This is a genomic window from Mojavia sp. (assembly GCF_059505145.1).
The window spans coordinates 1-57,671 of sequence record NZ_JCACKA010000078.1 but is presented as its reverse complement, the minus strand read 5'-3'; the positions used below and the strand labels follow the sequence as shown (position 1 = coordinate 57,671).

49 protein-coding genes (1 of these 49 running past the window's edge) are annotated in these 57,671 nt (G+C 42.5%); 35 read left to right on the top strand and 14 right to left on the bottom strand.

Annotated elements, in window-relative coordinates:
• Positions 1-326: the 3' portion of a DJ-1/PfpI family protein gene (locus AC5JL8_RS22790; RefSeq protein WP_495881971.1), read on the top strand. 310 nt of this gene lie to the left of the window's left edge; the window shows 326 of its 636 coding nt (coding positions 311-636); the start codon falls outside the window, past its left edge; the stop codon is at positions 324-326.
• Positions 327-406: 80 nt separating this feature from the next.
• Here AC5JL8_RS22790 and AC5JL8_RS22785 read toward each other — a convergent pair whose 3' ends face one another.
• Positions 407-1,576 (bottom strand): low temperature requirement protein A, encoded by a 1,170-nt coding sequence (locus tag AC5JL8_RS22785; RefSeq protein WP_495881970.1) that lies wholly within the window; start codon positions 1,574-1,576, stop codon positions 407-409.
• A gap of 600 nt (positions 1,577-2,176) precedes the next feature.
• On the opposite strand from AC5JL8_RS22785, the gene AC5JL8_RS22780 reads away from it, so the two are divergent.
• The 6 genes from AC5JL8_RS22780 to AC5JL8_RS22755 all read left to right on the top strand — a co-directional run bounded on the left by AC5JL8_RS22780 (position 2,177) and on the right by AC5JL8_RS22755 (position 9,300).
• Complete coding sequence (locus AC5JL8_RS22780) at positions 2,177-4,003, top strand: AGE family epimerase/isomerase (protein WP_495881969.1); 1,827 nt, start codon at positions 2,177-2,179, stop codon at positions 4,001-4,003.
• A gap of 19 nt (positions 4,004-4,022) precedes the next feature.
• Complete coding sequence (locus tag AC5JL8_RS22775; protein ID WP_495881968.1) at positions 4,023-4,430, top strand: anti-sigma factor antagonist; 408 nt, start codon at positions 4,023-4,025, stop codon at positions 4,428-4,430.
• A gap of 196 nt (positions 4,431-4,626) precedes the next feature.
• Positions 4,627-6,744, top strand: coding sequence for a glycogen debranching protein GlgX (glgX, locus tag AC5JL8_RS22770; protein ID WP_495881967.1), 2,118 nt, complete (start codon positions 4,627-4,629; stop codon positions 6,742-6,744).
• 99 nt (positions 6,745-6,843) lie between these two features.
• Positions 6,844-7,167 carry an anti-sigma factor antagonist gene (locus AC5JL8_RS22765; protein WP_495881966.1) on the top strand — a complete coding sequence of 108 codons (324 nt, stop codon included), beginning with the start codon at positions 6,844-6,846 and terminating at the stop codon, positions 7,165-7,167.
• 132 nt (positions 7,168-7,299) lie between these two features.
• A complete protein-coding gene (locus AC5JL8_RS22760) occupies positions 7,300-8,778 on the top strand; it encodes a PP2C family protein-serine/threonine phosphatase (protein WP_495881965.1) in 1,479 nt (492 codons plus the stop codon).
• 66 nt (positions 8,779-8,844) lie between these two features.
• On the top strand, positions 8,845-9,300 hold the full coding sequence (locus AC5JL8_RS22755) for an ATP-binding protein (RefSeq protein WP_495881964.1): 456 nt from the start codon (positions 8,845-8,847) through the stop codon (positions 9,298-9,300).
• A 74-nt stretch (positions 9,301-9,374) separates the two neighbouring features.
• On the opposite strand, the gene AC5JL8_RS22750 is transcribed toward AC5JL8_RS22755, so the two are convergent.
• Entirely contained in the window at positions 9,375-9,767 is a 393-nt protein-coding gene (locus tag AC5JL8_RS22750; protein ID WP_495881963.1) for a monooxygenase family protein, read from the bottom strand.
• 132 nt (positions 9,768-9,899) lie between these two features.
• Here AC5JL8_RS22750 and AC5JL8_RS22745 point away from each other — a divergent pair, with 132 nt between their 5' ends.
• The 13 genes from AC5JL8_RS22745 (at position 9,900) to minE (ending at position 23,139) form a co-directional block, all read left to right on the top strand.
• Entirely contained in the window at positions 9,900-10,442 is a 543-nt protein-coding gene (locus AC5JL8_RS22745; RefSeq protein ID WP_495881962.1) for a PadR family transcriptional regulator, read from the top strand.
• Positions 10,443-10,607: 165 nt separating this feature from the next.
• On the top strand, positions 10,608-12,038 hold the full coding sequence (locus AC5JL8_RS22740; protein ID WP_495881961.1) for a folate/biopterin family MFS transporter: 1,431 nt from the start codon (positions 10,608-10,610) through the stop codon (positions 12,036-12,038).
• Positions 12,039-12,224: 186 nt separating this feature from the next.
• Positions 12,225-13,724: a carotenoid oxygenase family protein gene (locus AC5JL8_RS22735; RefSeq protein ID WP_495881960.1), complete on the top strand. Its 1,500-nt coding sequence runs from the start codon at positions 12,225-12,227 to the stop codon at positions 13,722-13,724.
• 186 nt (positions 13,725-13,910) lie between these two features.
• Positions 13,911-15,200, top strand: coding sequence for a Glu/Leu/Phe/Val family dehydrogenase (locus AC5JL8_RS22730; protein ID WP_495881959.1), 1,290 nt, complete (start codon positions 13,911-13,913; stop codon positions 15,198-15,200).
• Positions 15,201-15,261: 61 nt separating this feature from the next.
• Positions 15,262-15,402, top strand: a complete 141-nt coding sequence (locus tag AC5JL8_RS22725; protein ID WP_495881983.1) for a DUF3368 domain-containing protein — start codon at positions 15,262-15,264, stop codon at positions 15,400-15,402.
• Positions 15,403-15,567: 165 nt separating this feature from the next.
• On the top strand, positions 15,568-17,664 hold the full coding sequence (locus tag AC5JL8_RS22720) for a bifunctional serine/threonine-protein kinase/formylglycine-generating enzyme family protein (protein ID WP_495881958.1): 2,097 nt from the start codon (positions 15,568-15,570) through the stop codon (positions 17,662-17,664).
• Between the two features lie 206 nt (positions 17,665-17,870).
• Positions 17,871-18,254 (top strand): DUF433 domain-containing protein, encoded by a 384-nt coding sequence (locus AC5JL8_RS22715; protein WP_495881957.1) that lies wholly within the window; start codon positions 17,871-17,873, stop codon positions 18,252-18,254.
• A complete protein-coding gene (locus AC5JL8_RS22710) occupies positions 18,247-18,603 on the top strand; it encodes a DUF5615 family PIN-like protein (protein ID WP_495881956.1) in 357 nt (118 codons plus the stop codon). The genes AC5JL8_RS22715 and AC5JL8_RS22710 overlap by 8 nt, the downstream gene beginning before the upstream one ends.
• A 99-nt stretch (positions 18,604-18,702) precedes the next feature.
• The gene (locus tag AC5JL8_RS22705) at positions 18,703-19,365 is read left to right on the top strand and encodes a hypothetical protein (RefSeq protein WP_495881955.1); all 663 of its coding nucleotides are present in this window, start codon (positions 18,703-18,705) and stop codon (positions 19,363-19,365) included.
• A gap of 56 nt (positions 19,366-19,421) precedes the next feature.
• A complete protein-coding gene (locus AC5JL8_RS22700; RefSeq protein WP_495881954.1) occupies positions 19,422-20,762 on the top strand; it encodes a four-carbon acid sugar kinase family protein in 1,341 nt (446 codons plus the stop codon).
• 145 nt (positions 20,763-20,907) lie between these two features.
• Positions 20,908-21,951, top strand: a complete 1,044-nt coding sequence (minC, locus tag AC5JL8_RS22695) for a septum site-determining protein MinC (RefSeq protein WP_495881953.1) — start codon at positions 20,908-20,910, stop codon at positions 21,949-21,951.
• Between the two features lie 44 nt (positions 21,952-21,995).
• Positions 21,996-22,802, top strand: a complete 807-nt coding sequence (gene minD / locus AC5JL8_RS22690; RefSeq protein ID WP_495881952.1) for a septum site-determining protein MinD — start codon at positions 21,996-21,998, stop codon at positions 22,800-22,802.
• 34 nt (positions 22,803-22,836) lie between these two features.
• Positions 22,837-23,139: a cell division topological specificity factor MinE gene (gene minE / locus AC5JL8_RS22685; protein WP_495881951.1), complete on the top strand. Its 303-nt coding sequence runs from the start codon at positions 22,837-22,839 to the stop codon at positions 23,137-23,139.
• Between the two features lie 187 nt (positions 23,140-23,326).
• On the opposite strand, the gene AC5JL8_RS22680 is transcribed toward minE, so the two are convergent.
• Positions 23,327-23,836 (bottom strand): MAPEG family protein, encoded by a 510-nt coding sequence (locus AC5JL8_RS22680; protein ID WP_495881950.1) that lies wholly within the window; start codon positions 23,834-23,836, stop codon positions 23,327-23,329.
• 249 nt (positions 23,837-24,085) lie between these two features.
• Positions 24,086-25,417 (bottom strand): hypothetical protein, encoded by a 1,332-nt coding sequence (locus AC5JL8_RS22675; protein WP_495881949.1) that lies wholly within the window; start codon positions 25,415-25,417, stop codon positions 24,086-24,088.
• A gap of 1,164 nt (positions 25,418-26,581) precedes the next feature.
• On the opposite strand from AC5JL8_RS22675, the gene fmt reads away from it, so the two are divergent.
• The gene (gene fmt / locus AC5JL8_RS22670) at positions 26,582-27,586 is read left to right on the top strand and encodes a methionyl-tRNA formyltransferase (RefSeq protein WP_495881948.1); all 1,005 of its coding nucleotides are present in this window, start codon (positions 26,582-26,584) and stop codon (positions 27,584-27,586) included.
• A 50-nt stretch (positions 27,587-27,636) separates the two neighbouring features.
• Here the strand turns inward: fmt and AC5JL8_RS22665 are convergent, their stop codons facing one another.
• Positions 27,637-28,008, bottom strand: coding sequence for a DUF6464 family protein (locus AC5JL8_RS22665; RefSeq protein WP_495881947.1), 372 nt, complete (start codon positions 28,006-28,008; stop codon positions 27,637-27,639).
• Between the two features lie 672 nt (positions 28,009-28,680).
• On the opposite strand from AC5JL8_RS22665, the gene psaC reads away from it, so the two are divergent.
• The 3 genes from psaC (at position 28,681) to AC5JL8_RS22650 (ending at position 32,985) form a co-directional block, all read left to right on the top strand.
• Positions 28,681-28,926, top strand: coding sequence for a photosystem I iron-sulfur center protein PsaC (gene psaC, locus AC5JL8_RS22660; protein ID WP_012411495.1), 246 nt, complete (start codon positions 28,681-28,683; stop codon positions 28,924-28,926).
• A 239-nt stretch (positions 28,927-29,165) separates the two neighbouring features.
• Entirely contained in the window at positions 29,166-31,043 is a 1,878-nt protein-coding gene (gene glmS / locus AC5JL8_RS22655) for a glutamine--fructose-6-phosphate transaminase (isomerizing) (RefSeq protein ID WP_495881946.1), read from the top strand.
• Positions 31,044-31,311: 268 nt separating this feature from the next.
• Positions 31,312-32,985 (top strand): AIPR family protein, encoded by a 1,674-nt coding sequence (locus tag AC5JL8_RS22650; RefSeq protein WP_495881945.1) that lies wholly within the window; start codon positions 31,312-31,314, stop codon positions 32,983-32,985.
• 35 nt (positions 32,986-33,020) lie between these two features.
• Here AC5JL8_RS22650 and AC5JL8_RS22645 read toward each other — a convergent pair whose 3' ends face one another.
• Both AC5JL8_RS22645 and AC5JL8_RS22640 read right to left on the bottom strand, forming a co-directional pair.
• Entirely contained in the window at positions 33,021-33,563 is a 543-nt protein-coding gene (locus AC5JL8_RS22645) for an ImmA/IrrE family metallo-endopeptidase (RefSeq protein ID WP_495881944.1), read from the bottom strand.
• Between the two features lie 8 nt (positions 33,564-33,571).
• Positions 33,572-33,964 (bottom strand): helix-turn-helix domain-containing protein, encoded by a 393-nt coding sequence (locus tag AC5JL8_RS22640; protein WP_495881943.1) that lies wholly within the window; start codon positions 33,962-33,964, stop codon positions 33,572-33,574.
• A gap of 124 nt (positions 33,965-34,088) precedes the next feature.
• Between AC5JL8_RS22640 and AC5JL8_RS22635 the strand changes: the two genes are divergently transcribed.
• The 4 genes from AC5JL8_RS22635 to rbp all read left to right on the top strand — a co-directional run bounded on the left by AC5JL8_RS22635 (position 34,089) and on the right by rbp (position 42,565).
• The gene (locus AC5JL8_RS22635) at positions 34,089-35,228 is read left to right on the top strand and encodes a restriction endonuclease-related protein (RefSeq protein ID WP_495881942.1); all 1,140 of its coding nucleotides are present in this window, start codon (positions 34,089-34,091) and stop codon (positions 35,226-35,228) included.
• A gap of 4 nt (positions 35,229-35,232) precedes the next feature.
• Positions 35,233-38,853 carry a pPIWI_RE_Z domain-containing protein gene (locus tag AC5JL8_RS22630; protein WP_495881941.1) on the top strand — a complete coding sequence of 1,207 codons (3,621 nt, stop codon included), beginning with the start codon at positions 35,233-35,235 and terminating at the stop codon, positions 38,851-38,853.
• The gene (locus AC5JL8_RS22625; RefSeq protein ID WP_495881940.1) at positions 38,850-41,810 is read left to right on the top strand and encodes an RNaseH domain-containing protein; all 2,961 of its coding nucleotides are present in this window, start codon (positions 38,850-38,852) and stop codon (positions 41,808-41,810) included. The genes AC5JL8_RS22630 and AC5JL8_RS22625 overlap by 4 nt, the downstream gene beginning before the upstream one ends.
• Positions 41,811-42,259: 449 nt before the next feature.
• Positions 42,260-42,565, top strand: coding sequence for an RNA-binding regulator (rbp, locus tag AC5JL8_RS22620; RefSeq protein ID WP_495881939.1), 306 nt, complete (start codon positions 42,260-42,262; stop codon positions 42,563-42,565).
• A gap of 95 nt (positions 42,566-42,660) precedes the next feature.
• Here rbp and AC5JL8_RS22615 read toward each other — a convergent pair whose 3' ends face one another.
• The gene (locus AC5JL8_RS22615; protein WP_495881938.1) at positions 42,661-42,825 is read right to left on the bottom strand and encodes a hypothetical protein; all 165 of its coding nucleotides are present in this window, start codon (positions 42,823-42,825) and stop codon (positions 42,661-42,663) included.
• A 1-nt stretch (position 42,826) separates the two neighbouring features.
• Between AC5JL8_RS22615 and rpsU the strand changes: the two genes are divergently transcribed.
• The 4 genes from rpsU (at position 42,827) to AC5JL8_RS22595 (ending at position 47,711) form a co-directional block, all read left to right on the top strand.
• A complete protein-coding gene (gene rpsU / locus AC5JL8_RS22610) occupies positions 42,827-43,015 on the top strand; it encodes a 30S ribosomal protein S21 (RefSeq protein ID WP_495881937.1) in 189 nt (62 codons plus the stop codon).
• 535 nt (positions 43,016-43,550) lie between these two features.
• Positions 43,551-44,975 (top strand): GAF domain-containing protein, encoded by a 1,425-nt coding sequence (locus AC5JL8_RS22605; RefSeq protein WP_495881936.1) that lies wholly within the window; start codon positions 43,551-43,553, stop codon positions 44,973-44,975.
• Positions 44,972-45,415, top strand: a complete 444-nt coding sequence (locus tag AC5JL8_RS22600; protein ID WP_495881935.1) for a response regulator — start codon at positions 44,972-44,974, stop codon at positions 45,413-45,415. Before AC5JL8_RS22605 ends, AC5JL8_RS22600 begins: the two co-directional genes overlap by 4 nt.
• Before the next feature lie 13 nt (positions 45,416-45,428).
• Positions 45,429-47,711: a PAS domain-containing hybrid sensor histidine kinase/response regulator gene (locus AC5JL8_RS22595; RefSeq protein ID WP_495881934.1), complete on the top strand. Its 2,283-nt coding sequence runs from the start codon at positions 45,429-45,431 to the stop codon at positions 47,709-47,711.
• Between the two features lie 135 nt (positions 47,712-47,846).
• On the opposite strand, the gene AC5JL8_RS22590 is transcribed toward AC5JL8_RS22595, so the two are convergent.
• Complete coding sequence (locus AC5JL8_RS22590) at positions 47,847-48,041, bottom strand: hypothetical protein (protein WP_495881933.1); 195 nt, start codon at positions 48,039-48,041, stop codon at positions 47,847-47,849.
• 229 nt (positions 48,042-48,270) lie between these two features.
• Entirely contained in the window at positions 48,271-49,692 is a 1,422-nt protein-coding gene (locus tag AC5JL8_RS22585; protein ID WP_495881932.1) for an MFS transporter, read from the bottom strand.
• A 71-nt stretch (positions 49,693-49,763) separates the two neighbouring features.
• On the opposite strand from AC5JL8_RS22585, the gene AC5JL8_RS22580 reads away from it, so the two are divergent.
• The gene (locus tag AC5JL8_RS22580) at positions 49,764-50,282 is read left to right on the top strand and encodes a phosphoribosyltransferase (RefSeq protein ID WP_495881931.1); all 519 of its coding nucleotides are present in this window, start codon (positions 49,764-49,766) and stop codon (positions 50,280-50,282) included.
• A gap of 31 nt (positions 50,283-50,313) precedes the next feature.
• Here the strand turns inward: AC5JL8_RS22580 and AC5JL8_RS22575 are convergent, their stop codons facing one another.
• Together AC5JL8_RS22575 and AC5JL8_RS22570 are read right to left on the bottom strand one after the other, a co-directional pair.
• Complete coding sequence (locus tag AC5JL8_RS22575) at positions 50,314-51,054, bottom strand: Uma2 family endonuclease (protein ID WP_495881930.1); 741 nt, start codon at positions 51,052-51,054, stop codon at positions 50,314-50,316.
• Between the two features lie 225 nt (positions 51,055-51,279).
• A complete protein-coding gene (locus AC5JL8_RS22570; RefSeq protein ID WP_495881929.1) occupies positions 51,280-52,197 on the bottom strand; it encodes an AEC family transporter in 918 nt (305 codons plus the stop codon).
• Positions 52,198-52,298: 101 nt separating this feature from the next.
• Between AC5JL8_RS22570 and AC5JL8_RS22565 the strand changes: the two genes are divergently transcribed.
• On the top strand, positions 52,299-53,126 hold the full coding sequence (locus AC5JL8_RS22565) for a M15 family metallopeptidase (RefSeq protein ID WP_495881928.1): 828 nt from the start codon (positions 52,299-52,301) through the stop codon (positions 53,124-53,126).
• Between the two features lie 558 nt (positions 53,127-53,684).
• On the opposite strand, the gene AC5JL8_RS22560 is transcribed toward AC5JL8_RS22565, so the two are convergent.
• Together AC5JL8_RS22560 and shc are read right to left on the bottom strand one after the other, a co-directional pair.
• On the bottom strand, positions 53,685-54,077 hold the full coding sequence (locus AC5JL8_RS22560; RefSeq protein WP_495881927.1) for a carboxymuconolactone decarboxylase family protein: 393 nt from the start codon (positions 54,075-54,077) through the stop codon (positions 53,685-53,687).
• Positions 54,078-54,267: 190 nt separating this feature from the next.
• Positions 54,268-56,184 (bottom strand): squalene--hopene cyclase, encoded by a 1,917-nt coding sequence (shc, locus tag AC5JL8_RS22555; RefSeq protein ID WP_495881926.1) that lies wholly within the window; start codon positions 56,182-56,184, stop codon positions 54,268-54,270.
• 115 nt (positions 56,185-56,299) lie between these two features.
• Between shc and AC5JL8_RS22550 the strand changes: the two genes are divergently transcribed.
• Positions 56,300-57,466: a glycosyltransferase gene (locus AC5JL8_RS22550; RefSeq protein WP_495881925.1), complete on the top strand. Its 1,167-nt coding sequence runs from the start codon at positions 56,300-56,302 to the stop codon at positions 57,464-57,466.
• The last annotated feature ends 205 nt before the right edge of the window (positions 57,467-57,671 follow it).

Below are 57,671 nucleotides of genomic sequence, written 5' to 3'. Positions count from 1 at the left end.
AAGCTCCAGCAGTTGCCTTTCTTCGGCAAGCTATAAACACAGATAATGTCAAATTAGGAACAATTTGCCATAGTTTGTGGCTTTTCTGTGCCGATCCAGATTTGATTAAAGGTAAAAAAGTAACTTGTGCCCATAACATCATTTGTGATGTCGAGAATGCAGGTGCAGACGTTGTTTATGACAACGATGTTACTGCTGATTTAGTTATAGATGGCAATCTGATTACAGGGAAGCATCCTGGAGTGGTAGACGAATTCATGGAAACCTTTGTGAAAGAAATTGAGAAAACTAGCTCTCGAAATCAGGAATTGGCTCAAAAAATCTGAGGCTTGTATTGCGAAGATTAGTCATGCAGAGCGGTTGTGTTGCAACACAACCGTACTCAAATCTACTCTTGGGAAATAATTTAAGCTTGACTTTTTCCTAATACGTCTAGAACAACTGCTGTCAAACAAGCACAAGCAACCAGTGTAATTAAAACTACAGCAGGTACACTGGCACCAGCAATAGTCAGGAACAAAACAAACCCTCCTGCTCCCAGACGATAAGCACTCAAAATCCTACCTTTGCGATTTTTCTCCAGAATACAGGTCGTTAAGTTAATCACGCCTAAAACCATTAAGCACAGTGTCACAGCACCACAAAAAAGCCAGCGGTCTTTTTCTGGTAGTACATTCGTTGCATTTATGGAAATCACATGCTCAACTCCTACTCCTGTTGCCGCCAAACCAATAGCTAGAAGGAGGTGAGAATATAGCCAAGTGAGAAATATATTAATTCTACCAGCCTTCATAGTCTCTAGTGGTGATCCATCGACGCTATCGAAGTAAAGCCACCAGAAGCTGAAAGCAATGCTCATACCTAACAAAGCGATCGCAGTAGATGACATCACCCATTCCTTTTGAGCTCCACCCCTAACTACAGCGGCAACAGACTCACCTAAAACGATCATGGTAAAAAGTCCAAGTCGCTCTGGCATATGGGAAATATCTGGTGTGATCTCAGTAGCTAAATGGCCTGTACCTAAAGGAGTTATAAACTCTAAAATCAACCCCAGTACCCAAAGTCCAAACCGCCAAGGAGGAGGTATAAAAAGTGAGAATAACCAACAACCAGCACCCAGGCTAAAACCCCAAACATACCGATTGAGTAGCGGACGGGCTATTGGAACATGATATTTAGCTATAAGAAATTGAATAATGAGAATACTGCGAGCGCCTACATAAGCAATTGCAAAACCAACAGAAGATGTACTGAGACCGTGATGTACATTTACTGCTAAAGCAGCAATCATCATCATTTGTATGAGGGTTAACAGGCGATCGCTAAGATCATCAGTATCAAACAATGTGGCGTAAAAAGTGGCACCTAGCCAACAAGACCAAATTGGTATAAAAAGGGCAATAAAACCAAGGATGCCTGCAACAGAAATATCTTTGCTCAAATTGTGAGACAATTCAGCGATCGCCACCACAAATGTTAGATCATAAAAAAGCTCTAGCCAGGTAGCACGTCTTTCTTCTCCATGAGCCTCGCCAATACGCAATCTTGGCGGCTGCCATAATTTTTTGTTCATTATAACGGTAATATCAACTACTCATGAAACATTATTTTACGAGTTTCGCGCAGTATTAAGGTGTGGATTTTGCATAATCCATGTCTCATCTACCCACAAAAAACCTTAGTTCGTTTAAAATATTGTCTGCATAAATTTTCTAAATTCAGATGTATATATATCAAGCTGCTCTTTCCGAATATAGGAGTTATAGATATCAAGCTAATCTGACTTCAGCACTTTTACGAGACTGACTTGAATTTTTGCTACACAATAATCCCAAAATCAGGTAGAATGTCTCATGTCCTTAGGATACCTTCGTCAATACATTTTTGAGAGTTATCCTTGATATTGCTTATTATCAAAACACCTAAAGTGTTCAAAGCGATAGAAACAGCAATGCCATCGCCCATTATTAAATAAAGTTACGTTGGTTAATTAGTTTCATCCTCCAAGATAGGGGATAGCAGTGCTAGATCTTCACTACTTCAAGCACTATTACAAACAGTTACTCCGACGTTGCGATCAGTAATAAACCTGCGAAATTGGACTAAATGGGCTACAAAAGTCGAGATTAAGAATTAGCAACAATACTAACCTTTTGTTTTTGTAACAACAAAGATGAACAAGCAAAGCTTCTCTTTCTCAGACACGATCACTGGCTACGTCACCAACTTTGACACTAGTGAGAAATCCTTTGGCATCAAAACATCAGACGAGCGGGAATATAAAGCATACCTCACGCCGACTGTGTATGCCAGAATCGCTCAAAACCTAGAAGAGCCATACAGAGATTGCACAGGCGAGATTGAACAACTGCTAACTCCTGGCCAGCACGTATTTGCCTACGGTATTTTTTATCCTCAGGGAGATGGACACAAATTTGAAGTTAAGTCCTTAGTGTTCCCTAGCGATAGCCCCGGTACGTATCGGCACGAAGAACCAGACTGGTGGGTTAAGCAAATACGCTCCATTGCTGATAGCTACCTGAGGTGGCAGTTTGGCTATCCTGAAAAAGAGATTAATTACCAGGAATACCGTACTTATTTGCATCTTGCTGGTAGTAAAAAGCGCGACGACTTTTTGCAAGAAACTGATACTATTTCTCGTCTCGTCTATGGTTTTGCTTCAGCTTATCTGCTGACAGGCGAAGACCGCTTTCTTGAAGGAGCAGAAAGAGGCACAGAGTACCTGCGCGAACACATGCGCTTCTACGACCCCGACGAAAACCTCATCTACTGGTATCACGGAATTCAAGTTACCGGACGTCGGGAACAAAAGTTGCTCACCTCTGAGTTTGGTGATGACTACGATGCTATCCCTGCCTACGAACAGATTTACGCCTTAGCTGGCCCCATTCAGACCTACCGGATTACAGGTGATCCTCGCATCCTTAAAGATGCGGAAATGACCGTCGATTTGTTCGACAAATTCTACTTGGACAAAGAAGGTGGTGGCTATTTCTCTCATATCGACCCAATCACCCTTGACCCTCGTGCCGAGTCTTTAGGTCGTAACCGCGCCCGCAAAAACTGGAACTCTGTTGGTGACCATGCTCCTGCTTATCTGATTAATCTGTGGTTGGCAACAGGAGACAAAAAATACGCTGACTTCCTAGAATATACATTTGACACGATCGCCAAATACTTCCCCGACTATGATAACAGCCCCTTTGTCCAAGAGAAGTTCTTTGAAGACTGGAGCCACGACCAAACATGGGGTTGGCAGCAAAACCGCGCCGTCGTTGGTCATAACCTGAAAATTGCTTGGAACTTGATGCGGATGAATTCCCTCAAGCCTAAAGATGAGTACGTACAGTTAGCAGAAAAAATTGGCTACTTAATGCCCAAAGTTGGTAGCGACCAACAAAGAGGCGGCTGGTACGACGTAGTAGAACGCGTCCTGGGTGAAGGAGAAGAACAGCATCGTTTTGTCTGGCACGATCGCAAAGCTTGGTGGCAGCAAGAGCAGGCTATCCTTGCCTACATGATCCTGCACGGTATTCTCAATAAGCCGGAATACGAACGCCAGGCCCGCGAAGCCGCAGCCTTCTATAATGCCTTCTTCCTAGATCATGATGACGGTGCGGTTTACTTCAATGTCTTAGCGAACGGATTGCCCTACTTGTTGGGTAACGAACGCTTCAAGGGTTCTCACTCCATGAGTGCCTACCACTCAACGGAACTGTGCTATTTGGCAGCAGTCTACACCAATCTGCTGATTACCAAGCAACCAATGGACTTCTACTTTAAGCCCCAACCAGGTGCGTTCAAGGACAACATCCTGCGGGTACAACCAGATATCCTGCCTCCTGGTAGCATCAAGATTGGTGCTTGCTGGGTCGACGAACAACCCTACAACAATTTTGACGCTGATGCTTTGACGGTAAAATTACCAGACACCAAAGCCCAAGTTAAAGTCAAAGTTCAAATTGTCCCTAACGCGTAGTCTGCTTGAAGAAATCACTATGGATATCATTATCAAGACACTACAAGTAACTGCACTCAGCACTGCCCAAAGTGATACTGCTCCAGCAGTACACGAGCAAGTGACTGTAGTAGAACTAGATGGCGATGTGGATGGCAAAACTGCTCCTGAAGTTCAAGCTCAAGTTTTACCCTTAGTTCAACCAGGTAGCAAAATCCTGCTAGATTTGACAAACGTGCCTTATATGTCCAGTGCAGGTTTACGGACATTGCTATTGCTACATCGGCAGTTTCTTGGTAAAGAAGGACAGCTTGTACTGGTAGGAGTTGCCGAAGAAATTCAAGATACTATGTCTATCACTGGGTTTCTCAACTTTTTTACTATTTGCGAAACCTTGGATTCAGGCTTAGAATCTCTCAATCTCAAGGTACACGCTTTACCTGCCTAAATAAAAACCAGGGGGAGTAAGTCAAGGCTTACTTCCCCACCCAGGACAAACGCATCTTAGTTTTTGCAATGCACAATTTATCAAGGTTTCATACTATTTAGCATTTATGTAAACCTGGCTAGAAAAGTCATCCAGAATTTAGATGCGTTTGCTCAACTCCCTACTCCTGTTGTCTTAGCACTCACTACCGAAGAAAATGGAGCGCATCGACATTCATCCAACCCATACCCACGAAGGCTTTAAGCTACGTCGGGGTAGGCCTTTTCCTTTTGGTGCCACGCTAGTGCCAGGAGGGGTTAATTTTTCAATATTTTCCAGTCACGCCAAATCCTGTTCTCTGGTGTTGTTTAAAAAGCATCAGCCAGAACCAATGGCAGAAATTCCCTTTCCAGACGAGTTCCGGATTGGGAATGTTTTTTGCATGATAGTTTTTGATCTCGATTACGAAGACATCGAATATGGCTATCGCATGGATGGCCCATTCGACCCGAAAGCAGGCCACTGGTTTGACAAGAGCAAAATCCTCCTAGACCCTTATGCCAAAGTGATTGGGGGACGAGATGTTTGGGGCGTCACGCCAGACTGGAGTGACATATACCATCATCGTGGTCGTATCGTCTTTGACGACTTTGACTGGGAATCAGACCGTCCTCTGGAAATTCCCCCAGAAGACTTGATTATCTATGAAATGCATGTCCGCAGCTTTACCCGGCATCCATCCTCTGGGGTGAAGCATCCTGGAACATTTGCAGCCATTAGAGAAAAAATTCCTTACCTCAAAGAGTTGGGTGTCAACTCCATAGAACTCATGCCTGTGTATGAGTTTGACGAGTTTGAAAATTCTCGTCCCAATCCTCAGACAGGTGAAATGCTGCTGAACTATTGGGGCTACAGCACTGTTGGTTTTTTCGCACCCAAAGCGGGGTATGCAGCAACCGGCAAGCTGGGAATGCAAGTGGATGAGTTGAAAGCACTCGTCAAGGAGCTCCATGCCAATGGAATTGAAGTAATTCTAGATGTAGTCTTTAACCATACTGCTGAAGGAAATGAGTATGGCCCGACGATCTCCTTTCGGGGAATCGACAACAAGACTTACTATATGCTGACTCCCGACGGCTACTACTATAACTTCAGTGGCTGCGGCAACACTCTCAATTGCAATAACCCGATTGTTCGCAATATTGTACTTGATTGTCTACGCTACTGGGCATCAGAGTATCACATCGACGGCTTCCGCTTTGATTTGGCATCAATTCTAGGTCGTGATCCTTGGGGTGCGCCACTAGCAAATCCGCCATTACTGGAAACCCTAGCCTTTGACCCCATTCTTGCTAAATGTAAGTTGATTGCAGAAGCTTGGGATGCAGGCGGTTTGTACCAAGTAGGTTCTTTTCCTGCCTTTGGTCGTTGGGCTGAGTGGAATGGTAAGTACCGTGATGGTATTCGGAAATTTCTTAAAGGCGAACCTGGTCGAGTCGGAGATATGGCACAACGGCTCCAAGGTTCTCCCGACCTTTATGCTTGGGCAGGACGCGCACCTGCTACCTCGATTAATTTTATCACTGCCCATGATGGTTTTACTCTTGCTGACCTGGTTTCGTATAACGGCAAGCATAACGAAGCCAACGGGGAAAACAACAACGACGGCACCAACGATAACGACAGTTGGAATTGTGGGGCAGAGGGATGGACAGAAGATTCTGGTATTAATGCCTTACGGCTAAGGCAGATGAAGAATGCGATCGCCATGCTACTCGTTAGCCAAGGCGTACCCATGATACTCATGGGTGATGAAGTCGGCCGCAGTCAGCAAGGCAATAACAACACCTACTGCCACGACAACGAACTCAACTGGCTAGATTGGAATTTATTAAAGTCAAATGCTAGTCTATTGCAATTTGCCAAGCACTGCATCGCTTTCCGCAGAGCGCATCCCGCATTAAGAAACCACTGGCATTTCCAAAATCGAGATTATGTTGGTAGTGGCTATGCTGATATTACCTGGCACGGTACCCAAGCTTGGAATGCAGACTGGTCTGACTCCAACCGTACCCTTGCCTTTATGCTCTGCGGCAAACATGCTAAGGGAGGCACAGTCAACGATAACTATATCTACGTTGCTATGAATATGCACTGGGAAGCCCACTGGTTTGAGATTCCCAAGCCACCAGAAGGCTTACAGTGGCATATCTTTGCCAATACAGGCGCTTCCCCAACAGAAACCAGCTGGGAACCAGAAAAGGAGCCTTTATTGGAGAATCAGCATGGAATATTGCTGGGCGATCGCTCAGTCGTCATTCTTGTCGGAAAATAATTCTTTGTCCTTTGTTATTTATTGTCAAAAAAGAACAATTAAAAATAAATGACAAAAGACTAATTACAAGCTAAAACTTTATACACGGAGGATCAGACCATGGCTTTTAGTGCAACTCTAGAAATTGCAGGCGATACCGCTAAAATCACCCTAACTGGAGAACTAGATGCAAGCTCTGCACCTATTTTTAGGGTAGAAGTGGAGAATGCCGCTAAAGCAGGAGTTAAGCGTTTAGTATTGTTATTGCAAGACCTAGAATATATCTCTAGTGCCGGTCTGCGAGTACTAATTTTCGCTAAACAAAAGATGGGCGCGAATGCTGATATTTACGTAGTCGCTGCTCAAGAAATGGTTGTGGACACATTGGAGAAAACAGGTTTCAGCGAAAGTGTGATTATGGTAGATGAGTATGACGCTGCCTAGTTATTAAGAATTGGGGATGAGGAAGAGGTATCAATTATGAAAAATATCATTCAAGTTTAACTTTTCCTACATCCTTAATTTTTTTCAAAGAAACTGAGAACGGCTCCGATTAGCTACTGCGATAGAAATTTTATGGATACTCAAAAACCATTAAGGGAAGAACGGTATTACGAAGAACTGGAGTCGTTACGCCAAGAAGTAGTTGCACTTAGAAATGCAAAAGCTGCTTTTGAGGCCCAAAGAGAACTGCTTGCAAAAGTAGTAGCAATGGCTCGTTCTCCTGAACAGGAGGAAGTGCTAAAAATTACTTTGGAAGAAGCATTACATGTCTGCTGCAAACTAACAGGAGCAGAAACAGGTAGTTTATTTTTGCTTAATAGCCAAGGTGTAGTCACCGATAGTATTTTAACTCAACGAAATACAGAACAAGATACCCGCTCTCGTTTAATTGGTAGCGTTTTAGACAATGGACTAGCAGGTTGGGTGAATCGTCACCGAAAGATCGGATTGATCGCCGATACTATGAACGATGAACGCTGGTTGCAGTTGCCTAATCAGCCTTACACAGTGCGATCTGCATTAGCTGTCCCTATTCTCCGAGATGAAGATTTACTAGGCATCCTTACTCTATTGCATTGTGAACCTCATCGCTTTAGCTGGGAAATAGCCAACTTGATGCAAAAAACAGCTAATGAGATAGCTTTGGTTCTCGAAAATGCTGAATTATATGGAAAATTAGAGGAATCATACCACTTTCTCGACCAGGCTAAACAAGAGATAGAAGCTTATTCAAAAGCTCTAGACTACGAGTTGGAAAAGGGTAGGCAAATTCAGAGAGACTTTCTACCAGAGGAACTGCCAAAACTTCCTGATTGGGAGATTGCAGCTTGCTTCTACCCTGCTCGTCAGGTTGCAGGCGATTTCTATGATTCTTTCATGCTTCCCGGTGGATATGTGGGGCTGGTAATTGCAGATGTGTGCGACAAGGGTGTAGGTGCAGCCCTGTTTATGGCTTTGTTCCGCAGTTTAATTCGGATCTTCTCTGGGCAAAGTCATTTGTGTGACTTATCCATTATTGGCGATGAAGAAGTGTTGGCAGGCTTGAACGAGTTGGATATGGCCAATCATCAAGAGCAGGTCAACGCCTTAAAAGCAGTAGGATTGATCAATAACTATATTGCTCAACAACATGCACAGATGAGCATGTTCGCTACCCTTTTCTTCGGTATACTAGACCCTAATAGTGGTATTATAGATTACGTCAATGGTGGGCATGAACCGCTATTTGTGATCGGCCCAGAAGGTGTAAAAGCTACTCTCAAGCCTACAGGGCCAGCGGTAGGGATGATGGCTAATATGAAATTTAAGGTTAAGCAGGTGCAACTTGCTCCAGGCGACATTTTGCTTGGCTATACAGACGGTGTAACAGAAGCCCGCGACCCTAATCGCAAGTTATTTAGCAGTGAGCGATTATTGTCTCTATTTGAACCGCCACCAGCTTCAGCCAGTCAACTTTTAGAGTGGATCAAGACTAACTTGTTTGCCTATATGGATAACGCTCCTCAGTTCGATGATATTACTATGCTGGCCGTGCAGCGAGAGAAACTTTAGTAAGAATTCACCACTCTTCACTACACTTTTTAGACAAATTTATTACTGGTATCGGTGAGATAGTTTATGGAACCTTTAACGGTCTCTGGTACACTTGACTCTTTGAGCGAGATCGCAACTTATGTCATGGAAGCAGCGAAGGCTGCTGGTTTGGACAAAAAAACTTCTTACAAACTTCGGCTGGCAGTAGATGAAATCGCAACCAACATTATTGTACATGGTTATGAAGAAGCTGGCCGCGAGGGTTTAGTGGTCTGCCAAGCAATACTTGCAGATGAATCATTAACGATTACTCTTGAAGACACAGGTGAACAATACGACCCTACAAAACAAGCCCTGCCAAATGATATGGACTTGCCTATGGAGCAACGCCAGATTGGGGGACTAGGTGTTTACCTGACTATTCAAGGTGTTGACAAGTTTATCTACGAAAGAATAGGAGAACGTAATCGTAATATATTTGTAGTCAATCGGAATCATCCTGCGACTAGTGGAACAGTGCACAGTTCCACTTCTAAATAATGCTAATAAAAAATATCCCATCGTTATTTTTGCACTGACCTCTCATCTCTTGCTGCGATCGCTTGAGAACTCTTTTATCTTGCTAAACTCGCGTAAAGCCTTGCCATCCCCTGCGGTTCATGGCTGTACTTTCCGCTGTGCAAAGGGTGATACGTTTCGTTATACAAACAGAGGCTATTGGGATTTTTCATTACAAACTGCATCATCTGTCGATGCGGTTCACCTCGGAAGAACTGTTTGAGATCATGTTCTGAACGCCAGTAACTAACCATAATTACTTCGTTGGCTGCACAAATAGCAGCTTTCACTTGCACACACCCTTGAGCCTGAGTAGTTGCATTCTTGATCCACAGCAGATTTTTCCACATCCAGAAAAATCCTACGCGATCGCGTGCCAAAAAGCCGTTGATAAAGACAACCGCCTCCGGGCGTTCTGGCAAATTAATTTGGTAAACGGAATAATTCATTGCACTTACCCCTTCAGATTCCTTTCTAGTATTGTTTCTTGTCAGCGTTATACTCAATAAGTAGATTATTCATTTAATTGAATATGCGATTTAGTTTATACTAAATTTAGTGAATATGTCAACTCATAGCCCATGTCTCTTACCTATGCCATTCTGTCGGTTTTGATCAGCGCCCCCAGCAGCGGCTATGATCTTGCCAAGCGATTCAATCCTTCGGTAGAAGGTTCGGTTGGTTTTTTCTGGAGCGCCAGCTTCCAACAGATTTACCGAGAATTGAACCGCTTAGAAGAAAAGGAATGGCTGCAAGCTGAATCTGTGCAACAAGAGAATCGACCCGACAAACGAATTTATGCAGTGACAGCATTGGGTAAACAACAGCTGTGTCAGTGGATTGCTGAGCCGGAGGAGATAGCACCAATCAAGGATGATTTGCTCGTGAAACTCTATGCGGGGCATCTGATGTCTGGACAGACGCTGGTGGCAAAGCTGGAAGCGCATCGTCAGCAACATCAGCAGCGATTAGCGATTTATCAAGAAATTCAGAGCCAGCACTTCCAGAATCCGCAAGCGTTGTCGAAAACCCTACAGTTTCAATACATGACGTTGTTGCGCGGAATTCACTACGAAACAGGCTGGTTGGCTTGGTGTGATGAAATCATGCCGTTGCTGAAATAGACACATCAGCAATGGCTAGATTGCTGAATTATGTTTCTACTAGAGACACATCAGGCGATCGCAGATAACTAGAAATTAGACGAAAAGCGATCGTCCTGCCTACACCCCTCCTCGCAGAAATGGATATGATAGAAAAGTCGATAAAACTTAAAAAATATTTATCAAATGCTGATTCACTCCTCTGGCTTGTCCAAGGTCAAAGACTCAGTAAAAGAAAAAATTTTCTTCGGTCATGAACCCAGTGCCGAGTTAATCGCAATTCTTACCGTCTACTTTGTCCAAGGCATCTTAGGGTTGGCGCGTCTAGCCGTCAGCTTTTTCCTTAAAGATGAATTACTACTGAGTCCAACACAGGTGTCGGCACTATTGGGAATAGTCGCCTTGCCTTGGATTATCAAGCCAGTGTTTGGTTTTATCTCCGATGGCTTGCCCATATTTGGCTACCGCAGGCGTCCATACCTGATTTTATCTGGGATATTGGGAACTGTGTCATGGGTGAGCCTCGCAACAATGGTTCATACAGCTTGGGCAGCTACCCTAGCGATCGCTCTCGGTTCACTCTCAGTTGCTGTCAGCGATGTCATAGTTGACTCCCTAGTTGTTGAGCGCGCCAGAGTAGAGTCGCAAGCGGATGCAGGTTCGCTCCAATCTCTTGCTTGGGGTGCTTCCGCAGTTGGAGGTTTAATTACAGCTTATTTTAGCGGCTGGTTGATAGAGCATTTTTCCACACGCACTGTATTTTGGATTACGGCTTTATTTCCCCTTTTAGTCTCAGCTGTGGCTTGGTTAATTGCCGAGTCACCTGTAAGCAAACAGACCCAAGATCATCAAAACAACTCTTTAACAATCAAGCATCAACTGGGACAACTGCGTAAAGCCGTTACCCAAAAAGCAATTTGGCTGCCGACAGCATTTGTCTTTATTTGGCAAGCCACCCCAACTGCTGACTCAGCTTTTTTCTTCTTCACCACCAACGAACTGCACTTTGCACCAGAATTTTTAGGGCGAGTGCGCCTGGTGACAAATCTTGCTTCTTTAGTTGGAATTTGGATTTTCCAACGTTTCCTGAAAACTGTGCCCTTTCGCGTCATCTTTGGTTGGAGTACTGTTCTATCAGCAGCTTTAGGGATGACAATGCTGCTATTAGTAACTCACACCAACCGGGCTTTGGGTATAGATGACCATTGGTTTAGTTTGGGTGATAGCCTAATCCTCACTGTGATGGGGCAAATTGCTTATATGCCAGTACTGGTGCTAGCAGCGAGACTTTGCCCTGCTGGAGTAGAAGCAACATTATTTGCCTTATTGATGTCAGTGTCAAATTTGGCAGGAATGGTTTCCTATGAATTTGGGGCATTAATCATGCATTGGCTAGGAATCACCGAAAATAACTTTGATTCGCTTTGGCTATTGGTGATAATTACTAACCTCAGCACACTATTACCACTGCCATTTCTTAGCTGGCTACCAGCAGCGCAAGAACAAACGGAGACATTAGCATTGCAACCAGCCTCAGCAATTAATGGAGAGCAACCGTTTGTGCCAGATTTGATATCTGAAGTTGATGCTGCAAGAACCCAAGCCAAAAGTATTTAAGTAACAAAGAATTATTTTGCATCAAGATTTAAAGATGAGGTGTATTCGCCACGCAAATTCTTGATCGGTTGAGGCTGACACGGTGAACTTTAATTTTCTTACTTTCCGCGTCAATCTACACGCGTCAATTTCAGTTTGGCAGACTACTTTTACGTCTATGTACAAGATATAAAAGGATACATAACAATGCAGAGTTCAAAAATTCAAGAAAACGCAATCTTAGAAAAATCTTACAACCGCGATGATTGGCAGGGTGGATATCAATCTTTATATCAAGAGTTTGACTATTGGATTGACGATGTAGAAGGGCAAATTCCTCCAGAACTGCAAGGTACGCTGTTTAGAAATGGCCCCGGTTTGCTGGATGTGAACGGACAGCGCATTCATCACCCCTTTGATGGCGATGGAATGATTAGCCGGATCAGCTTTATTAATGGTCGCGCCCATTTCCGCAACCGCTTTGTCCGCACTGAAGGGTATGTAGAAGAACAAAAAGCTGGTAAAATCCTCTATCGCGGTGTGTTTGGCACGCAAAAACCTGGTGGTTGGCTAGCTAATCTCTTCGATTTCAAAATCAAAAATATTGCCAACACCAACGTGATTTACTGGGGTGGTAAACTTTTAGCATTGTGGGAAGCTGCTGAACCCCATCGCCTCAACCCTGGCACCCTAGAAACGTTGGGAAAAGAATATTTTAACGGTGTTTTGTCAGCAGGCGAAGCTTTTGGCGCTCATCCTCGCCTTGATCCAAGTTGCAACCAAGATAATGGCGCACCTTGCCTGGTCAACTTTTCTATTCAACCGGGACTATCTACCAAAATCACGATTTTTGAACTGAACCTAGCAGGTGAAGTTGTCAGAAAGCACGCTCATAGTGTTCCGGGTTTCTGTTTCATCCACGATTTTGTTATTACTCCCAATTACTGCATCTTCTTTCAAAATCCTGTCACTTTTAATCCCATACCTTTGGCCTTGGGAATACGTGCAGCCGGGGAATGTATCAAATTTCAGCCAAATCAACCAACTCGCATTATAGTGATTCCTCGCAACTCCAAGGCTGCAAAAACAGATGTAAAAATTCTGGAGACCCAATCTGGTTTTGTCTTTCACCACATCAATGCTTTTGAAATAGGCAGTGAAATTGTGATTGACTCCATTTGCTATGACTCATTACCAGAAGTCGAACCCGAAAGCGATTTTCGTCAAGTTGATTTTGAAGCAATTGCGCCTGGGCAACTTTGGCGGTTTAATATTAACCTTAACGATGGGACGGTGCAACGAAAGTTAATTGAAAGTCGTTGCTGTGAGTTTCCCAGCATACATCCAGATAATGTGGGACGCCCATATCGTTACTTGTATATCGGTGCTGCTCATGCAGAGACTGGTAATGCTCCCTTGCAAGCACTGCTAAAAATTGATTTAGACTCTGGAGAAAGACAACTTTGGAGTGCAGCACCCCGTGGTTTCATGGGTGAGCCGATTTTTGTTCCCCGCCCTGGTTCCCAAAAGGAAGATGACGGTTGGGTAATTGCTTTGGTTTATGATGCTGTCTATCATCGCTCAGATGTGGTGATTTTGGATGCTAGCGATTTCCGTAAAGGTGTAATTGCTCGTTTGCATCTCAAGCATCATATTCCCTATGGGCTTCATGGAACCTTTACTTCTAAAGTCTTTGTATCAGATTAATTGTTTCAGGGAGCGATCGCTACAAATGAACACAGACACAAAATATCTGTGTTCATTTTTTATGCATAAAATCGAAATAAAATTGTAACAAAAACTACAAATTCTCTAACTTTTTTTCCAAGGAAGGATAAGCTAGGCATAATATATATCCGGTTCGCAAAGATACCGCGATTAGGAGAAAATTATATGGTTGCAACACCTCTGCTACCGCTGGAAGCAGCTACTCCAGCACATATTTGTCCATTTGATCAAGCTTGTAGCTACTTAGAGGCGGCAGCCAAAGAATTAAAATTAGATCAAGGGTTGCTAGAAATCCTCAGTCATCCGCGCAAAGTAGTTACAGTTTCCATTCCTGTGAAACTGGATAATGGTGAAATACGGGTGTTGGCAGGACATCGGGTGCAGCACTCCGATATCTTAGGCCCATACAAAGGAGGAATTCGTTACCATCCAGCCGTTACACTGCGCGAGGTTTCTGCCTTAGCAATGTTAATGACTTGGAAATGTGCATTATTAGGTATTCCCTACGGCGGTGCAAAAGGAGGTATTGCCTTAGATCCCAAACAATACAGCGTTAGGGAACTAGAACGAATTACCCGTCGTTATACCAGCGAGTTGATTAAAGATATCGGCCCGTCTGTAGACATACCTGCACCAGATGTGGGTACTTCTGCCCGTGAAATGGCTTGGATGATGGACACATATTCTGTGAATGTCGGCCATGCTGTACCAGGGGTAGTGACTGGTAAGCCCCTTTCTGTTGGTGGTTCCCGCGGACGGGAAATGGCAACTGGACGCGGTACGATGATTATTGTCCGTGAGGCATTGGCAGATCAAGGAAAAACTCTAGCCGGAGTGCGAGTTGTTATTCAGGGATTTGGCAATGTAGGTGGTGCTGCTGCCGAATTATTACACGAAGCAGGAGCAAAGATTATAGCTGTATCCACCAGTACAGGGGGAATATACTCCGAACAGGGCCTTGATATTGCAGCGCTGAAAGCCTACGCTACTGCCAACCATAAGAGTGTTGTCGGTTTCCCGCAAGCACTACCAATTAGCAACGCAGATTTATTGACCTTGCCCTGCGATGTCTTGATTCCCTCAGCCTTAGAGAACCAAATCACTAAGGAAAATGTGAGTCAGGTGCAAGCCAAGATTATTGCAGAAGCCGCTAACGGCCCGGTGACTCTAGAAGCTAACCAAGCCCTAGAAGCGCGGGGTGTGATTGTGTTACCAGACATCTTGGCCAATGCTGGTGGTGTTGTGGTGAGTTACCTAGAGTGGGTGCAAGGACTTTCCTACCTATTCTGGGATGAAGAACGCGTTAACCGCGAAATGGAACATTTGATGGTTCATGCTTACCGCCAAGTGATTCAACATTCCAAGACACGGCAAATTTCTCTACGCCTAGCAGCTTATACGTTAGGGGTAGGTAGAGTCGCGCAAGCACTTAACGATCGCGGTCTTTATCCCTAATTTTTTATACTAATCTAATTATAGAGGCGGATATTTATCTGCCTCTTTTTTTTGGCGTTCAATTGGAATTTTATTACGTGCTAAACGTGAAGGTTATCCTCTATCTATTAAAACAGCTATTCAAGAAATGCTAAATCACAATATTCGCTTCAGTCAAACAGTTATTAATTTTGCACTTAAAGAAGCTGGAGAAAGTTCATAACCTAATGGCGCAAAAGCCTTAATTTTGGCTTTAGTCTGCGATCGCCTAGTATTCCGTACCCTTATGGGGAAACAAGCTACGTATAGCGTAAGTTGACTTGCCCTATTCAATCATTGATGATTACACTAAAGTTCATTAGTTTTTTTCTAGGGGTTGACAGTCATCTTGAATACACTGGCTGGACGCTACGAAATCATTCGGCAATTAGGCGGCGGTGGTTTCGCTGTCACATTTCTGGCTAGGGATAATTTGCAACCTAGCAAACCTTTATGTGTAGTTAAGCAACTGCGTCCTAACCAGTCTCATCCCCGCGTTGTAGAATTTTTTGAAAAAGAAGCAGCTATTCTCGAAAAGCTGGGACAACATCCCCAAATTCCTCAATTACTGGCACATTTTAGCGAAAACGGCATTCTTTACATAGTTCAGGAGTTTATCGAAGGACAAGACCTGAGTCAAGAAATCATTCCTGGTAGGCGGTTGAATGAGGATTATGCAACCAAGTTGTTGCAAGATGTCTTAGAAGTTTTGTCTTTTATACATAGTAAAGGAGTAATTCACCGCGACATCAAGCCTCAGAATCTCATGCGAAGACATGAGGATGGTCAAATTTTCTTAATTGATTTTGGGGCGGTGAAAGAACTTGGCTCTTTGATGGTAAATTCTCAAGGCGAAGTATATTCCAGCGTCGTCATCGGTACTCCTGGTTATATGGCGTCGGAGCAAAAGAATGGTAAACCTTGTTTGGGTAGTGATGTCTATGCTTTGGGGATGACGATAATTCAAGCTTTGACTGGCGTGTTACCTTTTGATTTGCAAGAAGATCCATTGACTGGTGAAATCATTTGGCGAAATCAAGCACAAGTTAGCGATCATCTCGCTGATGTGTTAACCAAGATGGTGCGCCGTCACTTTAGTTTACGTTATGCCAAAGCAACAGAGGCATTACACTCCTTAAAACCACCATTGTCATTACCATCAACAGTTGTTGTTAATACTGCCAAGCAAGTATACCTTCAAGAAGCGACGGCTAGGGCGCAACAAGGTCAAGGTAATTTTTCTGTCTTTGCATTGAGGATACTCGAATCTAAGCGGATTGAGTTAGGGTTATCTGAGGATGAAGCTAGGGAAATTCAGGAACAAGTTCTCAAACCCTATCGAGAGTATCAGCAAAAGTTAGAGGAGTATGAACAGGCGTTGATTGATGCAGTCAAGCAACAATATCCTTTTAATCAAGCGACGCAAAAAGATTTACAAGACTATCAGCAATATTTAGGATTACGGAATGAGGATATAGCAGCGATAGAAGCACGGGTATTTCCCCAGCAAACACAGCCAAGTCCATCATCTACACCTGTTTCTGTGCCAAAATCACCGTCACCGGTGCAAATTATCACTCAACCTTTTGAGTTTGAGTTCGCCACCCTAACAGTAAAATCGGGATTATTAGGAATAGGAAAAAAAACTTATCAAATTAACCGCAGTCGGGGACGTGGTGAGTTTTTTACAGAAAGCTTAGGTAATGGCGTAGCGCTGGATATGGTAGCAATTCCTGGTGGTAAATTTCTTATGGGTTCCCCAGATGATGAGCCAGGACGATCTGACGCTGAAAGTCCACAGCACATAGTCACGATTCAACCCTTTTTTATGGGGAAATTTCCTATCACCCAGAGTCAATGGAAAGCCGTTACCGCTTTACCCAAGGTTAATATTGATTTAAATCCCGATCCATCATCTTTTAAAGGCGCTAATCGACCTGTTGAATGTGTTTCTTGGGATGATGCAGTTGAGTTTTGTGCCAGACTTTCTAAGAAGATGGGGAAAATCTATCGCTTACCTAGTGAAGCAGAATGGGAATATGCTTGTCGTGCGGGAACAACTACGCCGTTTTATTTTGGCGAAACGATTACGACCGATGTAGCAAATTACAACGGAAACTACATATACGCCCTGAGTCCAAACGGTGAATATCGTCAACAAACAACAGATGTAGGAAAATTTCCTCCCAACCCTTTTGGTTTATTTGATATGTGTGGTAATATATGGGAATTGTGTCAAGATGAGTGGCACAAAAATTATGATGACGCACCAGCAGACGGCAGCGCTTGGTTAGTTGAGAATAATAAATATCGCCTGCTGCGTGGTGGTGCATGGGGGAATAATCCCAGGTATTGCCGCTCGGCGAACCGCTTTAAAAGCGCGCGTGACGATAGGGACAACGGCGTGGGTTTTCGGGTAGTGGTGGCTCCGAGCAGGCTCTTCTAGCTCTTTGCACTCTAGCCCTTTTGCCCTCTGCCCTTCTTATTCTTTACTTACAAAGACGCGAAGTACACGTTCGCGTAGCGTCTTGTAGAGAAGGAAGAAAGAAAAGAAGAAAAATTAAGAATGAGTTCACCCATCAAAACTTTTGGGACAGACCACTAGTAGATTTAGAATATGATGTTTTTAGAGCTAAAAATTAAAAACTAAAAATGACAGCATATGCCCTAAATTTACCTGACCAGTTGAAGCAAGAAATTGAGCAATTAGCTCAGATTCAGGGTATTTCGCTTGACCAATTTATTTTGTGGGCTGTAACAGAAAAAGTAAGTACCCTGAAAGCATCTTTTCCACAAATTGCTTATCGTCAGGGAGCAAATGGGCAACTTGTACCAATCATCAAAGGTACAGGAATTCGAGTGCAAACTGTGGCGATCGCTTCCCAAAAATGGGGTATGAGTCCAAGTCAGATTGCCAATGAGTATGAACTTACTGAGACACAGATAAAAGAAGCGCTGAGTTTTTATGCAGTAAATAAGGAGCAGATTGACGCAGCGATCGCTTCTGAGCAATCCTTAGAAATTGCTAATGGTTAAGCTCAAGCTTCATCTGGATGCAGATACATCTAATAAATCGTTACATTCAGCATTGGTGTCTAAAGGGCATGATGTCACTCGTACTCCAAATGACTGGATGCCTTTGGATGCTAGTGATGAAACTCAATTATTACGCGCAACTGCTCAGGGTAGATGTATATTTACATTCAACGTGAGAGACTTTATTGTTCTAGCGCAACAGTATCCTCAACATGGCGGTATTATCCTTGCTGCTCAGATTAGTTGGTCAGTTTCAGATTTGATTACGGCATTAGATCGCCTTTTATGCGAAGCAGAAGCAACAGATTGGGTTGGTCAGGTAGATTGGCTCAATAGGTGGCGAAAGTAGTTATGACATTTGAACCTGATACTTAGACAACCATCGCTTCCACGCCAAACCCGACTACAATAAATACGCAACTCGCGCTTCCTTAAGGAGTATCCAGCAGTGCAGCCGGATTTATTAGGTTTGGAAATTAGTAAGGGAGAACTGAGACGCTTGACTGGATTTGATCCAGAAGATGTTTTCCGACCTTCAATTATGGCAGACAGCGAGAAGCGATTAGGGTTTTTTATTAATGAACTACTTGTAGCGCTAGCCCTAACTCCGTTAATTGTTGGCGCTATTTATGCTTTTATTATTCTGCCAGTAATTGGTTCTTCAATTAAATTAGGAATCATTTTACTAATTCTAGTGCCAATTACTGTAATAGTTGGGCGATCGCTATGGCGGCAAAAAACTTGTCCTAAAGCCTTGACAATTCTCTTAGATGAGGTAGATAAATATCATGCTGTGATTAAAGCGATAGATATTAATGACCAACTCGAAACATCTGGTAATTCTCAAAGCAGTATTAACGACAGGGATCAAGTGATTGCCGCCCTACAACTAATTAGGGAAGATTTAGTTCGCGCTTTAAAAACCGAGCGAGTTTTGCGGGATAATAAAAAGCTGCTTGCTAACAATCAAGAGTTATTTGTGAATAACTTAGCCAATCTACAAGCTTTACAAGTTAGTAGTCAGGCAGGCGAATATGCTCAATTTCTCAATCAATCATTGCAAATTGCCCTTGATGTGCAAGCTGAAATCAGAAAATTGCGGAAAGTCTGATTTGAGAAAACTTCCGCTCAAAACTTTCTCAAACCACTGTCGCCCGGTTGATTGAAATGACCAACAAACCGAAAATTATTGTCCTCGATGATGATCCTACAGGTTCTCAAACAGTCCACAGCTGTTTGCTGCTGATGCACTGGGATGTGGACACTTTACGCATCGGTTTGCAAGACAATTCACCAATTTTCTTTGTACTGACAAATACACGATCGCTGCCACCAGAATCAGCAGCATCTATTACCAAAGAAGTTTGCCACAACTTGAAAATTGCTCTAAAAGCTGAAGGTATTGAAGATTTTTTGGTAGTCAGCCGTTCTGATTCAACTTTACGAGGGCATTATCCCATCGAAACTGATGCGATCGCCCAAGAACTTGGGCCATTTGATGCTCATTTTCTCGTACCAGCATTTTTTGAAGGTGGACGCATCACCCGTGACAGCGTACATTACTTGATTGTTGATGGTGTACCTACCCCAGTCCATGAAACTGAGTTTGCCCGTGATTCAGTCTTCGGCTACCATCACAGCTACTTACCCAAGTATGTAGAAGAAAAGACTCAAGGGCGAATCAGTGCTGAGACTGTAGAAAGATTTTTACTTGCAAACATCCGTGCTGGTAGCTTGGAACGCTTGTTAAAACTCAGTAATAATCAATGTGTTGTAGTTGATGGTGAAACTCAAGCTGATCTCAACTCCTTTGCAGTAGATGTTCTGACAGCAGCAAGTCAAGGAAAACGCTTTTTATTTCGCAGCGCTGCTAGCATCTTAACGGCTTTGGCAGCCTTACCTCCCCAACCAATTGCCGCAGAAAACATGGCAGAGTATGTACGTGGAGGTAAACCAGGTGCAGTTATCGTTGGTTCCCATGTGAAAAAGACAACCCAGCAGTTGGAATCTCTGTTACAAGTAGAGGGAACCTGGGGAATTGAAGTAAATGTAAGCCGATTACTTGATGATCAAGTTGATCAATCTGCTACACTGCTAACCGAGATCCTAGAAAGCGCACGGGCGGCACACGACGCTGGCAAAACACCAGTTGTTTATACCAGCCGTCAGGAACTTACTTTCAAGGATGTAAAGACAAGGTTGGAGTTCGGAACTAAAGTTTCCGGTTTATTAATGGATATTGTGCAGGGTTTACCATCTGATATAGGATTCTTAATCAGCAAAGGTGGCATTACCTCTAACGATGTCTTAAGTACTGGGCTTTCCTTAACTTCAGCCCGTTTACTCGGTCAAATTTTAGCTGGTTGTTCGATGGTTCTGACACCTTCTGACCATCCCCAGTTTCCTAATTTGCCAGTTGTGCTGTTTCCAGGTAATGTCGGTAATGCTGATGCCTTGGGGACAATCTATCGAAGATTAACTAAAACAGCGCTAAGTAAAAAGTCCTAAGTTATGAGGAAAGATTTAATCATTAACTGAATCAACTTGTAACTCGAAACTTATTACTTTTTGGAGCGATCATGTTGTTGCACAATGCAACTAATTTAATGTTAATAATTGCTCGGAATGTTCCTTGTCTTTTGGTTGGTGCTGCATGACTTCTGAACCTGATACTCCTGATTTAGAGTCTAATTCTGTTCTCCCAGAGGCAGAGCTAAATTCTGTTCTCCAGTATTTAAAGTCGAATTCTGTCCCTTCAAATTTAGAAAGCCCAGATTCATCTGTAACTTCTGCTGTTAGTGATGCGTCCTTAGAGTCTAAAACACCTAACTTAGTGGCAACTTCTACTTCTGTTGCTGATGCATCATCAAATTCTACTATCTCTGATTTAGACTCAATTTCTGATCTTTCTAATTTAAACTCTCTTGAGTCACCATCATCAGAAAATACGGTAAAACATCATATTCAAGTCCAGTGGAAAACTGAGGAGGGACGCTTATTATTAATTTTGCCAACAGAAGCACAAGTACCTGCCTCAGAGTTTAGCTGGTATGAAATTTGGCAACAGATGCGGCAGCGTCTACAAGCAGGCGATCGCCTCCGGACACCAAATACACCAGTGTATCTAATGGCAAAAGACCGCTTGTTAGATACTAGACAACTACAAGAACTTAGCGAAACTTTAAGCGAAGTCCAACTCCAGCTAAAGTGTGTTGCGACTAGTCGTCGTCAAACGGCGATCGCTGCTGTCTCATCTGGTTATTCTGTAGAACAACTACAGCCAGAAACTTCTCTAATATTATCTGAGCCAAAAGCTACCTCCACCCCTTTAGCAGATGCACTTTATCTGGAAATGACGGTACGTTCTGGAGTAGAAATCCGTCATCCTGGCACTGTAATTATTTTGGGAGATCTAAATCCAGGTGGTATCGTAGTTGCAGATGGAGATATTTTAGTTTGGGGTCGTCTACGTGGTATCGCTCATGCCGGCGCTGGGGGCAATCGTGAGTGTCTGATTATGTCCTTGCAAATGGAACCAACCCAATTGCGGATCGCAGATGCTGTCGCTAGGGCACCAGAAAAAACTCCAATACAGCTTTCTCCTGAAGTAGCGCATATGACGCCGCAAGGCATTCGCATCGCTAGGGCTATTGATTTTTCCCGAAACCAATTAAGTAGGATCAATCAGGGGCCATAAATATTTACTATAAATCCTGAACCCTAATCGAGCGCGTTTCTCTTATGACTCGCATTATTGTTATTACCTCCGGTAAAGGAGGGGTGGGTAAAACCACAGTTTCCGCAAATTTGGGCATGGCAATAGCTAAAATGGGGCGACAAGTCGCCTTAGTTGATGCGGATTTCGGTCTGAGAAATTTAGATTTGCTACTAGGGCTAGAAAACCGCATAGTTTATACTGCCGTGGAAGTCCTAGCTAGAGAGTGCCGTTTAGAACAAGCATTAGTTAAAGATAAGCGGCAAACTAATCTCGTACTCTTACCAGCCGCCCAAAATCGAACCAAAGATGCAGTTAGTCCCGACCAGATGAAATTATTGGTGAATGCACTGGCTCAAAAGTACCAGTATGTCCTCATCGATAGCCCCGCAGGTATTGAAATGGGTTTCAAAAATGCGATCGCCCCCGCGAAAGAAGCCCTGATTGTGACCACACCAGAAATTTCTGCGGTTCGTGATGCTGACCGTATTGTTGGGTTATTAGAAGCACAAGGCATCAAGCGTATTCATCTAATAATTAATCGCATCAGACCCGCAATGGTTCGAGCAAATGATATGATGTCTGTGCAAGATGTTCAGGAACTTCTCGCAATCCCCCTGATTGGAGTGATCCCCGACGATGAGCGTGTGATTATCTCTACCAATCGTGGCGAACCTCTGGTGTTATCAGAAACCCCCTCTATAGCTGCCACAGCCTTTGAAAACATTGCTCGGAGATTGGAAGGGGAAACTGTCGAATTTCTTGATATCGACGTACCCAACGACAACATTTTCGCCCGTTTGAGAAAGTTGTTGTGGACGAAGATTGTTTAACTTCATTTTTCCGTCTCCGCAGACCTAATTTGCAATGATTCTCGAAATAATAGAACGACTTTTTATTCGCTCTCCTGACACCAGTCGCACTCAAGTTAAACGTCGCTTGCAATTGGTGATTGCCCATGACCGCGCTGCCTTAGATCCTCAAAGATTGGAAAAAATGCGACAAGAAATCCTAGAGATAGTCTGTCGCTACGTAGAAGTGGAAACAGAAGGCTTGGAGTTCTCTCTAGAAAGCAACCATCGGACGACAGCTTTAATTGCTAACTTACCCATTCGTAGAGTCAAAGGAATTGATGAATTAGAAAGCAGCGATACAACATCTTCTTTGTAGTTTTTCCTAAGTATTGTTCTAGCTAATAGCGATTAGCTAAATGCTAATTGCTGGCTATTACTTGAGTTCAATGACTTAAAAAAACGGTGAGTAACACTATTTACGCGTTATTAAATGATTTGGCTATTTGCCATTTCATTTTTAAGTAACGCTTCTTGATTATCAATCAAGTTAAAATAAAAATGTTTTAAAATATGGACTTTAAGCCGTAATAAGTACAGGCAATACTGCCAACTAAATAGACAACCCAAGTCAAAAAAAAGCCAATTGCTCGTCCATTAGAAGGGCCATAAGTATTAATCAGTCCCCACGCATGGGCAATACGAGCAACAGTGAGAGTGCTTCCGAGAAGCCACACCAACCATATGTGTACTTGCATCAACTCCAGTGCCAGTACAAACATTAATCCATGAGGTACATACTCAGCAAAATTGCCATGAGCACGAACCTTTCTTTGCAGTAAGCTATGATCTTTTATAGGCTCAGGAAATAGTTTTTGAGTCATCTTTTCAACTTTATTTGCCCAAGCATTAGGATTTGCTAAGGGATTTGGCTGTTGCGCTACATCTGCTTCAGACTCACCATGCCAAACTCTTGTCTTCATCCTTTCATCTGCTGCAATATAAGAAAGAGAAAAGGCAATGAAACCGTTAATACCAATAAAAAGAGTTGATACTGGAATACTATTTTCAATCATCTTGATTCCTCATTCAAAATATCAACCTTTGTCCCAAATCTAAAAAATTTTTTGTCATCATATCAAATAGGGAAATGATGTCTTGTTTCACTTCCACAGAGACATTTCTAAACCTCTTGTCTGTCGATTTTTTCTCGATGTCTTAATTACGAATTACGAATTAGTATCATACAACTAATCACACATAACTATAAAAAAATTCCCGTTGTCAATTGGGCAACAACGGGAATTTATAGACTTGTATGTAAACTATCGAAAAGCCACTTGTGGTTCCGCCCAAACTTCTGAAAGCTTTTCACCAAAAGTAATAGGCTGATCCCCATCTGTAGTTGTATTTACAGTCTTGCCATCACTAGCAACTTTTACTAAAGGCCAATTTTCTTCACCTAGTTCACCAGCACGGAACAGCACATGATCGGGTTGGGTTTTACTCCAGCCTAACAACACCGCAATTTTTTCATGCTCATCTTCTTCCTGCGCGGGAGCAACAGTATTGGCGTGATTATTTTGCCGATCCCAAATGACTGCTCTATCCGTAGCATCCGCTGTATTAAATAATCCTTCAAACTTACGTGCTAGGAAGCGATCGCCTTTTTCCGACCAGCTAACAGGAACTAATACTCCAATTTTCCCATTCGTTTCTGCTAGTTGTGGGGATGATGCTTTTGCCTGTAATAATGGATCGCTAACGATAGCAGTTGAAGCCATTACCCGCAATTTCTTGGTTTGTGTATCTTCTACAAACAGAACGCTGGTAACACGGCTATTGTACATTTCGGGTTTGACTTCTAGTTGCACCCTACTATAAACAATATATTTACCGTCAGGAGAAACCACAGGCACACTACGGTAGTAACGTACTCCACCTCCCTGAGGCCCAATAGCCTCCTGAGTAGCCGTTATCCATTTCCAAGGAATAGGATGAGGGCTACCTATGGGATCTGCTGGTACGGCTTGGTTTTCCTCAGCTGGTTCAGAGACTTGTATTTCCGTTGTGGATTTTGGTTGCGATGTTCTCAGAGTTGGCGCAACTTGAGTTGCTGCGAATGATTGAGCAACAGATACCTCTTTTGGTAGAGAATGTTTAGATTCTGCTATAGACTTGATTTTAGAATTTTTTATTTTTTGTAATAAACTTAATTTGCTAGCAGAAAACTTTGTAGATGGTGCGAGTTCAACTGCTGCCAATGGATCAGTAGCAGGCACATTACTGCTTAACGGGGAATTATCTTTTAAAAGATTTGCTGCTTCTGCCGAAGGCTCAATTGTGTCTGCTGGTAATAATTTTGGTTCTGCAACAGCAGTTATTTCTCCTGACGCAGAATTAGATTCTTCCCTTAAAGAGTTAATTTGATCTACGTTTAATATTTCAGCTAAATCAGGTTCGCTAACAGCAGCCATTTCCATTGTCGCTGAACCAGATTGTTCAGATTCAGAAGTGCTTTTTAATACTTCTGATTGCGTTGCCGAGGTAGAGTGGCCTGATGCCGCCACTAGAGGTGCGATCAGTATCGCAACTACAGCATATTTAACAAATGGTTGTACGCGGAACCATCCTGACAGCAAAAGAGGTTTAAGCATTGGTTGACTCTCTAGAGGGGCGGTTGCTGTGTGAGGAGCAAGGCCTATGCAGCAATGGGAGAAGCTATGACTATATGTATAACAACAAACTAAAAGCTTTAACGAGATAATTTCTTCAAAGTTAGCACAGCTTTACAAAAATTAAGTATCATAATTAACGCTTTTTTTGCGCTTGTGTATTGGTATTAATAAGTAACCTGCTATCATAAGTAATAATGCAGATTAACTAAGTAATATTACGCAAACAATAAGCTGATTCGCCATCTAACGCCCAACTATACTTAATAGAGGTAACGCTAAACAAAGCTTCAACCTATCATTTAACTTTTATGGCGACAGCCAACATTCAAATAACGGAACTGTTGAAACTTGTGCGAGGGAGAGCTAACCCGTAAGCAGCCTTCCGATCACATTAACCTGGAACAACAGCGCACACAAACCAATTATGGAAAATGTGAGGTTTACTTGAAAAACTAGCAAAGCTCACTTACAACATAATTGCTGCTTAAGAACCATTACTAGTATCTACCTACAAGTATTAATTGCAATTAGTTCTACAATAATTGCGAGAACTCAGCACTATTTTATAGATGTAAAGACATCTAAAAGCAAATTCAATTAAACAAGCAGAAATTAAATTTAACAGGTAGACGCATGGTGGTGAAGCAGCCCTGTATTAAGTTAAGCCCGACTTACGCGGCAGTTTTCCCTAGGCCTAGCTCTATCCCGCAGGGTAAGAGTAACCGAAGGGTTTGTTGTCAAACATCGCCGAATAATTAGGTTCTCTAGCAGCAGAAGCAGTTATTACTAGCTTATCTGCCTGCTAACTGCAACTTAATTATAAGTTAGTTTATCAAGGAACCTTTGGCTTCACCAATACGAAACTACTTTAGCACTAAAAAAGCAAATTATTTGAAGATTTAGGATAAAATTATCCGCTATTTATTGAGCTGGGATTAACCAACTTCCAAATTACCTTTTCTGGCTAGGGAGATCTGGTCATATATTTGATTATTTGATAGCCTCGTTTACTCCTGAGAACGTGTGATGATTGAGGACAGAGGGTTAATCAATGGATTACCAGGTACACTACGCACAGCGACATGGAAATTGCTATCGACCTGAGATACTCGACGTTGGCTATGTTGTTGACTATTAACTAATATGAAAATTGTATTTTTTGGTACTCCCCAGTTTGCTGTCCCTACCCTAGAAAAATTGCTAAATCACCCAGACTTTGAAGTTTTAGCAGTTGTCACTCAACCAGATAAACGCCGAGAACGAGGGAATAAACTTACACCTTCACCAGTAAAAACCCTTGCGACTTCCTTCAATCTCCCAGTATGGCAACCCCAACGGCTAAAAAAACACACTGCAACGTTAACAAACCTCCAACAATCAGAGGCAGATGCGTTTGTCGTTGTTGCCTATGGACAGATTTTGTCTCAAAAAATATTGGATATGCCGAAATTGGGCTGCATCAACGTGCATGGCTCGATTTTGCCCAAATATCGGGGTGCAGCTCCTATTCAGTGGTGTTTATATAATGGCGAGCCGGAAACCGGGATCACAACAATGTTAATGGATGTCGGCATGGATACGGGAGCAATGCTGCTCAAAGCAACTACATCTATTGAATTACTAGATAATGCCCAAAATTTAGCCGAGAGGCTAGCTGCAATCGGTGCAGATTTGTTGCTGGAAACCTTGTTAAAGCTGGAACGACAGGAAATTGAACCAATTCCTCAGGATAACTCGCAAGCGACTTATGCACCTTTAATTCAAAAACAGGATTATGGGTTAGATTGGTCTAAAAGCGCTATTCAGTTACACAATCAAATTAGAGGCTTTTATCCCAACTGTACCGCCAGCTTTCGCAACCAAGCGCTGAAAATTACTCTTTCCCTTCCCCTTGGTTCTGCTTACAATCACAAGCTACCACCAGAATTAGAAAAAATTAATTATAAATTGCCGGATTTGTCAACTGTAGCTGGTAGTCCGGGAGAAGTGGTAAGCATTGCCAAGGGAATTGGCGCGATTGTCCAAACTGGCGAAGGCGTGTTGCTATTGCGAGAAGTTCAGTTAGCTGGCAAACGTCCCCAGTCGGGATGGGATTTTGTTAACGGCACTCGCTTAACTGTAGGAGAAGTTTTTGGATCTGGAAGTTAAGAGAGAGGGAGATAGGGTTTGTGGCTTCTGACTCCTTGCTGCACACTGCATCACTCTCGACTGTTTAGTGTTACGTTTTCGTAGAAACGGCAAGTCTTACAAGGGCCACCTGGATTGACTGCACAACGTACAATTTCGGAATGAGCATTGTAACTACAGGTGGCATCGCCGATTACCCAACGTCCCTCTACCAGACTTTTCTCAGCTGGTCTTTGAGCAGATTGTACGTAAAGGGCTATATTATGCAAACGGTAGCGCCCCGCTTTAAGTTGATATCTGTGGCGGCGCTCTAAAACTGCGTAGGTTTTACCTTCAAAATCGAGATAGTTTCCTGGTTGGGGTGTCCAATCAAGTTTCGCTCTACCGAGGCACTGACGCGGATGCGTCAAAATCACCTCGGTTGGTAAAGAGTCTGGCTCCATAAGCTTATGTGATTTGATTTACATTATAAAGATGGTATGGCAATAACCTTCTCTAGCTTACCGAATTTGAATTATAATTAATAGTTTGCTAAATCATTGCGAGTTTTCATCGCAAGCAAGATAGAAAAATTGATGACTATTCTGCTAGTTTAAGTAAGCATGATTGAGAAACACACATATGTGTACGCTTACATCTGCCATTAAAAATACTAAAAATACCTGCGATCGCCATCTAAAAACGTATTATTAAACGATGATAATAGTTCAATTTTTTATTGGCAAAATGCTATGATTGGCATCAAAATCAATTCACAAAAGTAGCAAGTTACTAGTGGAATTTTGCATATCGACCTAACCTGCTAATTACCATATGTGACTTTCCTGGTTTGCTCTTTCGCTTTTTAAATAGATTGAGTTTAAATTCATAAATCTTTACAATTGCGGCCCGGCACCAGGAAGCCAGTAGGCTAGATGCTTTTCTATGATGTGGTTGATTGTTCAGGGAATCCGGCAATGGGGACGAGAAATCGTAAAGGCAAATTTTTCTGGGTGCTTATTACATTGTTTAAAGTTATGTAGCCTTTTGATTATTTGCCCTCAGCCACTGCGGTAAACTATGCCTTGATTATGATTCCTTCGCAGAGAAGAACACTCGAAAGGAGCCTTTTTTCAATGTCTCATACCGTAAAAATCTACGATACCTGTATTGGCTGCACCCAATGCGTCCGCGCTTGCCCCACTGACGTACTGGAGATGGTACCTTGGGATGGCTGTAAAGCTGCTCAAATAGCCTCTTCACCCCGCACAGAAGACTGCGTAGGATGCAAACGGTGTGAAACAGCTTGTCCCACCGACTTCTTAAGCATCCGGGTTTACTTGGGCGCTGAAACGACTCGCAGTATGGGTCTAGCTTATTGAGGAATTCATTTTAATTTCTCATTTGGCTCGCAATCAAGTGTCTTATTAGCAAGCACCTTTAGCATCGTAGGGTGGGTATTTGCCACCCTACAATATCGTTCTTTTACTGTAAAAGCCCGAAACCATAAAATAACTACACTTACAAGGAGCAATCAGCTCCTTTTTTCTTTGCTAAAATATCACTTTTATGGTAACAATAAACAGGTTTTAATCATCCTCAACAGGGAGCGGTGAACTAAATGTGCGGAATCGTTGGATATATCGGCACTCAAGCGGCGACAGAAATTCTACTAGCTGGGCTAGAAAAACTGGAGTATCGTGGGTACGATTCTGCTGGAATCGCTACCGTCTGGGAAGGTGATGTGCATTGCGTGCGAGCAAAGGGCAAACTGCATAACTTACGTTCTAAACTTGAACAAATAGAAACCCCCTCTCAAATTGGTATTGGTCACACTCGTTGGGCGACTCACGGCAAACCAGAAGAGTATAACGCCCATCCCCACATGGATACAGCGATGCGAATTGCGGTAGTGCAAAATGGCATTATTGAAAACTACCGTGACTTGCGGGAGGAACTAAAGCAAAAAGGTCATCAGTTTCGTTCGGAAACTGATACAGAAGTCATTCCGCACCTCATCGCCGAATTGCTTAAAACTTCTGCATCTTCATTGTTGGAGGCAGTTCAGCAATCTGTGAACCATCTTGAGGGTGCATTTGCGATCGCAGTGATTTCTGCTGATTACCCAGATGAATTAATTGTCGTTCGGCAGCAAGCACCCTTGGTAATTGGTTTTGGGCAGGGAGAGTTCTTTTGCGCTTCCGATACGCCAGCGATCGTTTCTCATACCCGCGCAGTGCTAGCATTAGAGAATGGAGAAATTGCGCGCCTAACACCCTTGGGCGTTGAAGTTTATAATTTTGCTGGCGATAGGTTGAAAAAACAACCTCGAATGCTTAACTTGAATCCTATGATGGTAGAAAAGCAGGGATTCAAGCACTTCATGCTCAAGGAGATTTATGAGCAACCAGGAGTTGTACGTGCTAGTTTAGAAGCTTACTTTAGTAGTGATGGTAATGCCTGCCAAGCTACTCACTCACCAATTAATCTAGGTTTACCTACAGAATTCTACGCAGATATAGAACAAATTCAAATCGTTGCCTGTGGTACTAGTTGGCACGCCGCCTTAGTCGGAAAATACTTGCTTGAACAACTAGCAGGAATTTCTACTCAAGTACACTATGCTTCTGAGTATCGCTATGCGCCATCACCCCTGATACCCAACACATTAATAATTGGTGTCACACAATCAGGTGAAACAGCTGATACTTTAGCAGCTTTAGCGATGGAAAAAGAACGTCGCCAAGGCAAAGAAAATAAATATCAAGCGCGATTACTCGGCATTACCAATCGTCCAGAAAGTAGCCTTGGCCATATGGTTCCCCATATTATCAATACCTTGGCAGGAATTGAAATTGGGGTAGCAGCAACAAAAACCTTTATTGCCCAATTAATGGCATTTTACGCTTTAGCCTTAGAATTTGCTGCTCATCGTCAGACAATTTCTCCAGATAAAATCGCGGAAATTATTGAAGGCTTGCGACACGTTCCCAAAGAAATTGAAGCAAATTTAGAGACTCAAGAAAAATTAACCGAACATTTAGCTCACGAATTTGCCGAAACCCAAGATTTTATCTTTTTGGGAAGGGGAATTAATTTTCCTATAGCCTTAGAAGGGGCATTAAAATTAAAAGAAATTAGCTATATTCATGCTGAAGGCTATCCAGCCGGGGAAATGAAGCACGGCCCGATCGCCCTATTGGATGCTAAAGTACCGGTAGTTGCGATCGCAGTTCCTGGTACTGTATATGAAAAGGTAATTTCTAACGCCCAAGAAGCGAAAGCCCGTGATTCTCGGTTAATTGGTGTTACTCCAGTTAAAGATGGTGAAGCAGCAGAAATTTTTAACGATTTGCTCCCCGTTTCATCAGTGGATGAATTACTATCACCCATCCTCACAGTAGTACCTTTGCAACTATTGGCTTATCACATCGCCGCCCGTCGTGGTTTGGACGTTGACCAGCCCCGGAACCTTGCCAAATCAGTAACGGTCGAATAGTATAAAATTATACTTTTGTTTCTATGATAAAATAGCTTCTCAGCAAGTTATATCTTTGCAGGAGCTATTTTTTATAAATAAAAAGTATGGCAAATTCTTATATATAAAAATACATAAGTATATTTAATTTCATAATTAAGGGTGAAATTGTCTGTTAAGAGGTGATCGCGGCAACTTAAATGTATATTTTTACAACGTCTTAATACTACAGATAAGCTTGTAAAAATTTGATCCGATAACATCAAAGTTAAGTACATCTACCAGCATTATGAGTGAAATCCACCTACGTCAAATAAAGTCATATCTTCAAAAAACATTTGATGGTTTGATTGACTTGACAGATTACCAAAACAAATCTGAAACAGACAGAGAGTTAATTTTCTTAACCAGAAGTCTAGCTGCATTTACATTGATGGTATTGGCTGATATTTCTCCTCAAGAAGCATCAAAATCTATAGTTGATGGTGGACAAGATAATGGAATAGATTCCATTTATTTTGATAGAAGAGAAAAAATTATGTATGTATTACAATCTAAATGGAAACAGGAAAGTAAAGGAAGTATAAAAACCGATGAGGTGATGAAATTCACTAGAGGATTTAAAGACTTAGTGAATGCTAGATATGATAGGTTTAACTCAAAACTCAATAATAAAACTCAAGATATTGAGGAAGCACTAAATGACGCAGGAACAAGATTTGAAATAATTCTTGTCTACTCAGGTCAAACTCCCCTAGCAGATGAGCCTAAAAGAGAATTTGATGATTTGTTAGATGAGATGAACGATTCATCAGATATCGTAAGTATGAGAGTGCTTAACCAGTCAAATATATACAATATAATATCTCAAGGAGCATCTGGCAATCCTATAAATTTAGATGTTTGCCTTTTCGATTGGGGACAAACTAAAGAACCTTATCAATCTTATTATGGCCAAGTTTCTGCAAGAGAAGTAGCTGATTGGTGGACTAAACATTCTCCTAAATTGTTCTCTTCAAATATTAGACTATTCGTCAAAGATAGTGAAGTCAATGAAGGCATTATAAATACAGTTAAAAAAGAACCAGAAAAGTTCTGGTATTATAATAATGGCATCACAGCTTTGTGTTCTAGTATTGGGAAAAAACCACTTGGAGGTAGTGGAAGAGATACAGGTATATTTGAATGCAAGGATGTAAAAATAGTCAATGGTGCTCAGACTGTTGGTTCAATAGCAAGAGCATATCAAAATTCTCCTGAGCAAGTTGAAAAAGCAAGAGTTCACATTCGTTTTATATCTTTGGAAAATTGCCCTGAAGCATTTGCTACAGAGATAACTAGATTCAACAATACTCAAAATAGAATTGATCGTCGAGAATTTGTGGCTCTTGATCCTGAACAAGAAAGAATCAAAAATGAACTTCACTTAGAGGGAATTATTTATACTTATAAGTCAGGTGAATCAATTCCAGATGGACAAAAAGGTTTTGATTTAAATGAAGCTACGATTAGTCGAGCTTGTAAACAGAATGAAGTTTCTTTCGCTACACGAGTTAAAGATAAAATCGGTGTTTTATGGGAAGATATTGAGAAACCACCATACAAAACTTTGTTTAATAGATCAGTAAATGGTTCTAACCTTTGGAAATTAGTTCAAATATTAAGAGTAGTAGAAAATAAATTATCAGAAGTACAAAAACAACGAGATGGAAGAGAAAAGTTATTTGCTACTCATAGTAACCGTCTCATTCTACACCTTGTCTACAAAGCTTTACCAGATAATTTCTTTAATATCTCATCTGATTTAACCCCAGAACAAATTGATGATATTCAATCTATGGCCTCAAAGTTCTTGGGAAGTGTTATGAGTGAAAGTAGCAACCTATTTCCAACTTCCTATCCGGCAAATATATTCAGGAATGTCACAAAATGCCAAGAGATTGTTGATAAAATTTTACATTGAAGTTAACTTCAGAAGGTGCAAAATTTTTTATACATTTATCTAATATTTACTGCTGTGACGTTGCTACGGAATTGCACCATTTCCTCACTTGTATTAAAATGCACTGCTATTTCTGTTAGTGTCATTTGACGCTGAACTGCCCAGAGTAGACCCCGCCGAGGAATTTGAAGGCATCCACCTAAATAAGTTGCCTCATCTTCATCGCTCTGTCGGCGCAGAGGAAGCCCAGTATTTGGATCAAAGCGGACAATTTTATGTCTTAATAGCAGGTGTCCAAACTCGTGCATCAGGTTTGATTCACGTCGTGCAGGAGTATGACGCGGATTATTCACAATCCAGAGTGGGCTTTGATTAATAATTCCTGCTGACCATTGGTCGCTATCGAGCAATACCGCTACTACAGAAGGATCTAAAGTGGAAATCTGCTCAGGTGTCAAAATTATTGCATTCAATTGAGCCGCCAGCAAATCTGCTGGTAATGGCTCAAATGCCCGTAAATTTAATAAACTACGTTGCTCTGTGGCAATTCCTTCACACCTTTGCCTAAACTCAGTTGGTAATTTCTCTGTTAGTGTCATGATTCTTGTTAATCCGGCTGTTGGGTGTCGCTTTGTTGAGAATTATCCCGATACGCTGCTTTCACTAATTCTGCTAGTGCATTGGCAACTGCCGGATCGAGTTTTTTCGATGCTCGCAATTGAATTTCTATTGTCTCTAATGTGTTTGAGCCAGAGGAAGCTTCAGATTCTTCTGTTTTCTTAAATAGTTCAGCAGGTGACACTTGCAGCCAATCGCAAAGTAATAAAAAGGTTTCCATATCAGGCATTTTGCCATTTTCTACCCGTGAAAGTGTAGAGGAACTAATATTACCTATTTCTTTGGCTGTGTCTCGCAGCCCTTTCCTCCCCCGCTTCGTCTTCATCATTGCGGCTAATAGATGTGTGTCTAAGTTGTATCCCATGCGTCTTCGTTGTTTCACTTATGAAACGCGTTTCTTTATTGTCTCACATTAGCTATAGTTATTAAATGTATCTTTCTAATTACAGTGTTTCATTAAAGAGACAAAATACCAAAGCTTGTCTAATATAGACAGGAGGTACTTTTTGGATAACAATTTTGATTTTTTGGTTGTGGGTTTGGCAGAGTTTTTCCGTGCAGATAATCAATACCAAATTCCTAAATACCCATACCCTGATTTGTTACGGCGTGCCTGCAATACTTTGGCATTGAAGATGACAGCTATTCCTTATCCACGTACTCTAGAAGGTCTTTTTCATCTTCTAGAAAAACCCTTGCAAACATGGTATCCGTTGGAGATACCAAAGGAGTTTGACTCAGAATATGGCTTAATTTACGATAAAGCGTTAAGTGAGGAAGCAAGCCAGTATTTCTACGAACAGTTGGTAAAACGAGGGCAACTTCCTGAGTTGGCTTCTGTGAAAGTACAACAAATTGCGCTGGAGAACTTTCAGTTTCTGAGGTTGCTGGAAAAACTGCAAGAAGCCAACGAAAATGATGCTAAACACGCCCAACAAGAATATGTTTTACTGCGGCGATTTATAATTGCGAATCCTTACACTACTTTAGAGAAACTTCGCAACAGGTTTTCTCAAACGCGTTACATAACTATTAATGATGTTGGCGAACTGTACGAAGACTGTAAAGAAAATGAATCTTATTGGTGCTGCGATCGCTGCGGCCCTTTAATTAAAAAACATGGACATTTACGTGGCATTAAGCCAAGCGTCTGCAACGATCATCGGAAAAACTTGTCCCATGTCCGGCGCATTTATTGGAAGCGAGGTCTGTGTCGTCTCAAGTTTGGTATTCATTGGCGTGTTTGTTTGCCTGGAATTCCAGAGATACGTCTGTTTAGTGCTTTAGAAAAGCTGCATAAACAACAGCCAGAACATCTTTGCGAAGTTCAACTTTGGCCTGGTATTGACCGTTACGACCTGCAACTACGTTTTGGTGATGGTTCAGTCTGGGCTGTAGATATCAAAGACTACCGAAATCCCTATGATTTGGCTTTGCAACTGAAGCCGATATTTGGGGAAGGCGATTTGCGCTATGACGAAAGTTTTTATGTTATTCCTAACCATCGTCTGCATCAACGCCAAGATTACATCGACATCTTGCGCGAAGAAGCAACAGGATTGCCAAAAAGCACCCATCTTTTCAGCGATACAGCTTTTGAAGAAAGAGTCGTCGCTAAGATAATGCACCTGAGTCAAGGGAAATAGCATTATGAGCCAAATGACATTATTTAAGCCACCTGATATTTTTACAGAGCGTGTCAAAGAATTGAAAGATAACTCTGAGCTAGATCGAGAACAAGCCCAATTATTACTTCAGGTAGAACTTGGCTTTGCATTGATGGAGTGTTTAGGAATTGATGACGAAGCAGTAACAGCAGTTTGGGCAATACTCAGTGGTATGCCTTTGCGACACCCACGTTTACATAATTTAGATGATATCCAGCGGCGCGCAGTTGCTAACGCTCGGCAAATTATCCCATTTTCTGCACGTTTTGCTTGGTTGGGGGCATTACGTTTCTACATCCGCAATATTCCGCAAAATAGACGTAACTATGATTTTGATATCCAGGATTTAGATTCTCAAATTATTCATGCTGCGAAACATCTTAGGGATCAAGTCAACCAAAATTTATATGAAAGCTGTTTGAGTGCGGATTTGGAGTTTCGCCAACGCAGGGTTAAACCAGTAAAGGCAGGAGTTGCCTACCAATTCCAGGCTAAGACAGAAAAAGAAACAGTCACAATGCAAGTACAGTTCACACCAGAACATTTAAGTACTGCACGACAACAGCCTTGGTTTACTACACCCCGCTCTCGTGAGCCTTTTTCATTACGAATTCCAGATTTAGAGTCAGATGCAGAGTTCCTCAATCGCCGCGAACAGTTACTAGCACGCCGATATGGTTGGCATGAATCACAAAAGGGACACTGGGTAAGCCGCTTTCGCAAAATCAACTTTCACAAAATTCAGGCAGACGGTACGCTGAGTGAGCGCAACACACAAACGTTAAATTTAGATGGTTTTGTACATATTGCGGGACAAGTCGCCTCTGGAAAGTCTACCCTGTCAACGTTACTTGCCGTCAATAGTCTGCGAAATCATGCCGATCGCCGCATCACATTAGTTGTTAGTGATGTACAATCGGCAATTCGGTTAACAAATCAAATTAATTGGTGGTTCTGTGACGATCCAGAAAACGATGAGCCTGTTGCTGTACCCTTACTAGGCCGCAGTAAACGAGATGCACACCTAAAAAGCTTCTATGCCTCGAAAGATTTTCAGGAACACTGGCAACGCGGACAACCACACTGGGGCGATCGCTTTTTGGGAACAGCTTGTGCTTTGCAAGGATTGCTACAAGCTAGCGACATCTTTGACCGTTTGCATGGTAAGCCGCTCAAGCCTGGAACCGAGCCATGTCACTCTTTGAAAGAAGCACCAAAAAGTGAAAGCGATCGCAAAAAACAAAACAATAACCCTGGAGTACCCCACTTGTGTCCTTTTTTTGCCACTTGCCCATCACAGCAGGTATATGGTGATATGCCAGCTGCCCGTGTTTGGATTACAACTCCAGGTGCAATGGCAATGGCTGGTTTACCACGTCATTTAGAATTACGTCCGCTCAAGATAGGGGAACTCGTTTATCTACATTCCGATATTGTTGTATTCGATGAAGTAGACACCGTTATCAAGTGGTTTGACGATGTATATGCTGAGGAAGTGTTGCTAACAAATGGTGGTGTTTTTGATGACATTGGAGTAAAAACTGAAGATTACATGAGGTTTAACCGTGTTACCCCAGCATTGATGCAGCGATGGACTGGTGCAGAACGTGATGTCCAAAAGGCTGTGACAGCAACTTTGACACTATTAGACAAGCGTTCGGGACACGAGTTTCTCAATAAATGGATAGAACGTGGCTACTTTACGCCTAATTCCCTCCTCTACAAATTTGCCCGCCGCCTTGCTGGACTTGAAGAATTAGATTCTCCTGATGTCACGGAGCAAGAAATTAAAGCTAATAACCGGCGCGTACAGCAGATAATGCAGTATTTTGACGCATTACTCGATGACGATCCATTACAGGGGCAGCCTCGCTCCAATCCTAAAGTTAATAGGCTGGCACTTCTGATTCAACAGATTAACAGTATTGGCGAAAGTGCTACCGACGATAGCATTTATCATGCTTGCAAAGCCTGGATAGTTGATTTTTTCCCCAAGACAGAACAACGGTTAGCACGACTGCGAACAGAAATAGAAAAACGTCAGAATAATTCACAGCAGCCAGTCAAGAAAAAGCGGCGAAATTCCTCAAAAAAAGAGGAACAAACAGATCCAGTGGACACAATAGAAACCCTGGCATACCGTTTACAGTTTGCCCTTACCATCACCCTTTTAGATCGGCACACACGTATTATTTTTTATGAGTGGCATCATCGACCACCCACTCTGGATGACGAGCCTCCGCATCGCCGTATGCCCACAGCTATGTTAAATATTTTACCGTTACCGCCAACAGGAAGGCAGTTTGGTACTTACTATTCCCGCAAAGATGAAAATCACAACCAATCTGAGAACAGCAGCGAAAATGCTTTATCTTTGTTTGCTTATACCAATATTGGTCGTTACTACGTTTTGAACTTTCATCGCTTGCTAACAGACTTGGATGGTCAACGCGGGCCTAATGTGTTGGCACTATCAGGAACTTCTTATCTACGAGATTCCACTCAGTTTCATGTTGGCAATCCTCAGGGTATTTTAATGCCAGAGCCGAGTGCCACAGAAGCGATCGCTCAAAGCCGCTTTAGGTTTCTGCCTCAATTGAACCGCAAAGATGAAGCTATCCGTATTTCTGGGACACCTGAACGTCAGAAAATGGGAATGTTTAAAGAGATGGCACAAGCGCTGATTGGCAACAACGGTAGCGGCCATTTAGGACAGGAGCTTGAGGAATTGAAACGACTGGGTGAGAGCGCTCCAGATTTTTGGCAGGATAGGGAACGCCTACTGTTACTCGTCAATTCTTATGACCAAGCACGGTGGGTAGCAGACGAAATCCGTCAGTGTTGGTGGGGTATGCGCGAGCAAGTTTACCATTTGCAGCGCGATCACACAGAGACTTTGGCTGAGGATGACATCGATTATCAGTCAAGGATGGAAATTGGCGCTCTCAACCGTGCTGACATCGAAACTTTCTCAGTAACTGGCGGTAAAATCCTAGCTGCACCGATAAGTGCTATGGGGCGCGGATTCAACATTTTGAATGCAAATGGCAAAGCTGCTTTTGGTGCGGTTTACTTTCTCACCCGTCCCTATCCTCATCCACATGATACTCAGGCGATCGCTCAAGAAATCAACCGTCGTGCCTTGGATTGGATAGAAGATGCGAATTTCATTGCTTGGGAAGGAGACGGAATTTTAGGGCGCGCAGAAAAAGTGCGTCAATTGGCTGCGCGTTACTGGCGATCGGTAGAACATCGTTCTTACTACAAAACACTGCGTGCAAATGAAGAATTACGTGCCTTTCCCCGCCAAGACTTAGCCGCAACCACTGCTGGGGTCATCGTTCAAGCTGTAGGCCGTCTTTTGCGTGGAGGTGTTCCCTTTCACGCTTACTTTGTTGATGCTGCTTGGGGGCCAAACTATGCCAAAGAGCAACAGCCTGATACACCGCGTACCAGCTTGCTAGCAGCAATCATCGATTTGCTTTGTGACTATGTTAATGAAGATGTTATCAGTCAAGCTTTATACCAATCAATAGCAGATGCTTTGGTTGATATTGATGGCTTCAACTGGGAAATAGACGCAAGAGATAGAGAAAGAGCATGACTAAAACAATTACATCAGAAAATATTTTGTTACCTGCACGCATGAATTTGGTAACAGATGCTTTTGCCAACCTAGAGATTGCTGTGTTGGCATTCCCTTTTGTTCAGGTGATAGCAGACTTTCGCCGCGATCTGGAACGAGTACTGTCTCGTGGCAACAACAAAAAAGAGGTTCAGCCACCATATCGACAGTTAAATAATGCTTTGCTTGCTTGTGCATCTACTCTGACATACGGCTTTGAGTTTGTTAGCGTTGACGAAGAAAGTAAGCTGCCCTTATATCAAGCATTAGCTGTAGGAACCCCAGAGAACCCGTTGAAGACACCCACACCCCAGCAGATACATCAATTAGTGAGAATTTGGGCGCAGGAGTGGACAAAGCAATATCGTGGCAAAGGTAAAACAGATGAAGTTAATAGCGTGTGCGATCGCTTTCTCGAAAGAATAGCTGCAATACCGCCTGGTTGGGAGTGGCAACGCATCAAGCCGGAAATACTTGTGCAGGATATCAACGCAGAGAGAGGATTAGGATTTCAAGCTATTCCCAGTCTTCTCGCCACCATGTTGCATGGTAAAAAGTGCATCATTAATTCTGGAAAAAGAAAACAAGAAATTCAATGGCGCAAAGTACAGGGAGGCGGTTCGGGTAGGGTTGGACTCTATTTAGTTAGTAAGCCGTTTAAGGCAAATTACACAGATAATAATGGCAACGAAAAAGAAGGTTATTTTGCTTACCGTCTAGACTTTAATGTTGAGACGCAAGCAGGACGGTTCAATGACAACGGCAACTTAAAACCGTGGATTTTCTTACATTTAAGTTGCCAAAGATACCCCCATGAACCTTTGTCAGATGCCAATTATGGGCGTGACATCTCTGTTTTGATGGGTATGAACAATGCACGTTTACCTAATTACAAGGTAGATTCGACCTTGGTACGCCTCGTTATTGAGAACAATGGCAAAGAACAAGAGAATTTGTGGAGGTTACAACTGCCAGAACTGCTTGCTGCATTTAAAGCACGCGCTCTAGAACAGCCAGAAAATATTCTGAACAACCCTACAGAATTTGGTAATTTAAATAACTCAACTAACTGGGGTGATAGAGACGAATACTATATAGTTCATGCTGAAGGCTACAAGTACGAGCATGAGAAACATAAACGAGGACATAGTGTCAAAACAGGATTTAGTTTTTTGGAGCGGGGCGATATTATTGCACGGGTACTAGAATCTCTCAACGAAGTTTTGATACCAGATAATCCGATGCAATCTGACATTCCTGCACCATCTGGTATAAAAGCACCACTAGCAATGCGTGATTACGAATTTGTTTCTAGACCTCGTAAAAAGTGCCAACCTTATCAGCAAATTGCTATTGATGCTATTTACCGGGCATTGCAGGGTAAGCCAATGCATATCTTTCTTATTTATCGAGAACAAAACACTTGTGAAGTAGTTTACCAGCAATTACGCGATGTATTCCTTCTCAATGAAAATGAAGATTTTCCACAAGATATAACAGTTTCAAAAATTTTGATTGATGATGCGACACTTTTGCAGCCACTTAATACAGGTGGATTTTTACCTAAAGATCGTAGCAAATTCGACCAGCAGATACGCAAGCAACATCAAGCAAAGCGAGAAGCATGGCGTACCTTTCTCCAGGAAAGTGTTATTCCTCTGATAAATTTTGAGACTAATCCTCACTGTTTAGCAATTATCGAAATTGGCCGAATCAAAATAAAGGGAATTCTCCCTCAACAAAACATTAAAGGAGCTATTCGTGAAGCTTGTGTAAGAGAGGGAATTAATTCCCAAATGATACAGTCGATACCGACAGCTAAACCAAAATCAAGTGACACAGAAGATGATGAGGATAAATCACCATCATACAGCAAACCAACAAAAGGACGTGTGATGAGTGCTGTACTCGATGGAACATTACGTCAAATAGGGGCGCTATACGGTCTACCCTCTCAAGTATACGAGCAAGCAAAGATACCAAAAGAAATTGGCCAAGAATTAGATGTAATTGCCTTTTGTCGTCGCAAAACTAGCCAATATCAAGGTGATATTCACTATGCTCTTGCGGTTCGTCTGCGTGCAACGGGTGCGGTAGATGTACTACTTCCCGATGCAAATGATTGGATTCCTTACACTCAGGCGGGAATTGCTGTCGGAAAAATTTTTGCTGAAGCACGTCGCGATCGCCAAGAAAATAAAAAGCGCCTTCAAAGTAAAATCAAGTTGAATGGCACGGAATTAGTACAGTTTGTTGCACGCGTAGTAACCAAACATTTAGGCAAACCAACCATTGTTCTAATTGAAGCTGAAGGATGGCGTAACGGACGTGGCGAAGATAATGATGGCAAAATCTGGCCTCAGTTGCAAAATGAGAACCTTCTGGCAAAACGCAACGTTCTTGACTTTTGCCATGTTCCTGGTCACACTTGCGAGTATACCCGTAATAATAAGCAACTACAGAACTTATTAGCAGTAATTCGTATTCGTGCTGGTAGAGAAACACCACAGTACATTACCAATCGAGAAGCTTGGAACGAAGATTGTGCAGCACGGGATTTTCCACATCTGAGTGGGTTTTACGATCAGTCAGCACCAGAACTATTACATTACTTCTCTGTAGGAAGGCTGCCAAAAACACAGAAGCTACAAAATGAGATGCCAATACCCGAACTTTACAAACTCGGCTTCCAAGACGATGAATACGGTGCTAACATCCCGTTCAAACATCAACAAATGTTAGAAATATTACCATTCTTCATCCACCCAAATTTTCAGAAAGAAGAATCTTTAAAGGCACTGTGTCGAATACCTCACTATTTGAGATGTTCGCCAGCTTGGTTTATGGGGAATATCCTTGTGCCATACCCAATGCATATAGGTAAGGAGCTGATAGAAGATTACCTGTGCATACTTGGTGTAAATTTACAAATTTGAGGAATAGCAAAATTGCACAAGAACCTTTGAACAAGTAGAATTAATATTTGCAGATATGCGATCGCCTTCATAGGCATATTGTGTGGGCAGAGATAAAGGTGAATTGAGAGTCTGATTGCCATCAATTTTATTTCTGAAATTTAGATGTTCTAGAATAATCCCACCTAACTAGAGAAGCTCGATAAATTCCACACTTGGTCTTTTTTATGTGTTAATTTTGATTAAACTACAAAAATTGACAAATTTTAGCCTTAACTGAACTGTATTGGATTATTTAGCTGTTTTTGCAACATAACTCAATAGAACTGGTTAGCGATCTAATCTGCCGATATGTGTTAGGGTAACTATGGAAGATTAAATTCGGCTGTGTAGTTTGTTTTTATCTATACTTATATTACAGACCTCTCCGGATGTAAATCTCTACACCTTTTTGATTCTGGAGACATCTTATGTCAATTTATGTGGGCAATCTGTCATATGAGGTTAAAGAAGATGACCTCAAACAGGTCTTCTCAGAATATGGAACTGTCAAGAAGGTGCAATTGCCTGTAGACCGTGAAACAGGGCGAATGCGGGGTTTTGGTTTCGTAGAAATGGAAACAGAAACCGAGGAAGCCGCAGCAATTGAGGCCCTTGATAGCGCTGAATGGATGGGACGTAGCTTAAAAGTTAATAAAGCTAAACCCAAAACAGATGGAGGCTCTTACGGTGGTGGCAGACGGGGAAATACTGGTGGTGGATACTCCCGATATTAATAGGCTTTAAAATTGAGTAGTTAAGTCTTAGGTCTTAAGGCAGGCTCTGCGTCTGCTTTTTTTGCACATCGATTCGACGAACAGATTTTTCACTACTACGCGATCGCTAAGTATAGCGGTTCTGCCTGGAAAAAGCACAGGAATTTTACCTGTAGGAAAGAGTCGAAGGATGTATCCCTGACTATATTCCATTTTTCCAATACTAAAAGCTGTAATGCACTCAGATGAAAAACCTGATAAACCAATTTAGGAGGAGACAAGATGACCCAAATAATTGTGGGCGAAAATGAAGGAATTGAGTCAGCTTTACGTCGATTCAAGCGAGAAGTGTCCAAGGCAGGGATTTTTCCAGATATCAGAAAGAACCGTCACTTTGAAACACCTTTAGAGAAACGTAAACGCAAAGAAGTTGCCAAGCACAAGCAGAGCAAGAGACGTTTCCGTACTTGAGGATAACTGCCTTTAATAAACTTATGCGATCGCCCTACAGCCCTTCTCCTCAAGGAGACGCTACGCGTAGCTTGCTTAAGCGTAGGGGTACGGGCATCCTACGGCAGGCGCTGCGCTCCCTTGCAATCGCTTTCTTAAATAGGTATGGTCTAGGTATGGCAAGCAGCCGAAGATTTCCAAAAACACAAAGGAAAAATCGAAGCTTAAGTCAACTAGCCTACCTCAATCTTGGAAATAGCTAAATCAATAGACAGCATAATTCTGAATTCTGAATTACAACAGGCTTGACACCTAGCTTTGAGAAATAATTGTGTACTTCACTAACTTCAAATCTGCCGTATCTTAATCTAGACTGAGATTTTGTTACCTAGAAATTTTTGCAACACCAACAGTTATATAATTTTCTTAAAGAATTCCTATAGCCGTATGCTAAACTTGTGAATGTAATAAAAAATATAAGTATTGCTTGACGATAGCTGATTCAAACATTTAGTTAATGATTCAGCAATTTTTTGATTTAAATTAACTGTTAATAATGAACCTAGAAAGATTGGCAAGACTGCGGGATTTATGTCCAGATGAAGCGGCATTTGAGCAAATTAAGCAGATCCTGGTAGACGAAGTCCAATACTTAAAGCATGAAATCAACCAGGCGTATTTCCAGCTAGAACAGCAGAAAGCATTATTCCACGTAATTACCCGGCTGCGAGAACCTCTAGACCTGGAAAAAATTTTTCAAAGCACAGCTACCGAGGTGCGAAAACTTTTAGCAGCAGATCGAGTGGGTATGTTTCGCTTCTACCCAGATTCAGGCTGGAATGATGGAGAATTTGTTTCTGAGGACGTGGTTCAAGCTTTTCCATCAGCTATGTCCCAAAAAATTCACGATCATTGCTTTGGTGAGCAGTTTGCAATTCATTATCAGCAGGGGCGGATTCAAGCAGTCGCAGATATCCACGGTTGTGGACTGAGCGATTGTCACATTGCTGTTCTATCCAGATTTCAGATTCGGGCCAACTTAGTAGTACCTTTGTTACAAGGTCAAAACCTCTGGGGATTGCTTTGTATTCACCAATGTCATGCTCCCCGACAATGGCAAGCAACAGAAATCGAATTTGCTACCCAAATTGCTAATCATTTGGGAGTAGCTCTCCAGCACGGAGAACTCCTAGCTGAATTGCAAGCAGAAGTAGTAGAGCGTCAGCAGGCCGAACAAGCAGTTCATTCCTTAAACCAGGGAATGCAACGGGCAATCAATGAATTGCAGCTAGTTAACAAAGAACTGGAGGCTTTTAGCTACTCTGTCTCTCATGATTTGCGTGCCCCGTTACGCAGTATTGATGGTTTCAGTCTGGCCCTACTAGAAGACTACAACGATCAGCTCGATGACACTGGGCAAGACTACCTACGGCGAATTCGGGCAGCTACTCAACGGATGGGTCAATTAATTGATGACCTCCTCAACTTGTCTCGGTTGATGCGTAGTGAAATTAACCTAGAACCTGTGGATCTAAGTTTGCTAGCTAGTGAAATTTGCACTGAGCTACAGGAAAGTCAACCAGAGCGGCAAGTAGAGTTTATCATTCAACCGCAGATTTTAGCCCAAGGAGATAGCCGACTGTTACAAGTATTGTTAGAAAATTTACTCAACAATGCCTGGAAATTTACCTACAAGCATACCCAGGCAAGGATTGAGTTTGGAGTTATACCCCAGGAAAATGGCATTCCAGTATATTTTGTCCAAGATGATGGCGCTGGCTTTGATATGGCCTACTCCAATAAGTTATTTGGCCCTTTTCAGAGACTGCACAGAACCGATGAATTTCCAGGCACTGGAATTGGATTAGCCATAGTGCAAAGAATTGTGCATCGGCATGGTGGCCGGGTGTGGGCACAAGGAGCTTTAGAGCAGGGCGCTACTTTTTACTTTACATTAGTAGCAGAGGAGGGTGGGGCATGAACACGAATAACAAAATTATTCTTTTGGTAGAAGATAACCCCGATGACGAAGCTTTAGCTATCCGAGCACTCAAGCGCAATCACATCAGCAATGATATTGTAGTAGCTCGTGATGGTGCTGAAGCTCTAGATTACTTATTTGGGACTGGAGTATATATTAATCGGGATATCAGCATCAAACCTACTGTAATTTTGTTAGATCTCAAGTTGCCCCGCATTGATGGCTTGGAAGTATTGCGTCGTTTGCGAACAGATAAGCGCACTAGCCTGCTACCTGTGGTGATTTTAACGACTTCCAGCGAAGAACAAGATTTACTCAATAGTTACAGCTTGGGGTGTAACAGTTACATCCGCAAACCTGTAGACTTTATCCAGTTTACAGAAGCAGTTCGACAGCTGGGAATGTACTGGCTATTGATGAACGAGACACCTCCGATTTAGGTAATCAGTCAAAATGAGCGCCAACTTGCGTGTTCTGATTGTTGAAGATTCTGAAGATGACGCTCTTCTGCTCCTGAGGGAGTTGCGTAGAGGCGGGTACACTCTGAACTTTGTTCGAGTAGATACTCTAGAGGCCATGCAGGCGGCTCTAGATCAACAGTCATGGGACATGGTGATTGCAGATTACAGCCTACCTACCTTCAGTGGAACAGACGCCCTGAAACTCCTTCAAAGCCGAAAGCTGGATTTACCCTTTATCATCGTCTCCGGCACGATTGGCGAGGATATTGCCGTCTCAGCAATGAAAGCTGGAGCTCATGACTATCTAATTAAAGGCAACCTTACCCGTTTAGTGCCCGCAGTAGAGCGAGAACTACGAGAAGCTGAGGAACGGCATAAACGCCATAGTGCAGAAGAGGCTCTGCGGGAGAGCGAAAATCGATTTCGGATACTCTGCTCTTCGGCTCCCCTTGCTATTTTTCAGACTGATGCCCAAGGGCAACGTACCTACAATAATCCTTTATGGTATGATATTTCCGGTCTAACTGAAGAAGAAAGTTTAGGCTACGGTTGGACTCAGGCCATCCACCCTGAAGACCGCACCGAAGTTATTCAAGACTGGCAACGTACAGTATCTGAACAATCCACCTGGGCCCACGAATACAGGCTACTTAGTCCCAAAAATGAAGTTCGGTGGGTGCGCGCTCTTGCCAGCCCAATGTATTCCTCAGAAAACAGATTCCTTGGTCATGTGGGGACAGTAGAGGACATTACCGAGCGCAAGCAAGCAGCACAAAAAATCTACGAACAAGCGGCTTTACTCGATATTTCCATAGATGCAATCACCGTTCGTGATTTGAAGAACCAAATATTATTTTGGAACCAAGGTGCTGAACGTCTTTACGGTTGGAAAACAACAGAAGTCATTGGTAAGAAAGCTGCTCAACTTTTTTGTAAATCTGGAGATACTTCGCCACCATTCAATGAAATACAGGCCATACTGGCGAGGGATGGTAAGTGGCAAGGTGAGTTTCAGCAAGTAACAAAAGCTGGCAAGGACATCATCGTAGAAAGTCGTTGGACACTGATGCGCGATGAAGCTGGTAACCCCAAATCTATTCTTACACTCAGTACAGATATCACTCAAAAAAAACAACTAGAGGCGCAATTTCTCCGCGCTCAACGCCTGGAAAGTCTGGGAACTCTCGCAAGTGGCATTGCCCACGACTTCAACAACATCCTGACTCCGATTTTGGCAACTGCACAATTGTTGCCTCTGAAATTCCCCAACATGGATGAGAGCAGTCAGCAACTAATGAAGATACTGGAAAGCAGCGCCAGGAGAGGTGCTGATTTAGTCAAGCAAATTCTTTCGTTTACTCGTGGGGTAGAAGGAAGTCGCTCCATTGTTCAGGTTCGGCATTTGCTTTCCGATGTAGCGCAGGTTGCTCAAAGAACTTTCCCAAAATCCATTAAAACAAGAACTGATATAGCGCCCGAACTTTGGACAGTTTTTGCGGATGCAACTCAACTTCATCAAGTGCTGATGAATCTCTGTGTTAATGCCCGCGACGCTATGCCCGATGGCGGTGTCTTGAGCATTACCGCTACAAATCTGGTAATTGATCAAAACTATGCTCACATGCACGTGGATGCTGAAATTGGTTCTTATGTGGCGATCGCTATTGATGATACTGGAACAGGCATTCCGCCGGAAATTATCGACCGCATTTTTGATCCGTTTTTTACTACTAAAGACGTGGGTAAAGGAACTGGCCTAGGACTTTCCACTGTTATGGGCATTATCAAAAGTCACAACGGTTTTGTGACTGTGTGCAGCGAGGTCGGCAAGGGAAGTAGTTTTAAAGTGTACTTACCTAGTAGAGAAGTCAGTGAAACCAAAGCAATAGCAGATGCAGAGCTTCCAAGTGGTAATGGCGAATTAATTTTGGTGGTAGATGACGAAGTATCAATTTGTGAGATCACCAAAACTACACTAGAAAGCCATAATTATCGGATTTTAACTGCTAGTGATGGAATTGCGGCACTGGCGCTTTACGCTCAACATAATCATGAGATCAGTGTGGTGTTAATAGATTTGATGATGCCAGAAATGGATGGTTCTCGAACTATTCATATGTTGCAACGCATGAATCCTCAGCCAAAAATTATTGCTATGAGTGGATTGATGGCTTATGAGGCTACTGCTCAAAAGATCAGCCTCGGCATCCAAGAATTTTTGGCAAAACCCTTTACAGCCGAGGAATTACTGAGTACCCTCCATCAGGTACTCTAGTGAGTTGAAAAAGTTCTGAGTGCTGAGTTGTGAGTAACAGGCAATGGGAATAGGCAATAGTTTTTCTTCCCTGTTGCCTGTTGCCTCTATTCTTTCACCTTGTCCCCGTGTCCCCTTGTCCCCAATCTGCCTTCTTCACTCTTCTTGCTCTTTCGGGCGTTCAGTAGCAGCCGGATTTACTACAGTTCCCTGAGCATCGAATGGGTAGCCCTGACCTTCATCAAGAATCTCTTGCGGATCTACTGTGAGGTCAGCAGCAGTATCAATTTGTCCATTGTCATGGCTATGTTTGATCGAGGGGCCTTTATGGCTGGCATGACCGCTAGGCATGAGTTTTTCCTCTATTAATGAATATCCCAATCCTAGATTTTTCTACAGTGGAGTTACCCTATCTTGAGGCTTAAATCAATCAGCAAGCCTCTGTTTTAGTAGTCTGCTGTTTAGGCTATTGAATACAAATTAGGGTAAATAATATTGCCAAGCAATTCAAGCTGAAGCTACGAAAAACAGGCGATCGCTTGACGGTACTTGACCAATTTTCTATTGAAGTATGCTCTAATTACTCAATCTTCTCCTGCCGCTGTTTAAGTTTCAGCATGATTTCTGCGTGCATCTCGCGGGTAATTGGGTAGAAATACGTTAAAACTAAACCAGCAATCAAACAAATAGTAGGTAAGGGGCCAACTGCAAGGCGGATAGCTAGTAATGCTGACTCAGGTTGTGTGGGTAATCCAGATTGTCCGGCTACAGCTTCTTTAAAACCGTAAGCTTGCAAGGCATTTCCTACCACAAACAGTCCAAAAGCTAAACCAAATTTTTGCAACAACACCATGAAGCCATAAAAAATTCCCTCCCGGCGTTGTCCGGTTTGGAGTTCATCTAATTCAATCACATCTGGAATCATCGACCAAGGAACAAGATAAGCTGTAGAAACACCAAAACCTGCCATCACTGCCATCAAATACATCAAACTCAGTTGGCCTGGTTGCAAGTAATAGAGTCCGCCTGCTGCTATGATCCATAAACTCATTCCCAAAAAGTAAACAATTTTTTTTCCAACTTTTTTACTCAAAGCACTCCAGAAAAACAGCATCAGCAAAGCTGTTCCTTGTACCGCAATCATTACTGTAGGTACATCTGATTCTTGCAGGCGCATACAGTAAACTACAAAATAAGGAATAATGCTGGCTGTAATCTGTACACCTAACCAAGAACAAAGATATATACCGATAACAAATAGAAAAGGTCGGTTGGTAAAGACAATTTTGAGTTGTTCGATGAAAGGGATAGATGGGGTTTCTTCCAGTTGGATACGTTTAGCCTCAAATGCCAAAACGCGATCGCGTGTGCCATAAACGCACCAATATAAAGACAATACCGAAATTACAGTACAAACAGCGGCTAATATTAAATATTGTTGCTGGCGATCGCTAATCTGGGAAAAAATAATCTTCGATAAAATTAACGATAAAATGCTGCCACCGATGGAAAAGGTAAAGCGAAAACTGTTCAGGCTGGTGCGTTCGTCATAATCTTGAGTTAGTTCTGGAGTCATTGCCGTATAAGGCAAATTGACAACCGTGTAAAACACTTGAGATACCAACCCAATTACTACGTAATACCAGAACAAACCCCAAACACTAAATGGAGGTACAATCCACTGCAAGAAAAAGAAAACTCCAAAGGGAATCGCGCCATATAATAGCCAAGGCAGACGACGACCCCAGCGACGAGATTTCGTTTTATCAGTCAGAAACCCCACAAACGGATCGTTGACTGCATCCCAAATTTTGCCAATCATCAAAATGCTGCCAGCCAAACCTGCCGGGATACCAGCAACATTGGTAAAGAAAACTAATAGAAAAAATATAGAAATGTTTGCAGTAATCGCTGGGCCTAAATCACCTGCGCCATAAGCCAGTTTAGTTTTAAAGCCTAGTTTTTCACTTTGAGCAGAGCCATCGGCGACAGAATCATTCATAATATCTTGCGCTCATACTAGAATATAGAGTTTGCGTTTGCCTTCAGTATTAGCTCAAAATTACTTCCCTTATGCCAGACCTTTACGTTTCTTGGTCAGATTATCACCAAAAAATTGAACAACTGGCTGCTCAGATTTATCAATCGGGTTGGGAATTCAACCAGATTATCTGTCTTGCCAGAGGCGGACTGCGAGTAGGAGATATTCTCTCCCGTATATATCAGCAACCGTTGGCAATTTTAGCAACATCATCTTACAGTGGCCCAGGCAAGCAAGAAAGAGGTTGTTTAACCTTTTCTCGCTATTTAACAATGACCACTGAAAGTTTAGGTTCGCGCATTCTTTTAGTAGACGACCTAGTAGACTCTGGAATTACACTCAAAGAAACTCTCCCTTGGCTAAACCAAAATAGTGAGTTCGCAATTGAAGAAATTCGCACTGCTGTACTTTGGTATAAAGCTTGTTCGGTTATAGCACCCGATTACTATGTTGATTACCTACCTGACAACCCCTGGATTCATCAACCTTTTGAACACTATGAACATATGAACCCTGGCGAACTCGCAGCTAGGATCACTCAAGCTTGTTAATGGGGTGCTGGAGAGTTTTCGCTATCTTTTTTTATAAATTCTCTGGATTTTCTCCTAATTCCTTCAAACGTGCAGCTAAACGTTCTGCACGTTGTCGTTCTGCTTCTGCTCGTTGGAATTCTGCTTCTTCTGGTAAGAAAACTAAATTTTTCTCGCGGTTATAAAATCGTAACCAAGGGGCAGTTTCTCGGTCTATCGTTCCTTCCCAAATTCCTAACCAAAATCCTAAGGTTTCGCACCACAACCAACCCTGCTCATTAGCAACTAAAGGCTGATAGCGAAAATTGATATCCAACCGCCATCCTTGCAAGGAGTTGGGGTCAAAGGGATCAAAAACGAAATAGTCTCTAGTTCTAAAAACATTTTCATAGATATTCTTTTTCTCCCCTATGTCCACATTTCTTGTTGAGGGGGACATCAATTCGACAATTACATCAGGATAACGTCCCTCTTCATCCCATACAACCCAACCTTGGCGAGAACCAGTCCCTTCGACGTTGAGAACCACAAAAAAATCCGGCCCTTTGAAATCCCGATTTCGTGCCTGTGTACGACTATAGTAAATAAACATATTACCACCGACAAAGTAATCATCTCGGTCTGACCAAGCTTGTTGCAACGACCGGATTAAAACATTCATAGCAATGCGGTGGCGGTTACTTTCCAAGGGTTCTCCGTCATCAAATATTAAATCTGTTGGTGGTGGGGAAGGTTCCCAGTCTGTAACAGGAGGTGCTGGGGAACTCTCGTTTTGAGTAATGTTAGTGGACATGGCATAACCTGATACTACCGCTACGCAAAATTTAAAATTCAAAAAGCTTAGGTGATAAGCTTTTTTATTAACATCCTTAAAAACTAAAATGTGGCAAAACTCAATCAAGCTAAAATATGAAGCTGGACAAAATAGCAAAACTGACTATTAGTCTAAATTTACCACCAGATATATAGAGCGAATTTCCATTGAAACTTGTGGGCTAAACCTACTGCTGTTTGAATATTAAAATAGCCATAGCCACACTGGGAGAGTAACTAGCAATACCATAGCCCCCATCGCCAAAGCTGTCACAGCTAAGTCACGATCAAGATTAAAGGTTTCAGCAATTACTAAAGTGGCAAACGCTGGAGGCATTCCCATTTGTAGCACTATCACTTGTGCTGCCGAACCAGTTACACCAAAAAAGGGTAAGGTACTACCAATAACTAAGGGAACTAGCAACATTTTGATTGCCAAGCTCATTCCTGCCTGTGGTAAGCTGCTCCAAGACTTTAGCTGCGAGAGCCGCATCCCAATTAATACTAAGGATAAAGCGACGGCACTCCAAGCTAATTTGTCTAAGCAAAATTCAACTAAAATAGGGATTTTAATCTGTCGAAACAGCAAGCCAAAGCCGAAGCTCCAAAGGGTAGGATTAGTTAATATTGCTTTAGTTACCTGTAAATAATTACTTACATTGTTGCCAAAACGAACTGCTAGCGCTACTCCTAAGCCGTAAGAGCCAAAGAGAGACCCCAGCAAATCATAAAATAACGCCCAAGCAAAATATTTATGTCCTACCATTGCTAAGGTGATGGGAAAGCCAAGATAACCTGTATTACCAACCATTGCTGCTAAAAGCAAACTACCCTGAGTTGGTTTTTGGGGGATGGTATTTGTGAAATAGGCTTGACCTTGAATTCCTACCCAAGCTAAAAATGCCCCTAAAAAGATAGCTAGGTAAGCGATCGCCGGTGCAATCCAAATTTGACCAGACAGGTCAGCTTGGCGTAAAAAAGATACTATGCTTATAGGGCCTCCGACATAAAAAAGAAACTGACCCAAACGAGTGGGAACTATGCCAGGTAGCTTACGTCCCAAGATTAGTCCTACTAGAACTAATCCCACCAGCTTGACGTATAGTTCTAAAAGATTTGTCAAAATTGCACCTAAGAATACAGATGTAAAATGCTACGGCTTGCTTTTATTTTTTTCCAGTCTACAATCTGTTATGGCTATTGAAAAAAAGCAGGAGTTAACTCTTGAATAAGGCTGGGTTTTCTGATGAACCGCAAAATTCATTGGCTGCTTCTAGTGATGATATTCCAGTGGCTTTACGCGATCTTCCCGATGTAACGCCAAACGCACGCTTGCAACCATTGGTTTTGCTGATTGGGGGAGTGTCTGTATTTGTTGTACTCGCTGTAACTAGCGGTTTTTTGTTTTTCATTACTTCACCTAAAAAAACTGTAGATTCTCAACCTGCGCCAACTACTTCGCAGGTACAAACGCCAAATTCTGATATTTCTGCCAATCAAGGTAGCGATCGCGATACTGTATTGGGACATTTGATATACGCAGAAGCACCAGAATCTGAGTTAGTAGTAATTTCTACAAATGGGCGTATCAGAATGCGAAAAGGCGCTGCGGAAAAGTTTCAAGCGATGCAACAAGCAGCACGCAGCGCGGGTGTAATTTTAGTACCAATTTCTGGCTTTCGCTCAGTGAAAGAGCAGGAGCAGTTATTTTTTGGTGTGAGTGCCCAACGAAATCAAACTCCAGCACAAAGAGCTGCTCTAAGCGCTCCTCCTGGACATAGTGAACATCACACAGGTTACGCTGTAGATATTGGAGATGGAGCAGCACCTGCAACTAATCTTCAAGCCAATTTTGAAAATACTAAAGCTTATAAATGGCTACAAGCAAATGCAGCCCGTTTTAGTTTTGAAATTTCCTTTCCTGAAAATAATCCTCAAGGTGTCAGTTATGAACCGTGGCATTGGCGTTTTGTAGGCGATCGCAATAGTTTGGAAACTTTCTATAAAGCCAAAAATTTAAAACCATCTCCAACAACTCAATCAACGCCTTAATAGCAATTTAGGATTTTCAATTTTTTTATACGCGTTACACGCAATAATTACTCATTGCAAATATGTAATCTGAAAGTAAATAAACAGCAATTAACAATATAAATAAATACAGAGTAAAAAACATAGTTTTTACTCTGTGTTCACCTAGAATAATCACCTAGGTATCTGCACCCTTATTATAGTCGTGACGCCCTTTGCTTTATTCTTAATAATTTAAATTGAGTTATCAATGATTCCATCTCTCTTTTGGCTGGTTTAAATATATAAAACCTTGCAGTAATATTCTATCTTTTTGTAGTAGATAACTTTCAGTGAGATTTACTAAATTCCATCAGAGCAAATCTGCAAAGTTAAAGTTTTTAGTTGCAGATATTTAGTAGAAAGCAGACGGTAGAGGGCAGAAGGAAAAAATTTTTAATATTAATAACTTGCGATCGCCTAATCCATAACCCATAAGGTCACATAGCTAGTCAGAAGCTGATAGGTAACAATTCGTTATCTTGGCTGGGTAAGTAAGGAGTACAAAGTACTAATCAGTACCCAGCACTCCCGAAATTTTTAAGTCTTAAATTTTTCATCAACCGGAATTTGATAGCCATTGGCGAGGCGATTAGTCATATTCGCTGTGCCAACTATCCCTAAAAGTTCGCTAAACATGGTATCGCTCATGCCTTTGGCACGTCCCGATGCTGTGTGTGAGGCAATGCAGTAATCACAGCCATTTGTCACACTTACGGCAATGTAAATTAGTTCGCGCATCAGCGGATCAATCTCGCCAGGACTAGTCATCACTTCCTTTACCGCCTGCCAAGTTCGTTGCAGGGTGGGGGGATGATTAGCTATGGCTTTCCAAAAATTGTTGATATAGTCAGTCTGGCGGGTGGCACGGATATCGTCATATACCGCACGTACTTCTTCACTGGCTTCTTCGTATTCAATCAGCTTAGTCATTTTTCAAATCACCATATAAAATTCTTGTGGGCATTGCCCACCCTACTAAACTTAATTTCAATGATTTTGGGCATGGGGCATTGGATGAAGAGGACAAGGAGCATGGGGGATGGGGGGACAAGGAGCAAGATTTAATCATAGTTCTTTCTCCTTGTCCCCTGCTTCCCTGCTTTTTCCTACTCCCCAATCCCTAACCCTTGGAATTAAGCGCTTGATAGCGACCTAGAGCAATTAAAGGAAAGCATTGTTGATAGAGGTGATACTTTAGATAAAAATGGCTAGGGAAGCCAGTACCTGTAAAGTCCGCCTCATACCAAGTACCATCTGGTTTTTGCGTGGTTACAAGGTAGCTAATTCCCCGCTCAATGGCATCATGAGCGAATTTGCCAGTAGCTTCACCTGCTGCTATTAACCCAATTAAAGCCCAAGCAGTTTGGGATGCAGTACTAGTCCCTTGTCCTTTAAGGCTAGGATCATCATAGCTGCGGCAAGTTTCACCCCAACCACCATCAGAATTTTGGCATCCAACTAACCAAGCAGCTCCTCTTTCGATACTATTTTGGTGAGTTTGAGGTGCAATTAAGGCTAAGGCTGAGAGAACACCACTAGTGCCATAAATGTAATTTACTCCCCAACGCCCAAACCAACAGCCTTCAGGTTCTTGTTCGCGGAGAATATAAGCGATCGCTCGCTCAAAATTACCAGCATCTATTGATAAATTACAAGCTCCCAGCATTTCTAGCACCCTAGCGGTGACGTCAGCCGTGTTTGGGTCAATCATGGCTTTCAGGTCGCCATAAGGTACAGAATTCAGCCAATCTTGATCGTTGTCTAAATCAAAAGCAGCCCAGCCACCTGGCTTACATTGCATCGAAGCAATCCAGTTGAGTCCACGAGCGATCGCAGCTTGCTTTAATTGTTCATTAGGAAGCTTTGCCTGATGTAGAGCCATAACAACCACAGCAGAGTCATCTACATCTGGGTAAAAGCGATTGTCAAACTCAAACGCCCAAGCCCCTGGTTTTCCTTGACGATTTTTGACAATCCAATCACCGTAGTCAAGAATTTGCTTGTTGAGTAACCATTCTCCAGCCTGCACAATAACTGGATGATCTGGTGCAAATCCAGAATCTATCAAAGCCCGAATCGCCCAAGCTGTATCCCAAACAGGTGAAACGCAAGGTTGCACTCGGTAACTATCCTCTGTTTCAATGGCAAAATTATCGATGGCTTTTAGCCCGCGTTCGACAATCGGGTCGCTGGAGCCATAACCTAGACACCGCAAAGCTAACAGAGAATTTAGCATAGCGGGAATAATTCCGCCCCAGTCACCAGTGGCTTCTTGTCGTTCTAAAACCCACTTTTCTGCCGCTTTGATGCCTTCCTCCCGGAAAGGAACTAAATTGAGGCTTTCTGCCAACTTGAAGCCTTGATCGAGGGTGAGGAATAAATCTGTCCAATCGCCACTACGGGGTAATTCATACTGGGCTTGATCGACACCTTCAACATACAGTTCGTCTAAGGTGATAGCTGGGTCAATCTGAAAAACAGGTTTGCGATCGCAGACAATCAACAGCGGTACAGTGCTGGATCTTGCCCAACTTGACATTTCGTAGATATTAACAGGGAAAGTTGAGGGTAGAAGCATAATCCAGGGCGGCAGTGAAGGGATGCCGCGCCAGCTGTAACATCCTATGAGGGCAAGGTGTAACTTAGTAAAGATGCGAGTTTTACTGATACCACCTCTTTGCAGAATAAAAGCTTTGGCTTTGAGCATCGCTGGATCGGTTGCTGGTACACCTAGCAGTTTCAAAGCCATGTACGCTTCCACCGAAGTACTCAGTTCTCCCCCATCCCCAAAGAAAAGTTCCCAACCGCCATGCTGACGTTGTTGAGAACGCAGGTAAGTTTCAACTTTGTGTAAAGGTCTAGTGCGATCTGTGCCCCAAATTTTATGAAGTAAAACAGCCTCAGCAGTAATAGTGGCATTAGATTCTAACTCTGCCCACCAGTAACCCGCCGGATTTTGAATTGAAAGCAGATATTCTTGGCTGGTTGCGATCGCCGCTGTGACTTGATTGACTGTTACTCTGTCTTGAGTTTGCATCAAATACTATTCCACCTCACCCATAGTATAAATACAGCAGTACGGAGAAAAAATATTTTCCCACAATCAGCAGACATAGTATTGTGTCTGAGGCACTAAGAATTTGCAAGAGGATATGAGTGCAATTGTATTAGGGTTAACACTTTCATCCTTGGTGATGTGGATAGGATTACTGAGTTTACGCGGGCAGTTTTGGCGAACAGACCAGAAATTAGAAGTTGGCGAAATTACGCTGTCATCCTTACCTAAGATTTGCGTGGTAATTCCTGCCCGTAATGAAGCAGATTTGCTGCCGGCTTGCTTGCGATCGCTTCTACTCCAAGATTATCCTGGGGATTTCAATATTTTTTTGGTAGACGATCGCAGCACAGACCGCACAGCTGATTTTGCCCAAGGGGTTGCTTACGCTTTGAATAAATCCCAACAATTGCATATTATCTCTGGCAAAGCATTGCCTGCCGGTTGGAGTGGTAAACTCTGGGCAGTTGAGCAAGGTATTCAATTAGCTAGTGAGTTTACACCAAACTATTTTTTACTCACCGATGCTGATATTGAACATGACCAAAGCAATCTCCGCCGACTGGTTGCTAAAGCCGAACAAGAAGATTTAGATCTAGTTTCGGTGATGGTGCGGCTTCGGTGTGAAAGTTTTTGGGAACAACTTTTAATACCCGCTTTCGTCTTTTTCTTTCAAAAACTCTACCCTTTTCGCTGGGTCAACAATCCAAAAAATCCCACTGCTGCGGCTGCTGGAGGATCTATCTTGATTCGCACAACAGCCCTTGAAAGTATCGGCGGAATTGCAGCGATTCGCCAAGCTTTAATTGACGATTGCGCCTTGGCTCAAGCTGTGAAAGGGGCAAGGGGACAAGGGCGGATTTGGTTGGGACTGAGTGCTTTAACTCGTAGTCTGCGCCCTTATCCTTCTTTGGATAGTATTTGGAATATGGTGGCGCGGACTGCCTATACTCAACTCAATTATTCTCCACTGCTACTAGTAGGAACAGTTGTGGCTATGACGATAATTTATTTAGTGCCACCTATAGCTGCTATTGTGGGTGGATTGATAGGGAATTGGGCGATCGCACTGGCGGGTTTATCAGCTTGGCTGTTGATGAGTTTGGCTTACTTCCCAACCATCCGCTTTTATAAATGTCCTCCCTGGTTAACTTTGTGCTTACCTGCGATCGCTTTTCTTTACACCCTGATGACAATAGACTCAGCCATTCGTCACTGGCAAGGGCGCGGTGGTGCTTGGAAAGGAAGAGTTTATCCCCAGTAATTATCACGTCCGAGCAACTTCAAGGCAGGGGTGCAGGGAGCAGGGAGCAGGGAGCATGGGAAGATGAGACGGAAGTGTGAAGTTGCCAAAGAGATTAATGCAGTTATGAGGTAGATTAATCAAGCTCAAAGGTGGATTCATGAGGCTCTAAGGGAGATGAACGAGTCTTTGATACTCGTTAATCAGTCTTTGAGGGAGATGAACG

What these genes read in the sequence shown, in the direction of transcription:
- AC5JL8_RS22785 (WP_495881970.1), bottom strand. Translation starts at nt 1,576, where the DNA reads ATGAACAAAAAATTATGGCAGCCGCCAAGATTGCGTATTGGCGAGGCT.
- AC5JL8_RS22780 (WP_495881969.1), top strand. Translation starts at nt 2,177, where the DNA reads ATGAACAAGCAAAGCTTCTCTTTCTCAGACACGATCACTGGCTACGTC.
- AC5JL8_RS22775 (WP_495881968.1), top strand. Translation starts at nt 4,023, where the DNA reads ATGGATATCATTATCAAGACACTACAAGTAACTGCACTCAGCACTGCC.
- glgX (WP_495881967.1), top strand. Translation starts at nt 4,627, where the DNA reads ATGGAGCGCATCGACATTCATCCAACCCATACCCACGAAGGCTTTAAG.
- AC5JL8_RS22765 (WP_495881966.1), top strand. Translation starts at nt 6,844, where the DNA reads ATGGCTTTTAGTGCAACTCTAGAAATTGCAGGCGATACCGCTAAAATC.
- AC5JL8_RS22760 (WP_495881965.1), top strand. Translation starts at nt 7,300, where the DNA reads ATGGATACTCAAAAACCATTAAGGGAAGAACGGTATTACGAAGAACTG.
- AC5JL8_RS22755 (WP_495881964.1), top strand. Translation starts at nt 8,845, where the DNA reads ATGGAACCTTTAACGGTCTCTGGTACACTTGACTCTTTGAGCGAGATC.
- AC5JL8_RS22750 (WP_495881963.1), bottom strand. Translation starts at nt 9,767, where the DNA reads ATGAATTATTCCGTTTACCAAATTAATTTGCCAGAACGCCCGGAGGCG.
- AC5JL8_RS22745 (WP_495881962.1), top strand. Translation starts at nt 9,900, where the DNA reads ATGTCTCTTACCTATGCCATTCTGTCGGTTTTGATCAGCGCCCCCAGC.
- AC5JL8_RS22740 (WP_495881961.1), top strand. Translation starts at nt 10,608, where the DNA reads ATGCTGATTCACTCCTCTGGCTTGTCCAAGGTCAAAGACTCAGTAAAA.
- AC5JL8_RS22735 (WP_495881960.1), top strand. Translation starts at nt 12,225, where the DNA reads ATGCAGAGTTCAAAAATTCAAGAAAACGCAATCTTAGAAAAATCTTAC.
- AC5JL8_RS22730 (WP_495881959.1), top strand. Translation starts at nt 13,911, where the DNA reads ATGGTTGCAACACCTCTGCTACCGCTGGAAGCAGCTACTCCAGCACAT.
- AC5JL8_RS22715 (WP_495881957.1), top strand. Translation starts at nt 17,871, where the DNA reads ATGACAGCATATGCCCTAAATTTACCTGACCAGTTGAAGCAAGAAATT.
- AC5JL8_RS22710 (WP_495881956.1), top strand. Translation starts at nt 18,247, where the DNA reads ATGGTTAAGCTCAAGCTTCATCTGGATGCAGATACATCTAATAAATCG.
- AC5JL8_RS22700 (WP_495881954.1), top strand. Translation starts at nt 19,422, where the DNA reads ATGACCAACAAACCGAAAATTATTGTCCTCGATGATGATCCTACAGGT.
- minC (WP_495881953.1), top strand. Translation starts at nt 20,908, where the DNA reads ATGACTTCTGAACCTGATACTCCTGATTTAGAGTCTAATTCTGTTCTC.
- minD (WP_495881952.1), top strand. Translation starts at nt 21,996, where the DNA reads ATGACTCGCATTATTGTTATTACCTCCGGTAAAGGAGGGGTGGGTAAA.
- minE (WP_495881951.1), top strand. Translation starts at nt 22,837, where the DNA reads ATGATTCTCGAAATAATAGAACGACTTTTTATTCGCTCTCCTGACACC.
- AC5JL8_RS22680 (WP_495881950.1), bottom strand. Translation starts at nt 23,836, where the DNA reads ATGATTGAAAATAGTATTCCAGTATCAACTCTTTTTATTGGTATTAAC.
- AC5JL8_RS22675 (WP_495881949.1), bottom strand. Translation starts at nt 25,417, where the DNA reads ATGCTTAAACCTCTTTTGCTGTCAGGATGGTTCCGCGTACAACCATTT.
- fmt (WP_495881948.1), top strand. Translation starts at nt 26,582, where the DNA reads ATGAAAATTGTATTTTTTGGTACTCCCCAGTTTGCTGTCCCTACCCTA.
- AC5JL8_RS22665 (WP_495881947.1), bottom strand. Translation starts at nt 28,008, where the DNA reads ATGGAGCCAGACTCTTTACCAACCGAGGTGATTTTGACGCATCCGCGT.
- psaC (WP_012411495.1), top strand. Translation starts at nt 28,681, where the DNA reads ATGTCTCATACCGTAAAAATCTACGATACCTGTATTGGCTGCACCCAA.
- glmS (WP_495881946.1), top strand. Translation starts at nt 29,166, where the DNA reads ATGTGCGGAATCGTTGGATATATCGGCACTCAAGCGGCGACAGAAATT.
- AC5JL8_RS22650 (WP_495881945.1), top strand. Translation starts at nt 31,312, where the DNA reads ATGAGTGAAATCCACCTACGTCAAATAAAGTCATATCTTCAAAAAACA.
- AC5JL8_RS22645 (WP_495881944.1), bottom strand. Translation starts at nt 33,563, where the DNA reads ATGACACTAACAGAGAAATTACCAACTGAGTTTAGGCAAAGGTGTGAA.
- AC5JL8_RS22630 (WP_495881941.1), top strand. Translation starts at nt 35,233, where the DNA reads ATGAGCCAAATGACATTATTTAAGCCACCTGATATTTTTACAGAGCGT.
- AC5JL8_RS22625 (WP_495881940.1), top strand. Translation starts at nt 38,850, where the DNA reads ATGACTAAAACAATTACATCAGAAAATATTTTGTTACCTGCACGCATG.
- rbp (WP_495881939.1), top strand. Translation starts at nt 42,260, where the DNA reads ATGTCAATTTATGTGGGCAATCTGTCATATGAGGTTAAAGAAGATGAC.
- rpsU (WP_495881937.1), top strand. Translation starts at nt 42,827, where the DNA reads ATGACCCAAATAATTGTGGGCGAAAATGAAGGAATTGAGTCAGCTTTA.
- AC5JL8_RS22605 (WP_495881936.1), top strand. Translation starts at nt 43,551, where the DNA reads ATGAACCTAGAAAGATTGGCAAGACTGCGGGATTTATGTCCAGATGAA.
- AC5JL8_RS22600 (WP_495881935.1), top strand. Translation starts at nt 44,972, where the DNA reads ATGAACACGAATAACAAAATTATTCTTTTGGTAGAAGATAACCCCGAT.
- AC5JL8_RS22595 (WP_495881934.1), top strand. Translation starts at nt 45,429, where the DNA reads ATGAGCGCCAACTTGCGTGTTCTGATTGTTGAAGATTCTGAAGATGAC.
- AC5JL8_RS22590 (WP_495881933.1), bottom strand. Translation starts at nt 48,041, where the DNA reads ATGCCTAGCGGTCATGCCAGCCATAAAGGCCCCTCGATCAAACATAGC.
- AC5JL8_RS22585 (WP_495881932.1), bottom strand. Translation starts at nt 49,692, where the DNA reads ATGAATGATTCTGTCGCCGATGGCTCTGCTCAAAGTGAAAAACTAGGC.
- AC5JL8_RS22580 (WP_495881931.1), top strand. Translation starts at nt 49,764, where the DNA reads ATGCCAGACCTTTACGTTTCTTGGTCAGATTATCACCAAAAAATTGAA.
- AC5JL8_RS22575 (WP_495881930.1), bottom strand. Translation starts at nt 51,054, where the DNA reads ATGTCCACTAACATTACTCAAAACGAGAGTTCCCCAGCACCTCCTGTT.
- AC5JL8_RS22560 (WP_495881927.1), bottom strand. Translation starts at nt 54,077, where the DNA reads ATGACTAAGCTGATTGAATACGAAGAAGCCAGTGAAGAAGTACGTGCG.
- shc (WP_495881926.1), bottom strand. Translation starts at nt 56,184, where the DNA reads ATGCAAACTCAAGACAGAGTAACAGTCAATCAAGTCACAGCGGCGATC.
- AC5JL8_RS22550 (WP_495881925.1), top strand. Translation starts at nt 56,300, where the DNA reads ATGAGTGCAATTGTATTAGGGTTAACACTTTCATCCTTGGTGATGTGG.